The 57671-nt window shown below is 58.5% G+C and carries 51 protein-coding genes (1 of these 51 running past the window's edge); 24 read left to right on the top strand and 27 right to left on the bottom strand.

Features of this window, described 5'->3' with window-relative positions; all coding sequences use genetic code 11:
- The 10 genes from Q0753_RS14065 to Q0753_RS14020 all read right to left on the bottom strand — a co-directional run.
- On the bottom strand, nt 1–283 hold the 5' portion of the coding sequence (locus Q0753_RS14065) for a TadE/TadG family type IV pilus assembly protein (protein WP_298722375.1). 1175 nt of this gene lie to the left of the window's left edge; 283 of the gene's 1458 nt are visible here — the first part of the coding sequence; its start codon is at nt 281–283; its stop codon lies off the left edge, out of view.
- Between the two features lie 28 nt (nt 284–311).
- A complete protein-coding gene (locus Q0753_RS14060) occupies nt 312–581 on the bottom strand; it encodes an addiction module component (protein ID WP_298722373.1) in 270 nt (89 codons plus the stop codon).
- A gap of 49 nt (nt 582–630) precedes the next feature.
- Nucleotides 631–2037 (bottom strand): type II and III secretion system protein family protein, encoded by a 1407-nt coding sequence (locus Q0753_RS14055; RefSeq protein ID WP_298722370.1) that lies wholly within the window; start codon nt 2035–2037, stop codon nt 631–633.
- A 36-nt stretch (nt 2038–2073) separates the two neighbouring features.
- Nucleotides 2074–2880, bottom strand: a complete 807-nt coding sequence (cpaB, locus tag Q0753_RS14050) for a Flp pilus assembly protein CpaB (RefSeq protein ID WP_298722367.1) — start codon at nt 2878–2880, stop codon at nt 2074–2076.
- Between the two features lie 136 nt (nt 2881–3016).
- Nucleotides 3017–4264, bottom strand: coding sequence for an AAA family ATPase (locus Q0753_RS14045; RefSeq protein ID WP_298722364.1), 1248 nt, complete (start codon nt 4262–4264; stop codon nt 3017–3019).
- A gap of 215 nt (nt 4265–4479) precedes the next feature.
- Nucleotides 4480–4998: a prepilin peptidase gene (locus tag Q0753_RS14040; protein ID WP_298722361.1), complete on the bottom strand. Its 519-nt coding sequence runs from the start codon at nt 4996–4998 to the stop codon at nt 4480–4482.
- A 46-nt stretch (nt 4999–5044) separates the two neighbouring features.
- Nucleotides 5045–5251 (bottom strand): pilus assembly protein, encoded by a 207-nt coding sequence (locus tag Q0753_RS14035; protein WP_298722358.1) that lies wholly within the window; start codon nt 5249–5251, stop codon nt 5045–5047.
- A 407-nt stretch (nt 5252–5658) separates the two neighbouring features.
- Nucleotides 5659–5841 carry a Flp family type IVb pilin gene (locus tag Q0753_RS14030; protein WP_298722356.1) on the bottom strand — a complete coding sequence of 61 codons (183 nt, stop codon included), beginning with the start codon at nt 5839–5841 and terminating at the stop codon, nt 5659–5661.
- 87 nt (nt 5842–5928) lie between these two features.
- Nucleotides 5929–7245 carry a L,D-transpeptidase family protein gene (locus Q0753_RS14025; RefSeq protein WP_298722353.1) on the bottom strand — a complete coding sequence of 439 codons (1317 nt, stop codon included), beginning with the start codon at nt 7243–7245 and terminating at the stop codon, nt 5929–5931.
- A gap of 51 nt (nt 7246–7296) precedes the next feature.
- Entirely contained in the window at nt 7297–7641 is a 345-nt protein-coding gene (locus Q0753_RS14020; RefSeq protein ID WP_298722350.1) for a hypothetical protein, read from the bottom strand.
- Nucleotides 7642–7758: 117 nt separating this feature from the next.
- On the opposite strand from Q0753_RS14020, the gene asnS reads away from it, so the two are divergent.
- Complete coding sequence (gene asnS / locus Q0753_RS14015; RefSeq protein WP_298722346.1) at nt 7759–9159, top strand: asparagine--tRNA ligase; 1401 nt, start codon at nt 7759–7761, stop codon at nt 9157–9159.
- 595 nt (nt 9160–9754) lie between these two features.
- On the opposite strand, the gene Q0753_RS14010 is transcribed toward asnS, so the two are convergent.
- Nucleotides 9755–11047: an NCS2 family permease gene (locus Q0753_RS14010; protein ID WP_298722343.1), complete on the bottom strand. Its 1293-nt coding sequence runs from the start codon at nt 11045–11047 to the stop codon at nt 9755–9757.
- 282 nt (nt 11048–11329) lie between these two features.
- Here Q0753_RS14010 and napE point away from each other — a divergent pair, with 282 nt between their 5' ends.
- From napE to torD, 4 genes are read left to right on the top strand one after another with little or no spacing between them, the layout of a single operon-like run.
- Nucleotides 11330–11500 carry a periplasmic nitrate reductase, NapE protein gene (napE, locus tag Q0753_RS14005; RefSeq protein WP_298722340.1) on the top strand — a complete coding sequence of 57 codons (171 nt, stop codon included), beginning with the start codon at nt 11330–11332 and terminating at the stop codon, nt 11498–11500.
- 36 nt (nt 11501–11536) lie between these two features.
- A complete protein-coding gene (torC, locus tag Q0753_RS14000) occupies nt 11537–12724 on the top strand; it encodes a pentaheme c-type cytochrome TorC (protein ID WP_298722337.1) in 1188 nt (395 codons plus the stop codon).
- A gap of 24 nt (nt 12725–12748) precedes the next feature.
- Complete coding sequence (gene torA, locus Q0753_RS13995; protein ID WP_298722334.1) at nt 12749–15217, top strand: trimethylamine-N-oxide reductase TorA; 2469 nt, start codon at nt 12749–12751, stop codon at nt 15215–15217.
- Entirely contained in the window at nt 15217–15864 is a 648-nt protein-coding gene (gene torD / locus Q0753_RS13990; RefSeq protein WP_298722331.1) for a molecular chaperone TorD, read from the top strand. Before torA ends, torD begins: the two co-directional genes overlap by 1 nt.
- Nucleotides 15865–15921: 57 nt before the next feature.
- On the opposite strand, the gene Q0753_RS13985 is transcribed toward torD, so the two are convergent.
- The 9 genes from Q0753_RS13985 to Q0753_RS13945 all read right to left on the bottom strand — a co-directional run bounded on the left by Q0753_RS13985 (nt 15922) and on the right by Q0753_RS13945 (nt 27715).
- Entirely contained in the window at nt 15922–17277 is a 1356-nt protein-coding gene (locus Q0753_RS13985) for a cytosine permease (RefSeq protein ID WP_298722329.1), read from the bottom strand.
- A gap of 261 nt (nt 17278–17538) precedes the next feature.
- The gene (locus Q0753_RS13980; protein ID WP_298722328.1) at nt 17539–18990 is read right to left on the bottom strand and encodes a bifunctional 2-methylcitrate dehydratase/aconitate hydratase; all 1452 of its coding nucleotides are present in this window, start codon (nt 18988–18990) and stop codon (nt 17539–17541) included.
- A gap of 205 nt (nt 18991–19195) precedes the next feature.
- On the bottom strand, nt 19196–20308 hold the full coding sequence (prpC, locus tag Q0753_RS13975) for a 2-methylcitrate synthase (RefSeq protein ID WP_298722327.1): 1113 nt from the start codon (nt 20306–20308) through the stop codon (nt 19196–19198).
- Nucleotides 20301–21230 carry a methylisocitrate lyase gene (prpB, locus tag Q0753_RS13970; protein WP_298722324.1) on the bottom strand — a complete coding sequence of 310 codons (930 nt, stop codon included), beginning with the start codon at nt 21228–21230 and terminating at the stop codon, nt 20301–20303. The genes prpC and prpB overlap by 8 nt, the downstream gene beginning before the upstream one ends.
- A 301-nt stretch (nt 21231–21531) precedes the next feature.
- A complete protein-coding gene (locus Q0753_RS13965) occupies nt 21532–23430 on the bottom strand; it encodes an EAL domain-containing protein (protein WP_298722321.1) in 1899 nt (632 codons plus the stop codon).
- A gap of 2 nt (nt 23431–23432) precedes the next feature.
- Nucleotides 23433–23972, bottom strand: a complete 540-nt coding sequence (locus Q0753_RS13960) for a molybdopterin-dependent oxidoreductase (protein WP_298722318.1) — start codon at nt 23970–23972, stop codon at nt 23433–23435.
- 321 nt (nt 23973–24293) lie between these two features.
- Entirely contained in the window at nt 24294–26237 is a 1944-nt protein-coding gene (locus Q0753_RS13955) for a bifunctional metallophosphatase/5'-nucleotidase (RefSeq protein WP_298722315.1), read from the bottom strand.
- Between the two features lie 40 nt (nt 26238–26277).
- A complete protein-coding gene (gene purU / locus Q0753_RS13950) occupies nt 26278–27147 on the bottom strand; it encodes a formyltetrahydrofolate deformylase (protein WP_298722312.1) in 870 nt (289 codons plus the stop codon).
- 85 nt (nt 27148–27232) lie between these two features.
- On the bottom strand, nt 27233–27715 hold the full coding sequence (locus tag Q0753_RS13945; RefSeq protein ID WP_298722308.1) for a GNAT family N-acetyltransferase: 483 nt from the start codon (nt 27713–27715) through the stop codon (nt 27233–27235).
- 255 nt (nt 27716–27970) lie between these two features.
- Between Q0753_RS13945 and Q0753_RS13940 the strand changes: the two genes are divergently transcribed.
- From Q0753_RS13940 to Q0753_RS13920, 5 genes are all read left to right on the top strand, one after another.
- Nucleotides 27971–28618 (top strand): phosphoribosyltransferase, encoded by a 648-nt coding sequence (locus Q0753_RS13940; RefSeq protein ID WP_298722306.1) that lies wholly within the window; start codon nt 27971–27973, stop codon nt 28616–28618.
- Nucleotides 28619–29127: 509 nt separating this feature from the next.
- The gene (locus tag Q0753_RS13935; RefSeq protein WP_298722304.1) at nt 29128–30387 is read left to right on the top strand and encodes a lytic murein transglycosylase; all 1260 of its coding nucleotides are present in this window, start codon (nt 29128–29130) and stop codon (nt 30385–30387) included.
- Between the two features lie 196 nt (nt 30388–30583).
- Nucleotides 30584–31972, top strand: a complete 1389-nt coding sequence (locus Q0753_RS13930) for an L-cystine transporter (RefSeq protein ID WP_298722302.1) — start codon at nt 30584–30586, stop codon at nt 31970–31972.
- Between the two features lie 565 nt (nt 31973–32537).
- On the top strand, nt 32538–33524 hold the full coding sequence (locus Q0753_RS13925) for a rhodanese-related sulfurtransferase (RefSeq protein WP_298722300.1): 987 nt from the start codon (nt 32538–32540) through the stop codon (nt 33522–33524).
- 147 nt (nt 33525–33671) lie between these two features.
- Nucleotides 33672–34553, top strand: a complete 882-nt coding sequence (locus tag Q0753_RS13920; protein ID WP_298722294.1) for an EamA family transporter — start codon at nt 33672–33674, stop codon at nt 34551–34553.
- Between the two features lie 3 nt (nt 34554–34556).
- On the opposite strand, the gene rarD is transcribed toward Q0753_RS13920, so the two are convergent.
- On the bottom strand, nt 34557–35447 hold the full coding sequence (gene rarD / locus Q0753_RS13915) for an EamA family transporter RarD (protein WP_298722291.1): 891 nt from the start codon (nt 35445–35447) through the stop codon (nt 34557–34559).
- Nucleotides 35448–35738: 291 nt separating this feature from the next.
- On the opposite strand from rarD, the gene Q0753_RS13910 reads away from it, so the two are divergent.
- Nucleotides 35739–36602, top strand: coding sequence for a hypothetical protein (locus Q0753_RS13910; protein WP_298722288.1), 864 nt, complete (start codon nt 35739–35741; stop codon nt 36600–36602).
- 20 nt (nt 36603–36622) lie between these two features.
- Here Q0753_RS13910 and Q0753_RS13905 read toward each other — a convergent pair whose 3' ends face one another.
- Entirely contained in the window at nt 36623–37354 is a 732-nt protein-coding gene (locus Q0753_RS13905) for a UTRA domain-containing protein (RefSeq protein WP_298722287.1), read from the bottom strand.
- A gap of 185 nt (nt 37355–37539) precedes the next feature.
- Between Q0753_RS13905 and Q0753_RS13900 the strand changes: the two genes are divergently transcribed.
- The 11 genes from Q0753_RS13900 to Q0753_RS13850 all read left to right on the top strand — a co-directional run bounded on the left by Q0753_RS13900 (nt 37540) and on the right by Q0753_RS13850 (nt 49106).
- On the top strand, nt 37540–38592 hold the full coding sequence (locus tag Q0753_RS13900; protein WP_298722284.1) for an extracellular solute-binding protein: 1053 nt from the start codon (nt 37540–37542) through the stop codon (nt 38590–38592).
- Between the two features lie 2 nt (nt 38593–38594).
- Nucleotides 38595–39398: an alkaline phosphatase family protein gene (locus Q0753_RS13895; protein WP_298722281.1), complete on the top strand. Its 804-nt coding sequence runs from the start codon at nt 38595–38597 to the stop codon at nt 39396–39398.
- A gap of 146 nt (nt 39399–39544) precedes the next feature.
- The gene (locus Q0753_RS13890; RefSeq protein WP_298722278.1) at nt 39545–40387 is read left to right on the top strand and encodes an ABC transporter permease subunit; all 843 of its coding nucleotides are present in this window, start codon (nt 39545–39547) and stop codon (nt 40385–40387) included.
- Complete coding sequence (locus tag Q0753_RS13885) at nt 40380–41171, top strand: ABC transporter permease (protein WP_298722276.1); 792 nt, start codon at nt 40380–40382, stop codon at nt 41169–41171. Before Q0753_RS13890 ends, Q0753_RS13885 begins: the two co-directional genes overlap by 8 nt.
- Nucleotides 41171–42187: an ABC transporter ATP-binding protein gene (locus Q0753_RS13880; protein WP_298722273.1), complete on the top strand. Its 1017-nt coding sequence runs from the start codon at nt 41171–41173 to the stop codon at nt 42185–42187. The genes Q0753_RS13885 and Q0753_RS13880 overlap by 1 nt, the downstream gene beginning before the upstream one ends.
- Nucleotides 42187–42843: an HAD family phosphatase gene (locus Q0753_RS13875; RefSeq protein ID WP_298722270.1), complete on the top strand. Its 657-nt coding sequence runs from the start codon at nt 42187–42189 to the stop codon at nt 42841–42843. Before Q0753_RS13880 ends, Q0753_RS13875 begins: the two co-directional genes overlap by 1 nt.
- A 60-nt stretch (nt 42844–42903) precedes the next feature.
- Nucleotides 42904–44673 carry an EAL domain-containing protein gene (locus tag Q0753_RS13870; RefSeq protein WP_298722268.1) on the top strand — a complete coding sequence of 590 codons (1770 nt, stop codon included), beginning with the start codon at nt 42904–42906 and terminating at the stop codon, nt 44671–44673.
- 236 nt (nt 44674–44909) lie between these two features.
- Complete coding sequence (locus tag Q0753_RS13865; protein WP_298722265.1) at nt 44910–45929, top strand: amino acid ABC transporter substrate-binding protein; 1020 nt, start codon at nt 44910–44912, stop codon at nt 45927–45929.
- A gap of 130 nt (nt 45930–46059) precedes the next feature.
- On the top strand, nt 46060–47235 hold the full coding sequence (locus Q0753_RS13860; protein WP_298722263.1) for an amino acid ABC transporter permease: 1176 nt from the start codon (nt 46060–46062) through the stop codon (nt 47233–47235).
- A 1-nt stretch (nt 47236) separates the two neighbouring features.
- On the top strand, nt 47237–48337 hold the full coding sequence (locus tag Q0753_RS13855; protein WP_298722260.1) for an amino acid ABC transporter permease: 1101 nt from the start codon (nt 47237–47239) through the stop codon (nt 48335–48337).
- 40 nt (nt 48338–48377) lie between these two features.
- Entirely contained in the window at nt 48378–49106 is a 729-nt protein-coding gene (locus Q0753_RS13850; protein WP_298722398.1) for an amino acid ABC transporter ATP-binding protein, read from the top strand.
- Nucleotides 49107–49336: 230 nt separating this feature from the next.
- Here the strand turns inward: Q0753_RS13850 and Q0753_RS13845 are convergent, their stop codons facing one another.
- From Q0753_RS13845 to Q0753_RS13835, 3 genes are all read right to left on the bottom strand, one after another.
- Nucleotides 49337–49624 carry a ferritin-like domain-containing protein gene (locus Q0753_RS13845; protein WP_298722257.1) on the bottom strand — a complete coding sequence of 96 codons (288 nt, stop codon included), beginning with the start codon at nt 49622–49624 and terminating at the stop codon, nt 49337–49339.
- A 135-nt stretch (nt 49625–49759) separates the two neighbouring features.
- Entirely contained in the window at nt 49760–50911 is a 1152-nt protein-coding gene (gene yiaY / locus Q0753_RS13840) for an L-threonine dehydrogenase (RefSeq protein WP_298722253.1), read from the bottom strand.
- A gap of 145 nt (nt 50912–51056) precedes the next feature.
- The gene (locus Q0753_RS13835) at nt 51057–52574 is read right to left on the bottom strand and encodes an aldehyde dehydrogenase family protein (RefSeq protein WP_298722250.1); all 1518 of its coding nucleotides are present in this window, start codon (nt 52572–52574) and stop codon (nt 51057–51059) included.
- A gap of 290 nt (nt 52575–52864) precedes the next feature.
- Here Q0753_RS13835 and Q0753_RS13830 point away from each other — a divergent pair, with 290 nt between their 5' ends.
- Nucleotides 52865–54631, top strand: coding sequence for a sigma-54-dependent Fis family transcriptional regulator (locus Q0753_RS13830; protein WP_298722247.1), 1767 nt, complete (start codon nt 52865–52867; stop codon nt 54629–54631).
- On the opposite strand, the gene Q0753_RS13825 is transcribed toward Q0753_RS13830, so the two are convergent.
- Nucleotides 54628–55710, bottom strand: a complete 1083-nt coding sequence (locus Q0753_RS13825) for a methyl-accepting chemotaxis protein (protein WP_298722244.1) — start codon at nt 55708–55710, stop codon at nt 54628–54630. The genes Q0753_RS13830 and Q0753_RS13825 overlap by 4 nt on opposite strands.
- A 168-nt stretch (nt 55711–55878) precedes the next feature.
- A complete protein-coding gene (locus Q0753_RS13820) occupies nt 55879–56556 on the bottom strand; it encodes a L,D-transpeptidase family protein (protein WP_298722240.1) in 678 nt (225 codons plus the stop codon).
- A gap of 200 nt (nt 56557–56756) precedes the next feature.
- On the opposite strand from Q0753_RS13820, the gene Q0753_RS13815 reads away from it, so the two are divergent.
- Nucleotides 56757–57290 (top strand): hypothetical protein, encoded by a 534-nt coding sequence (locus Q0753_RS13815; RefSeq protein ID WP_298722237.1) that lies wholly within the window; start codon nt 56757–56759, stop codon nt 57288–57290.
- The last annotated feature ends 381 nt before the right edge of the window (nt 57291–57671 follow it).

Below are 57671 nucleotides of genomic sequence, written 5' to 3'. Positions count from 1 at the left end.
TCATTTTTTGAAAGCCATCACCTTGCATGATGGCGCGAATGGTATCTCTTGCCGCCTTTTCTGCCTCCGCATGGGTACTCTTGGCAGCATCGGTAGAAGCCAAGGTCTTGGCCCCACTCAAGGCGGCCGCATCCACCGCATCCTGAAGCCTGTTTTTATTGAGAATAAGATAACCGCCATCCAGTGCCAGGGCGGTGAAGCCGAGCAGCGTAAAGAGCGCTATCGTCACCAGGACGAGCACGGCGCCTTTCTGTTGCTTGCGGTGCGATAACGCTTTCATCATGTTTCTCCTGCTTGTTATTCGCCGGCATTTAATCGCCGAAGTTGAGGGTTACCTGGGTTTTGCCCTCGCCGGGGGCTTCAGCCCCTTTCACATATTTGTCGTGCAGCGAGACCCCGTATTCGCCGTTCAGGGTAAGGGCGGCAATTTTGCCGTCGTTACGCACACTGGCTTCCGGGTCCATAATCTGCAGTTCGTCCAGCTCCTGAACATCGTTGCCCATGGCAAAATCGTAATACCGTTCGCCTGCACAGCCGGTAACGGCACCGGTGGCCAGCACTATCAGTAGTATCCGTTTCATTGTGTGTCTCCTTGTCTGTACCGGCTGGTCATGATTGCCATCTCTTCTACTAAAGCGACTGACCATAGGTCTGCTCCATGCCACCTTCGGCTACCGCCTGGCTCATGCCGGTATTACCCTGCGACTGCACCATCGGCGTTTGATCGCCGGCCCGGTTGCGCAACGACATTTTGCCCAGCAGGTAAAACTCGATATCGGTCGGTTCGATAAAACCATCGGTCGGCAGGCTGACCTGCTGTTTGTCGAACGGCCGTACCAGGCGGGGCGTCACCATGATCACCAGCTCGGACTCGCCCTTGGTAAAACTGCGGCTGGTAAACAGGTTGCCAAGTACCGGAATGTCGCCGGCAAAAGGCAGCTGCCTGACCGACTCGCGGCTGTTCTCGCTGAGCAGGCCGGCGATGCTGATGGTCTGACCGTCGCCCAGTTCGACCGTGGTGCCGGCACTGCGTTTGCTGAGCGCGGTAATATCCCCGAACAGGGGCACATTGGCCTGGTTCGCCACCACCGGCTCGCTGACCGACACATTGAGATTGAGGTTGATTTTTCCGCTGCTCAGCACCACGGGCGTAAACTTGAGGCCCACCCCGAACTCCTTGAACTCCACCGCTATCCCGTCTTCGGTAGGAACCGGTACCGGAAACTCGCCGCCGGACAGAAACTCGGCCGACTGACCGCTAATGGCGGTAATGCGTGGCTCGGCCAGCACCCGGGCCAGGCCGCGGGTCTTGGCCAGATCCAGCGCCACGTTAAACACGGTGTCGGCGCTGGCAAACTGGCCAACCAGGGTGTTGCTGCCAAAGCTGGCCAACTGGCCCACGCTGTCACGCAACAACGAAAAACCCCAGTTACCGGAACTTTCAAGCAGCTCGAACGCCGACTCCCAGCTGCGCGAGGTATCTCGCGCCACCTCGGCCACGGTCACTTCCAGCATCACCTGCTGGCCGCCGCCCACGCTCATCATGTTCATCACCTCGGAGCGGGCCACGCCCCCTTCGGCGGCCACCACATAACCACGCCCCAGTTCATAGGCGGCGTTCAGCCGGTTCAGATCCGACACTTCGCCACTCATGACCAGCTGACCCTGGGAGGTATGCACCTGAATCGGCTCGTTGGGCAAGAAGCGATAGAGCCGTTCTTTCAGCCCCTGCAGATCGTGGCTGACCTCGATGTCGTATACCTGCATCAGGCCATCGTTCATATCCCATACCATCAGGTTGGTATGGCCGAGCGACTTGCCCACCAGATACAGCTCTCGATCCTGCAATACCAGTACATCGGCAATAGCGGGGTTGCCCACCGATACCCGGCTGGCGGGTCTATCCAGCATCAGCGAGCGGGATTTATGAATGGGTAACTGCACTTCATTCCCTGCCTGCTGCAGGCTGCCCCCGGCCCATAGCAGGCCGGGCGATAGCAGCAGTGCTGCTAACATAGCGTTAAGCAGTGTTTTCATAGTGTCACCTCCGTGTGAACCTTGTTTTATTGGTATTCAGCTTTTTACCGACACCTGCTGCTGACTGGTGCCCTTAATCAGATCAACAGACAACTGGCGAGGCCGAGCCCTGGGCTTAGGTGCCGCCGGCTCTGCCGCTACCGGAGAAGCAGACTCCGGCGAGATCGCGGCCACTATGTCGTTCAGATCCTGTGCGTCATTGGGATTACGTAGTGCCAGCTGAATACGACCGTTGGAGCTGGCGTTAACCAGTTTCTCGGCCTGCTCGGGATCCACTTCCAGGGTAACGGCGCGCACCAGCTTGGGACGGTTTTCATCGGTATGCTGGGTTTGATCCACAGCCAGTACCTTGAGGTTTTTCAGCACGGTGCGGGTCATGTCACCCTCGGTAAACAGAATGTCCACCCGGTTGCCGGGCAACAGAAAACCCGCCACCCCGATAACGTCGTTCACCCTTACCGTAACCGCCCGCATACCCGGCTCCAGCAGCACAGAGAGGGTGCTACCCTGCCCGATGGGCGTGAGTCGCTCCTTGCGCAACACGTCGCCTTTATAGAGGTTGTTTTTGGTCACCATGCCCTGGGTTTCTTCCAGAGTATTAATGGCACCGGGCGGCACCAGGCGGGCATCTATCTGCTTGAGTTGCACATGAATGGGATCGAGCTGCACGCCGGGGGCCAGGTCCACCGACGCCACCACCACCTGCGCCAGCTCGCTGCCCGCCCGTTCGGCCTCGCGGGCACTGGCGGCGCTTTGTTGTTCAAGCCAGTTATTGGCCATCCAGGCGGCGCCGAGGCCGAATATTACCGACAAGAATAAAAGCATTACGGTTCGTGTTTTCATAACCCCATCCTTAGGTTTACTACAACCCTTTTAATTAACAGGCGGTTATTAATAAACAGCTATTAATCATCATCAACCAACTGTTATTAACCAGCTGTTATTAACCAGATTGTGCTGAACAGTAAAAAAAGTATAGTCAGTGCACACAATACATGCTCCAGGCTTTTTTCAGTATTTTTTCATCGAGCGGCTCACCGGCCTGGCCGTTGAAATGCATGATATCCCGGGCGATACCCAGAATATCGCGCGGGTAACAGGCGATGAGTGGTTTTCCGCTATTTTCATGCAGCTCGTTCACCATATAATCGAACAATGACTCGTTGGCGATCAGTTGATATTTTTCCAGGTTCATCAGCCAGATATTTTTATATAATGCTGGCGACATGGCGCCCAGTTCAATCTTGTAACCCAGGCGGCGCAAAAAGGCCTCATCGGCGATGGCTTGTGGATCCAGATTGGTGGAAAACACCAGTATCTGCTCGAACGGAATATCGAAGTGCAGACCATTGGGCAATGACAGAAAATCACGCCGTTCTTCCATCGGCACTATCCAGCGGTTGAACAACTCGTCGGCCGCAAAGCCCTGTCGCCCCAAGTCGTCAATCAGAAAGACGCCGTTATTGGCCTTCATTTGCAAGGGCGCACTGTACTGGCGGGACTGTCGGTCGAAGTGCACCTCCAGCGCCTCCAGCTTGAGCTCACCGCCCACCATGACCAGCGGTCGCTTGCAGGGCACATAACGGCCGTCCATGTCTTCGCTCTGGTCGTGCATGAGGTCGTCGGCCCGCCAGTGATAGAGGGGATCGAATATCGGTATTATGGTGTTCTGCACCGCGATGGCGTGCGGCACGTAAATCGTTTCATCGAACATCTTGTTGAAGCGATGACACAAAAAGCTTTTGCCGGTGCCCGCATGGCCGTAAATAAGCAGCGGGCGGCGGGAATTCAGCGCCGGCCCCAGGGTGTTGATCAACTCCTGGCTGATCACAATGTCACCCAACGCCTGCTCCAGCCGCTCCCGGCCAATGCTGCGTTCACCCAGCGCTTGGCTCAGCACCAGCCGGTTGTATGCCTCCAGCGGAATGGGCGCCGGGCCCAGATAGCCGTCGCGGGCGCTCAGCTCCTGGGCTTCATACTGGCCCTTGGCGGTAAGCGCATAGCGAATAACATCGCCGGAACGCCCCGAGGCGCGCACTTCCACCTGCTGCAGCATTTTCAGCTCTTGCAGCAGAGGCTCCACCACGCTGCCACGCAGGCAGAGCCTGTCGCTCAAAGCCGGCAACGACAGGGTCCCTTCTTCCTGCAGGTGGCGCAGGGTCAGGCGCAGCAACAGCTCTTTCGACAGGCCGGTATCGGCCAGGGTTTTCGGTTTGGGCAGGTACATCCGTGTTACCTCCTATCTCTGTAAGCTGTAAGCCGTAAGCCGTAAGCCGTAAGCCGTAAGCCGTAAGCCGTAGGGTCGACTTCAGTCGACCGTATTTCACCGAGTGCCGGGTAATATCTTCATGCTGCTCCATGCCTTGGCAAATCATGGGCGAATAACGGTCGAATACTCTTACCTGAAATAAGTCGACCCTACTCCTTGATGTCCAGTCATGTTCAGGATACCAGGGTAAATATCTGGTACTTGTTGAGCACCACCGCCAGCATGGCGCCCAGTGCCAGTGCCGGGCCGTAAGGCACCTTTAAACCGGCCATTTCGTTTTCGACCGGGGCCAGATAACGGCGGGTACCCAATATGATGCCATAACGACTGAAAGTGGCCTTAAACCCCTGCCAGCCTACTCTGCGCCAGGCAAGTATCAGCACCAGAGGCAAGCCAATGATTAATCCATAAAGTAAGGCTTCCAGAAAAACCTGCCAGCCGGTAAAGGTGGCAATGGCCATGCCCAGTTTAATATCACCGCCTGCCAGAACCCGAAAGACAAAAAATGGAAACAGAAGTATAAAGGAATAAAGCAAGCCGCTCAGGGCAAAGGCCGGCCCTTGGCCAAAAACGGCATGAAAGGCCAACGCCAAGGGGATAAAGCTTAGCGTCAACCAGTTGGGAATTTTATGGCGGGACAAATCCATCCAGCAGGCCGCCATCAAAAAAAACAGTAATGGTAGCTGTTCCATAGCATCACCAAATTATAGGGGCAGCAATAAACTGCCCCAGCTAACATTAACAATTTGTAGAGCTAGTTCCTGATACGGCTGAATCACCAAGACCAGTACAAAGCGCACCAATACTTGCATCAACATTTACACCAAGTTGAGTAAATGCACCTATTACACCTGCAGCAACCAAACCTCCCGCAATTGCATACTCAACGGTAGTCAGACCCTCTTCATCATTCATCAGGCGCAACAGTTCTTTGGCAATAAACATAAGAAAACCCTCTTTCCTTGCTTGTGTTTTCAGTTCCCTGTTTTACAGAAAACCTTCCTGTTAAATTGCTTTACCTACTTTCAAATTCACCTTCCAAATCCGGCACAGCCTGTGCCTGCTCTCATCATATAGTCTCGCCGCCTCCCTTCTGCTCGATTATATGTTCCGCCACTCTACAGATATTAACTTCCATTAAGTGCCGGGCCTTAAGCAATGTGCTTGTTATTATTTATAGCTCAGTTTCACTGTGCCGGCGTGGTTTAAATATGTGAAAGATTCCGAAAGATAACCACTGTTTAGCGGCATTTTGTTCATTTTTTTCGACTGTTCTGTCAAAGTGCCGGCCGGCACACACAAAAAGGCCCGCTTTGCCAAGGGCAAGCGGGCCAGCACGTGAGCAGCTTGCCTCAACAGCTGCTGCCATCGTTCTTGATCGTGGTGCACATGCCGGTAATGCTCGTCTCCACTGCGCCCCCCAGATTGACAAAAGCTGTTATCATTCCGGTGGCAACCAAGGCACCTGCGATGGCATATTCCACCGTAGTCAGGCCGCTCTCATCGTGCCAGAGTCGTAGTAACTGATTAACCATGATGTTTACCTCCGTGTAAGCACTCAGGCTTCATATATTGGCGTGTTTTCACTGCAAGTATAGAAGGAGCCTGTTTGTATACCTGTGTTAAATACGCTCATTTTTTCGATAGATATCTTCGGCAAAGACCAGGCGGCCCTGCTCTACCCAGGTAGTGAAATACACCAGAAACACCGGGGTTGGCGAGCGGGTGGGCAAGACCCGGGTTTGCTCATATTCCGGTAAAGACCAGCCCAGGTTTTGCACCAGTTGACCCGGCTCGGCCAGCCGCACACAGCCGTGACTCAACGCCCGTTGCTGTTCACCGAACAGCCGTTTGTCCGGCGTGTCGTGCAGGTAAATATTGAAAGGGTTGTTCATTTCAAACTTGAAGCGCCCCAGCGCATTGCCGGGCCCCGGTTGTTGCACCAGTCGCAGGCCGGCCGGGGGCTGCTGCCAGTTGATGGTGCCCGGATCCTGTTTGCCCGCCACACCCGGCAGCCAGACGCCGAAGCCGTTGCGGCTTAAAAAGCCCCGGTCACGCTTTTGTGCCGGTAACAAGTCTTCACGAATGATGTTGGCGGTGGGGGTCCAGTCCGGATTGACCTTGAGCGCCTTGATATGGGTGCCCAGCTCGGGCGTGGGCCAGTCGGGCCGCCCGACGATGACCTTCATGCTCAGGGTCGGTCGGGATTGCTGGATCAGGGTCAGCCGATAGGCGGGAATATTCACCAGCACAAACCGCTCGGGGGCGGCGGGCGGCAATAACAGCCAGCGGCGCAGGTTATGGCGTAGTTCGGCTCGTAACTCGGCGGGCGAGCGGTTCAGCATGGCGCGGATTTCGGTGGTAAGCCGGCCGTTCGGCTTCAGGCCATTGGCCCGTTGCAGGCTCTTGAGAATGTCACTCAGGCTGCGATCCAGCGCATCGGTCCGGCCACGAGGCGGTGTTAGCGTATAACCCAGTTCGGTCAGCCGCTGGCGTAATGCTGGAATGGCTCTGTCCCGTTCACCGGGCCTCACTTCACCACCGGGGGGCAAGGCCGTCATGCCGACGGCGTCCTTCAGGGCATGATAATGCCGTTTGAGTTGAAGATAGCCGGGGTAGTCCGGCAATTGGCGGCGCAGATAGGCGCTTAGCTCGCCACTGCGCACAGCCTGCTCGAAACCGGCCTCGGTGTGGTCGGGGGAAAGGGCATACTGGGCAAAACGGGCCCGGTTTGCCAGCACCCGGCGCCATTCCCGGCTGAGCCAGGCGTCCCGTTCGGCCGGCGACAACCCCGCCATGGCGGCCGGGTCGGGCAACAGTAACTCCTGCAGTTGCCGACCGGATTCGTTCAGTTCATTGTCTCCGCTGTGCCACAACATCCGTTCTGCGGCTTGCAACGGCGACACCAACACCCATAACAGCACCATCAAACGCAACATCAGTACCCCTCCCTGGGACTGTGACGGCTTTAAGTATGGACAAAAAACCGGTTATTGCGGATAAAAATAAAACAGCAACAGGGTGAACAGGGCCGCGGCAACCAGCAGCAACAGGTAGATCTTGAGAAACTGCTGATGACGCCGCCCCTTGAGGTGCACCAGGGTAAAGGCGGTCACCGCCAGCCCCAGAATGCCAAATGTACCCATGTGAAACCAAATGCTGTGCGGCATCAGCCATTCGGTTCTCACGGCAATATCCTGATAACGCAGATAGCCAAACTGCTGCTCCGGGCGACCGTAATGAAACACCAGCAGCAACAGTATATACAGGCTCCAGCCACCCAGGGTCATGGTTACCAGCAACTTTCCCAGCCAATCGGTGCCTTGTTTTGCCATGGCGCCCTCCGGTTCAACTTTTGCTTGAGTCCTGAGACTACAGAGGTAACATTAGCTTCCTTATCTATAGTCTATCGGCCTCGTGCCGATTTAGTTGAAGCTGGAGAGCGATTTCACATGACCCACGCATCCGTTACTGATGTGCTGGCGGGCAAATATCCTGTTGGCACCACCCTGACCGTTAAAGGGTGGATTCGTACTCGCCGTGACTCCAAGGCGGGTATCTCGTTTTTGGCAGTACACGATGGCAGCTGCTTCAATCCGGTGCAGGCCGTGGTACCCAATAACGTGGCGAATTATCAGAATGAAGTGGTGCGTCTGACCACCGGTTGTTCGGTGGAAGTCACCGGCACCGTAGCCGCCTCTCAGGGTCAGGGCCAGGACTTCGAGCTGCAGGCCACCGAGGTCAAGGTTATCGGTTGGGTCGAAGATCCGGACAGCTACCCCATGGCCGCCAAGCGCCACTCCATCGAGTACCTGCGCGAATACGCCCACCTGCGCCCGCGCACCAACATGATGGGCGCCGTTACCCGGGTGCGTAACTGCCTGGCTCAGGCCCTTCACCGCTTCTTTCACGAAAATGGTTACGCCTGGGTCGCCACCCCGCTGATTACCGCCTCCGACTGCGAAGGCGCCGGCGAGATGTTCCGGGTTTCCACCCTGGATCTGCAGAACCTGCCCCGCACCGACAAGGGTGACATCGACTTCGGCGAAGACTTTTTCGGCAAGGAAACCTTTCTCACCGTATCCGGCCAGCTGAACGCCGAAGCCTACGCCTGCGCCATGAGCAAGATTTATACCTTTGGCCCGACCTTCCGCGCCGAAAACTCCAACACCAGCCGTCACCTCGCCGAGTTCTGGATGGTGGAGCCCGAGCTGGCTTTTGCCGATCTGGACGATGCCGCCCGCCTGGCGGAAGAGATGCTGAAGTATGTGTTCAACGCCGTGCTGACCGAGCGTATGGACGACATGGACTTTTTCGCCCAGCGTGTAGATAAAGACGCCATTACCCGGCTGCAGAGCTTTGTGAAGCAGGACTTCGCCCAGGTGGACTACACCGATGCGGTCGAGATACTGCAAAACTGCGGCAGAAAGTTCGAGTTCCCGGTGGCATGGGGCGTTGATTTGTCTTCCGAGCACGAGCGCTACCTGGCCGAAGAACACTTCAAGGCGCCGGTGGTGGTCAAGAACTATCCCAAGGATATCAAGTCCTTCTACATGAAGCTGAACCCGGACGGCAAAACCGTGGCCGCCATGGATGTACTGGCCCCGGGCATCGGCGAGATCATCGGCGGCTCCCAGCGGGAAGAAGTGCTGGAAGTGCTGGACAGCCGCATGGTTGAAATGGGCCTGAACCCGGCAGACTACGGCTGGTATCGGGACCTTCGCCGTTACGGCACCGTGCCCCACTCCGGTTTTGGTCTGGGCTTCGAGCGTCTGGTGGCCTACGTGACCGGCATGGCTAACGTACGGGACGTCATCCCCTTCCCCCGCACCCCGCGCAACGCCGACTTCTGATCTTCAGACGTTAAAATACGCGCAACAAAAAGCCCTGCAATGCAGGGCTTTTTTGTGCACAGTAACACCGGCGTCGAACGGCCCCTCCCCCTTGGCTGCGGGGAAACAGGCATGACGGCGGATTATCGCCAGGGGGAGGATGGGTGGGGGTGTTATACCAATCCCAGTAATGATCTGGTCATGTTGAGGCCCCAGATCAGAGGAAACACAGCCGCCCCCCTCGACACGCCATAAACCCATCCATGGGGGCTCGGAAATGCCGTCCATGGCATTTCACGGTCGTGGGAGCCGTTCTCTGTTGCCTCTTCTGGAACACCGAGTTTCCTGTAGACGGCGCCAACAGGCGACTCAGCGGCATCAAGGAGGGCAAAGGGATCAGCTCCAGCGACCATCACATGACAAGGATGTCATGTGCTGAGCGTCACATGGATGTGCTTGCAGCGGGTCGGTGGGGCAGACCCTTTGTCCGACGTTTATACAGAAATAAAATAGATCATTTTTTAATGTAATTGGTATTAAAGGGGAGGGAGAAAAACAGCGTCCAACGTAGGTTCTTCTCACCCCTCACCCCTCACCTCTCACCCCTCACAAATCTTCACACCCCGAAGGCAAATTTCAGTGCGAACATGGCCGCCAGTGCCCACACCACCGGGCTGACTTCACCGGCGCGACCGGCCAGCAGCTTGACCGCCACAAAGCTGATAAAGCCGAAGGCGATGCCGTTGGCGATGGAAAAAGAGAACGGCATCATCAGCAGTACCACCACGGCGGGCACCGCTTCGGTAATGTCATCCCAGTGCAGGTGAGTCAGCTGGCCCAGCATCAGCACCGCCACATAAACCAGGGCACCGGCGGTCGCGTAAGCCGGTACCATGCCCGCCAGCGGCGAGAACAGCAGGGCGGCAATAAACATCAGGCCGGTGATCACGGCGGTGAGGCCGCTGCGCCCGCCCACCGAGACCCCGGCGGTACTTTCCACATAGGAGGTGGTGGTCGAGGTGCCCAGTACCGAGCCGGCAATGGAGGCGGTGCTGTCGGCCAGCAGGGCGCGACCCAAGCGCGGCAGCCGACCCTTTTCATCCAGCAGCTTGGCGCGCTGGGCCACGGCAATCAGGGTGCCGGAGGTGTCGAACAGGTCGACAAACAGAAAGGCAAAAATCACCGACAGCATGCCGATATTGAAGGCGCCGGCAATGTCCAGCTGCATCAAGGTCGGCATCATGGACGGCGGCGCGGAGACGATACCCTGATACTGAATATCGCCGAAGGCCACGCCCAGCCCGGTAATGATCAGAATACCGATCATCACGGCACCGCGCATGCCACGGGCCGCCATGCCGATGATCAGAAAAAAGCCCAGGGTCGCCAGGCCTACCTGCAGGCTGGTGACATCACCCAATCCTACCAGTGTGGCCGGGTTATCGACGATGATACCGGCATTTTTAAGGCCAACCAGCGCCAGAAAGAGGCCGATACCGGCGGCAATGCCGATTTTCAGCGGGCCGGGAATGGAGTTGATGATCCATGCACGCACCTTGAACAGACTCAGCAGCACGAAGATACAGCCGGAGAAGAACACGGCGCCCAGGGCACTCTGCCAGCTGTAGCCTTCGGTCAACACCACAGTGTAGGTGAAAAAGGCGTTCAGCCCCATGCCCGGTGCCAGGGCGATGGGGTAGTTGGCCAGCAGCCCCATGATGAAACAGCCGATGGCCGCCGCCAGACAGGTGGCCACAAACACGGCGCCATAATCCATGCCCGCCTCGGACAGAATCGCCGGGTTGACGAAGATGATATAGGCCATGGTCAGGAAGGTGGTAATGCCCGCCACCACTTCCTGGCGCACATTGGTACCCAGTTCCTTGAGGTGAAAATATTTGTCTAGCATAGAGGGATCTACTGTATGAATAAGAGAGCCTGAAATTATCGATGTAAAAGACCCCTTTGGCAATCACACGCCCCTGCAGGGCAGCCGTTAACATACATAAACCGGGTCGAGCCGGTTCATAATGTTCCTCTGTCTTGACCACGATCAACGATACTTCCGACTATCATTGTTAGTATCCACCTACTGCTGATCGCATGCCGTTCTTAATGCGAAACAGGCAATACCTTCGAGTATTACGCTCACCAGCAAAACACCGGCTCCGGAACGTCAAGGGACATCACCATGAACAAGACTCCTCCCCCTCCAGCCCACTCCCGTCGTCGGGAATGGCTGACCTTTCTGTTGATTACCGCGGTTTTCTTCCCCCTGCTCAGCGTGATGACGGTGGGCGGGTACGGCTTTATTGTCTGGATGCTGCAGATCTTTTTCGGTCCACCCGGGCACGGTGCCTGATCCCAATGTCCCTTCGACCCTGACGCGAGAATCGCCATGCTGACCTTATTGAAAAAAATCTGGAATACCCTCAAGCGCCCCCCGGTGCATATCAGCCTGGGCGTGCTGACCCTGGGCGGCTTTGTGGCCGGCGTCATTTTCTGGGGCGGTTTCAACACCGCGCTGGAAGTCACCAATACCGAAGAATTCTGTATCGGCTGTCATGAAATGGAGAACAACGTCTATCAGGAGCTGCAGGAAACCATTCACTGGTCCAACCGCTCCGGCGTACGCGCGACCTGCCCCGACTGCCATGTACCGCACAACTGGACCAACAAGATTGCCCGCAAGATGCAGGCCAGCAAGGAAGTCTGGGGCAAGGTGTTCGGCACCATCGACACCCGGGAAAAGTTCCTCGATAAACGGCTGGAACTGGCCCAGCACGAATGGGCCCGTTTCTCGGCCAACGGCTCGCTGGAATGCCGTAACTGTCACGATTACAACAGCATGAACTGGGACGTGATGTCCGACAAGGCCAAGCGCTTCATGAAGCCTGCCGCCGAGCGCGACCAGAGCTGCCTCGATTGTCACAAGGGCATTGCCCACCAGCTGCCGGAGCAGATGACCTTCAAGGATCCGGCGCTCGACCAGCTGGAGCAGCGTGCCCAGGGGCTGAGCCCGGATGAAGGCGGCAGCTACTACACCGTGAAGGCGGTCACCCTGTATCTGGACCCCGAGCTGACCCAGGAAGCCGGTGAGCTGGAAGCGGCCAGCCCGGTCAAACTGCTGGAAGAAAACGGCGACAGCGTCAAACTGCTGGTACCGGCCTGGCGCAAGACCCGTGGTTTTGGCCGCGTGCTGTATGAAGACTTCGGCATGAACATCACCAGCCTGGTACTGGAAAAAGAAATAGCCCAGGACGAAAGTCTGGTGCAGTTAGTCAGTGAAGCCAGGGTCGACGAGATGACCGGCCTGCCCTGGGAACAGGTAGAAGTGGCCCTGTGGACCCAGCCCGGTGCCCTGCTGCCGGAAGCCGAAGACATCTGGGGCTATGCCCGGGATACCTATCGCAGCGCTTGCAGCGTGTGTCACTCCCAACCGGCCGAAGCCCACTTTGACGCCAATACCTGGCCGGGCATGTTTGCCGGTATGGTCGGCTTTACCAACATGGATGCCGATACCCAGGCGCTGGTGCTCAAGTACCTGCAGAAACATTCGTCCGACTATTCCGACGGCGCACACTGATCACGAGTTGACGAGGCAAAGAATATGGCAATTTCACGCAGACATTTTCTCAAGGGACTGGCCGCCAGCTCGGCAGCGGCCCTGATCGGTCAAAGCCTGCTGGTGCGCACGGCCGAAGCGGCGGTGTCAGCCGAGGGCAGCTGGAAGATGGCCGGCTCACACTGGGGCGCCTTCAAGGCGCTGGTGAAGGGCGGCGTGGTCAGCGAGGTCAAGGCCTTTGAGCTCGACAAGCACCCCACCGACATGCTGAACGGCATCAAGGGGCTGATCTATAACCCTTCCCGTATTCGTTACCCCATGGCGCGGCTGGACTGGCTGAAAAACCGCGAGAACAGCGATCGCACTCAAAGAGGCGACAACCGCTTTGTGCGCCTGACCTGGGACGAGGCGCTGGATCTGTTCCATGAAGAGCTGGAACGCACTCAAACCCAATACGGCCCCTGGGCGCTGTATGCCGGCGCCACCGGCTGGCGCCAGACCGGCCAGTTCCACAGTTGCGGCAGTCACATGCAGCGGGGGGTCAACCTGCACGGCAACTTCGTCAGCAAGGTCGGCGACTACTCCACCGGTGCCGGCCAGGTGATCATGCCCTATGTGCTGGGCTCTACCGAAGTGTACGATCAGGGCACCTCCTGGCCGCTGATCCTGGAGCACACCAAGACCCTGGTGCTGTGGGCCAACGATCCGTTCAAGAACCTGCAGGTCGGCTGGAACTGCGAAACCCACCAGTCCTACGGCTATCTGGAACAGCTCAAAGCCAAAATCGCCGACGGCAGCATCAAGGTGCTCAGCGTCGATCCGGTACAAACCAAGACCCAGGCCTACCTGGGCTGCGAACAGCTCTACATCAACCCCCAGAGCGACGTGGCCTTCATGCTGGCCATCGCCCATACCCTGTACAAGGAAGAACTGTACGACAAGAGTTTCCTCGGTACCTACACCCTGGGTTTCGAGCCCTTTATCGACTATGTGCTGGGCAAGACCGAAGACAAGGTGGAAAGAACCCCCGAATGGGCGGCGGCCATCTGCGGCATCGAGGCCGACCGCATTCGCGAATTCGCCCGCCAGCTGGCGAGTGATCGCACCCAGCTGATGTTTGGCTGGGCCATTCAGCGCCAGCAGCATGGCGAGCAGCCCTACTGGGCCGGTGCCGTAATAGCGGCCATGCTGGGCCAGATTGGCCTGCCCGGCGGCGGCATCAGCTATGCCCACCACTACAGCTCCATCGGCGTACCGGCCACCGGCGCCAGCGCCCCGGGCGGCTTTCCCCGCAACCTGGATCCGGGCAAGAAACCGTTGCACGACAACAACGACTTCAAGGGCGCCAGCCGCATCATTCCGGTGGCTCGCTGGATCGACTGTTTACTCGAGCCGGGCGGAAAAATCCAGTACAACGGCGGTGACGTTACCTTCCCCGATGTGAAAATGTGTATCTTCAGCGGTTGTAACCCCTGGCACCATCACCAGGATCACAACCGCATGAAACAGGCGTTCCGCAAACTGGAAACCGTGGTCACCATCGATTACTCCTGGAACGCCACCTGCCGCTTCTCGGATCTGGTGCTGCCGGCCTGTACCCAGTTCGAGCGCAACGACATCGACATCTATGGCTCCTACGCCAAGCGTGGCCTGCTGGCCATGCACAAGCTGGTGGACCCGCTGTTCCATTCCCGCAGCGACTTCGATATTTTCACCGGTCTGTGCCGCCGTTTCGGCCGCCATGAGGAATACACTCAAGGCAAGGACGAGCGCCAGTGGCTGGCCCAGCTCTACAACGAATGCAAGGCCGCCAACGAAGGCAGCTACCCCATGCCCGAGTTCGATGAATTCTGGGAACAGGGCTATGTGGACTTCGGTGAAGGCAGCACCTGGGTGCGCCATGCCGCCTTCAGGGAAGACCCGGAAGTCAACGCCGTGGGCACCCCCTCCGGCTTTATCGAGATCAGCAGCCGCAAGATCGGCAACTACGGCTACGAAGACTGCAAGTCCCACCCGGTATGGATGGAAAAGACCGAGCGTTCTCATGGTGGTCCTGGCTCGGATCAATACCCGCTGTGGCTGCAATCGGTGCACCCGGATCAGCGACTGCACTCCCAGATGTGCGAGTCCGACGAATATCGCGCCACCTATGCGGTGCAGGGCCGGGAGCCGGTATACCTGAGCCCCGCCGACGCCGAAGCGCGCGGCATCAGCGACGGCGACCTGGTGCGGGTATTCAATGGCCGGGGCCAGCTGCTGGCCGGTGCCCGGGTATCGGATCGTTTTCCGTCCGGGGTGATCCGCATTCACGAAGGCGCCTGGTACGGCCCCACCGACGCCGGCATAGGCGCGCTCGACACCTATGGCGATCCCAACACCCTGACCCTGGATGTGGGCACCTCCAGACTGGCCCAGGCGCCCAGCGCCAACACCTGTCTGGTGGAAATCGAGAAATTCACCGGCCCCGTGCCGGCCGTGACGTCCTTTGGTGGTCCTGAAATGGTGGAAATTTAATGACACACAATACCGCGGCAGGCGACAGCCTGCCCCTCTCGGAAACCGAATACTGGCAGCAGCAGGCCTTGCTGTGCCAGTGGTTTTCGACCCTGCTGTCGAAAGAGTTGAACGAGGCCGAGCTGCAAGCCTACCAGGCCGGCGACGCCAACCCCCTGCTGGATGAACTGGCCCTGCAGCCGACGCTGTCCGAACCGGCCAAACGGCTGCATCAGGCCATCGGCACCCTGGCATTGCTGGAACACCCCAGGCTGGAACTGGCCGCCGACTTCGCCGGCCTGTTTCTGAGCGATGCCCGCCACAGCCCCGCACCCTATGCCTCGCTGTATCAGGACAAGGGCACCTTCAATGGCCCTGCCGCCCAGCGCATGCAGCAGCGGCTGGCGGCGGCGGGTTATGCGGTGGATGGCGACTTCAAAGAGCCGCCGGATCATCTGGCGGTGATGCTGGATTATCTGGCCGAAGGCTATCGCCGCCTGGCACTGGCGCCTTCGCCGGAGGCCGAAGCCGATCTCAAGCTGTTCGTACACCAGGAGCTGGCCGGCTGGCTGCCCGAGCTGAGCCATCGCGCCAAAAACACCGACACCGCCAGCGACGTCTATCCGGCGCTGCTGGCTCTGGTGACGGCCTTTTGCCAACAGCCCTGAGCAAAAAAAAAGGCCCCACAAGGGGCCAAGATACAATCAATGCTTAATGCTTGAGATTCAGGATTGTGCGGGAACTGCAGTTTCACCGGCAGGACGGGCAATCGGCTTCATCAGCAGATAATAACCCACCACACTCACTACCAGACCGACGAAGAACGCCATGTCGATGAACACCAGGCTGCAGACAAAAGACAGGCCATAGACCAGGAAGGCCCGCAGGTTGTAGTTGTTCTGGTAAACAAAGGGTCCTTTGGGGTCATAGAAGTCGTTCACGTTCAACTGACCGCGGCGCAGCAGGTAGAAGTCGGCCAGCATGATACCCGCCACCGGGCCCAGCAAACCGGAAGTAATAACGCTGAACCACAGCAGGTTGTCGGCAAACACCCAGGGCATCATCAGCAGGCCGATGGCGCCGGAGATAGCCACACCCTGCCCGAACTTCAGTCGGGGAAACACATTCATCAGGATAAGCGCGGACGGCATCAGGTTGGCCGCGGTGTTGGTGGACCACTGGGCAAAGGCGATGGTGATCATGCTCAGGATCAGTACGATGGGCGAGCTCATGGAGTTCAGTACGATCTCGATAGGGTCCCAGGTGCCGGTGAGAATGCCGCCGATCATGCCTACCATCAGGATACCGGAGCCAATCACGATAAGGCCGGTGATCTGGGCGAAAAAGGGCTTGCGGTTACGGATGAAGAAATTCTTGCTGCTGTGGTCACGAGAGCGTTCCAGCTTGCGGGTCATGTCCGGGCTGTTCAGACCCATGGTGATCCAGATGCCGGCGATGGCCATGACGGCGAACCAGAAAGACCCGTCATCCAGCGACGGCGCAGCCAGCACGTCACCTATGGTGGCGTTGTTGGTCTGCAGCAGCCAGAAGGTGACCAGGCCAATCAGTATGGTCAGTGCCGGAATGGCGACCCAGTCGAATTTGGCCATGGCTTTCATGCCGTAGATGGCATTGATGACCTGCAGTACCCCGAAGATCAGGATGAGAATGGTGGTATTGGTATAACCAATCCACATTTCCAGTACCTTGCCGATGGCAACGGCCGCGACCCATGTCTGAAAGCCAAACCAGAAACAGGCAGGAATGGCGCGGAAGGCCGCCGGAATCTTGGCGCCCTGGTAGCCGAAGCAACCACGGATATAAACGGCGAAGGGAATACCGTAACGCAGACCGATATCACCGGCCAGGATCAGGATGGTGGTCACTATGGCATAGGCGGCCAGTATGGCACCGATGATGGTCCAGGGAGACAGTCCCGGATACAGCTGGGCACCCATGGTAAAGGCGCCCATGTTGATGGTCATGCCCGCCCAGAGCATGGTGAAGTCCCAGATATTGATGTCCCTGTCTTTATCCGTAGACGGCATCAGCTCGGGATTGTTCATTTCGTGTACAGCCATAAGGATGCTCCCTGTTTACTGCTGTGATAATAATGTTGCACCACCCGACACAATGTAAACAATACGCCGGAAATTAGATTAACAAATTAACAATAATTTCGTTAACGACAAACCTAATATTTTGTTTACATTTATCTACGTGATATCCATCACACTTTATGTCCAAAACGGGCTCTGATTGGAAACAAAAAAACGCCACCAAGGCGGTGACGGTTCATTTGGCACTTTATGCAGCGAGCCATGCCCGCTGGCCGGAGCTTCTCAGTTGATCACGAACAACGCCATGAAGTCGTTGACCGAGGTAGCCTCAAGCCGCCGTTGATCGAGACACAATGCCAGAATGTGCCGGCAGCGCGCCGGCGGAAAGCGGGTTTGCAGGTTCTGCATGAACTTCTGCTCCAGCACCGGTATCGCCTCGGCCCGGCGGCGACGATGGCCGATGGGATATTCCACCGCCACCTTGTCGGTGTGGCTGCCGTCCGTGAAGAACACCTGAATGGCGTTGGCGATGGAGCGCTTGTCGGCTTCAAGGTAGTCGGCGCTGTAGCGCGGCTCTTCCACTATTTCCATTTTGTTGCGCAGGGCATCGATGCGGGGATCGGCACGGTGAACGTCGTCTTCATAGTGTTCGGCCATCAAATCGCCATAAAGCAGTGGCACCGCCACCATGTACTGCAGGCAATGATCCCGGTCCGCCGGGTTGGCAAGCTGACCCGCCTTGGAGATGATGCGAATGGCCGACTCGTGGGTGCTGATTTGAATACGGTCTATGTCTTCAATTCGATCCTTCACCTGCGGGTGCAGCAACACCGCACACTCCACCGCGGTCTGGGCATGAAATTCGGCGGGAAAGCTGAGCTTGAACAGCACGTTTTCCATCACGTAGCTACCGAAGGGCTGCTTGACCTTGAACGCCTCGCCCTTGAACAGCACGTCATAAAACCCCCATGTTGGCGCCGTGAGAACCGAAGGCAGGCCCATTTCGCCCTGCATGGTGATCATGGCCAGTCGCACGGCACGGGCGGTAGCATCCCCCGCCGCCCAGGACTTGCGCGAGCCGGCGTTGGGCGCATGGCGGTAGGTCCGCAGGGCGCCGCCGTCGGCCCAGGCCTGGGACAGGGCGTCGATAATCTGCTCGCGGCTGCCGCCCAGCAGGTGGGTGATCACCGCGGTGGAGGCCACCCGCACCAGCAGCACATGATCCAGCCCCACCCGGTTAAAGCTATTTTCCAGCGCCAGCACGCCCTGAATTTCGTGCGCCTTGATCATGGCGGTGAGCACATCGCGCATGGTCAGTGGCGCTTTACCCTCCGCTACCGCCACCCGGCTCAGATAATCGGCGGTGGCGAGAATGCCGCCCAGGTTGTCGGAGGGATGGCCCCACTCGGCCGCCAGCCAGGTATCGTTGAAGTCCAGCCAGCGAATGAGACAGCCAATGTTGAAGGCGGCGGTGACCGGGTCCAGCTCGTGGGAAGTACCGGGCACCCGGGCGCCGTGTTGTACCGTAGTGCCCGGCACCAAGGGCCCAAGATGCTTGGTGCATTCGGGAAAGCGCAGCGCCAACAGGCCACAACCCAGGGTATCGGCCAGACAGTGGCGGGCGGTGTGATAGGCCTCATCCGAAGTGATCTCGGTATCGATCACATAACCGGCGATGGTGACCAGCAATCGATCGGGCTCGGGTCGCTGGTTCAGCTCAACATTGGTACTCATGATGTGTTCCTTTTTAAAAGCCGGGATTGGGGAATAGGGATTAGGGATTAGGGATTAGGGATTAGGGAGCGTAGGTTGGGACGAAGCATGAGTCCCAACGCTTCCGTCGCCGGCATCCATGTTGGGATTCGCTTCGCTCATCGCCAACCTACAGCTAATCCCCAGTCCCCAGTCCCCAGTCCCCAGTCCCCAGTCCCCAGTATTATCACCGCTCCTCTATTGGTATCCACTCCTGGGGGGCTGGACCCACATAATCGGCGTTGGGCCGGATGATGCGGTTGTGGGCGCGCTGCTCCATGATGTGGGCGGTCCAGCCGGTGACTCGGCTGAGCACGAAAATCGGGGTGAACAGCTTGGTCGGGATGCCCATGAAGTGATAGGCGCAGGCGTGATAGAAGTCGGCGTTGGCGAACAGTTTTTTCTCGCGCCACATCACCTCCTCTACCCGCTCGGAGATCGGATACAAGACCCGGTCGCCCGCCGCCTCACTCAGCTTTTTGGCCCAGGGTTTGATCAGCGCATTGCGCGGATCCTTCACCGTATAGACCGCATGCCCGAAGCCCATGACTTTCTCTTTTCGCTTGAGCATCTCCAGCAGCGCGGCTTCGGCCTCATCCGGCCCGCTCCACTGCTCTATCATCGCCATCGCCGCCTCGTTGGCGCCGCCATGCAGCGGGCCGCGCAGGGTACCGATGGCGGCGGTCACCGCCGAATGCAGGTCGGTCAGCGTCGAGGCACAGACCCGACCGGCAAAGGTCGAGGCATTGAATTCGTGCTCCGCATACAGCACCAGCGAGCAGTTCATCACCCGCACATCAAGCGCAGCCGGTGCTTCGCCGCGCAGCATATGCAGAAAGTGGCCGCCCAGGCTGTCGTCATCCAGGGCGGTGTCGATACGCACGCCGTCATGCGCATAGCGATACCAGTAGCAGAGCATCGAGGGCAGCAGCGACAGCAGACGTTCGGCCGCCTCCTGCTGTTCGCCGAATTTGTGTTCGGTTTCCAGATTGCCGAGTACGGAGCAACCGGTGCGCAGCACGTCCATCGGATGCGCCGACGCCGGTATCAGTTCAAGCACGGTACGCAACGCCGCCGGCAGACCGCGATTGGCCCGTAGCCGGGTCTTGAAGGCGCCCAGCTCCCCCTGGTTGGGCAGATAGGCCTTCAGCAGCAGAAAGGCCACCTCTTCAAACTGGGCATGAGCGGCCAGATCGGCAATATCATAACCGCGATAGGTCAGGCCGGAGCCGGTTTTGCCCACGGTGCACAGGGCCGTTTGGCCGGCGGTCTGGCCGCGTAATCCTTCGGCGTTAGTCATGCTTGCCTCCTTGTTGGTCATCCGCAGCGCCGGTTACCGGAACTGCCGGTGTGGTTTGAGCCGAGTGCTCGAACAGGGCGTCCAGTCTGGCCTCGTAATCATGATAGCCGAGGGTCTGATAAAGCTGCTCCCGGGTCTGCATCTGCGCCAGCAAATCACGCTGATGACCCTGAGTCAGGATCTGGCGATAGACCATGTCCGCGGCCCGGCTCATGGCCCGAAACGCCGACAGCGGATACAGCACCATGGCCACGCCGGCCTCGGCCAGTTCGGATTGAGCGAACAAGGGGGTCTTGCCGAATTCGGTGATATTGGCCAGCACCGGCACGGGGACCGCTTCGCAGAAGCGACGGTATTGATCCAGGCTTTCCATCGCCTCGGGAAAAATCAGGTCGGCACCGGCAGCCACACAGGCCAGGGCGCGATCGATGGCGCCGTTCATGCCCTCCACCGCCAGCGCATCGGTGCGGGCCATGATGGCGAAGCGAGGGTCGGTGCGGGCATCTACCGCCGCCCTGATCCTGTCTACCATTTCATCACGCGGGACAATGGCCTTGTTGGGTCTGTGCCCGCAGCGTTTTTGCGCCACCTGATCCTCGATATGAATGCCCGCCACCCCGGCCCGCTCCATTTCCCGCACGGTACGGGCGATGTTGAAGGCACCACCGAAGCCGGTGTCCGCATCCACCAGCAAGGGCAATTCTGTGGCCGCCGTGATGCGACGAGCGTCTTCCAGCACCTCGCTCAGGCTGGTCATGCCGAGATCCGGCAACCCGAACGAGGCATTGGCCACCCCGGCACCGGACAGATACAGTGCCTGGTGCCCGGCCTGCTCGGCCTGCATGGCGCTGTAGGCATTGATGGCGCCCACGATGGCCAGCGGTCGCGTCCCTTGCAATGCCTCGAATAAACTGAGCTTCATGACGGTTTCTCCTGTCGTTGGGCAAGGTGTCGGTCGCGATTCATGCACCACAATGGATAAGGCTCGGTACATGGTGGGCGCAGCGGGCTCGGGGAATGGCGGGACGTAAACCGCAGGCAGTAAACGCTTTGGCACGATACGACCATGATTTATCGACACTTTATTGGTACACAAGCTAAAGGTAGCAGCTGATGCGCTTAGCAGGATGGAGGGTGTCGACAAAGAGTGAAAGGTTGATCATGAACAGGCCCCTGTTTGCATCATGCAAACAGGGGCCTGTGAAGCGAAAAGAAGGCTGTCGTTACGCCGAGCGGGAGCCGTAACGTTTGTCTTGTAACAGTAATTCGCTCATGGCCTCAGCCGGCATGGGCCTGGCCATCAGGTAGCCCTGCCCCAGCCCACAGCCCAATTGCTGCAACAGCACATGCTGTTCGACCAGTTCGATACCCTCGGCGGTGACCGTCATATTCAGATTATCTGCCAGGGAAATAATGGTTTTGACCAGGCTCTCCGCCCGGGGATCCGTCGACAGGTCGGCCACAAAGGATTTATCGATCTTGAGCTTGTTGATCGGGAGCTGTCGCAGGTGGCTGAACGAAGAATAGCCGGTACCAAAATCATCCAGTGCTATCTCTATGCCCAATTCACGCAGCTCCTGCAGGGTATCGAGCGAGCCGGCCGTATCCCACATGCTGGTGTCTTCGGTGATCTCCAGCACCAGGGTCGAGGCGTCGAGACCGGTGTCGCGCAATACCGCGCTGACGGTCAGTGCCAGCTCTCCCTCCATAAAGATATTGGGACTGATATTGACGTTCACCTTCAGCCAGCCGCAACCGGCCTGGTGCCAGCGGTGCATTTGGCGACAGGCCTGCGACAACACCCATTCGTTAAGCCGGTGTGCCAGGCCATGCTGCTCGGCCACCGCTATTACTTCGAGCGGACTGATAAAGCCATGCTCGGCCGAATTCCAGCGTAACAGCGCCTCTACCGACTCGATATCGCCGCTGTTCAACCGAAAAATCGGTTGATAGTGCAGCTCCAGCTGATCCTGTTCAATCGCCGCCTGCAAGGACACCGCCAGCTTCTGCCGCCGCAGTCGACGCTCGTCCATGCCCGGTTCGAACATCTGCACCATGGTCTTGCGACTGTGTTTGGCGTAATACATGGCGGTGTCGGCATGACTCAACAGTTCGGCCGCCGTGAGGCCATGCTCGGGATAAAGACTGGTACCGATACACGCCTGAGGCGACAGACAGCCATCGGGCAGTTTCACGTCGCGCGACAGCGCGTCAAATAGCTGCGCCGCCATCAGCTCGGCATCATCGATATTTTCAAGTTGCTGGATGATCACGAATTCATCCCCGCCCAGCCGAGCCACCCGGCCCTGCTTGCCGATGGTGTGACTCAATCGGTTCGCAATCTCCCGCAGCAGATTGTCTCCCACCTCGTGGCCAAGGCTGTCGTTGATGGCCTTGAAACTATTCAGGTCGACCATGTGGAGAGCCAGTGCACCTCGCTCCCGCTGGGTCCGATTCAGCGCCTTGTCTATCAGCTGATAGAAAAACATGCGATTGGGCAGGCCGGTCAGGGTATCGTGATAGGCCATGTGGCGGTTACGGTGGTTCTCCCGCAGCAGCAGCAGCAGCATCAGGCTGCCACTGAGCAGCAGGCCGCCCAGATAAAGGCTGGAACGCAGCCGTATATCCTGAATAATATCAAGCTGCTGCCAGACCTTGTCACCGGAAAAGTTTTCGACATTGATTTCTCGCGCCAGCTTGCGATAGTGCGCCAGCTCTTGTCGCAATGCCATGATTTCGTCCCGGTCATCTACGCGCAGCGCATACACCCGCTCTTCCCAGAGCTCGAGCTGACTGGAAAAATTTTTCAGCATCGGCAAGACCCCCGGCTGCTCGCGCACCGGGCGATTCTCTTCTCCCGCCAACAGGGTATCGATTCGGCTCCACAACAGTTCGAAACGCAACTGGACATTCGCTTCGTCCGAGGTCCGGGCCGCCAACGCCGTCAGCGATTGATCAAATTTAAGCAGTTCCATTTCCAGCTCGGAGCTGGCCCAGCCAATGGCCTTGATGGTGGCCGATACATAGCGCACTACCTCCAGATCCCGGTGGTAACTGTAGAGCGAACTGGCACCAAACAGCAGGGTAATGATGGTAAGGCCGATCAGTTTGAAGGTATTCACGGTTAGCGTATGTCCAGAGTCTTTAACTGCCAGATCAGCAGTTCGTGATAACGCTTGGTGTCATACTGCGGATACTCCGACAGGGGCAACATCAGCCATACCGGCCCCTTGTGCCGGATTTTCATCGGCTCGCCATCGAGATGTGTCGTCAGCAACAAGGGCGCCTCTGCCACCAGCTCTCTGTTGATATCATGATGATAATCGTTCAGGGCCACCGCCCTGACTTCACTTCCCTCGGCGCCGACTCGCCGCAACAAATCACTCAGCAGCACGCCACGAAAATGGTGCTGTTGTTCCGTCCAGGGGGTATGGGTGCTGAATTCATGCTGCGGCAAGGCCGCCAGCATGTCCATATCAAACTCGGCCTTGTTGACGGCATTGGTCACGCTCAGGTTGCCGGTCACGGTCAGTACCTCCCTGCCCTTGGGCGGGGACAAAGGATCGGCGGCAAATAACAGCGAACTCCATACTGCCAGCAGCAGCCCGAGCACTGACGTTGGCAAGAAACGACGACCTCGCACTTCACTTATCGCAGGCTTCATAGCCCCCCCCAATAAAAGACTCAATAGAGTATGCAAACATAGCAGTTTTTTGATAACGATTTTTAATCACAGTTCGGTAATACCGAGTCTGACAGGATTAAAAATCGATGTCGAGCCAGAGGTGAGGCCCGTCCTACAGGTTCGAACGAAACTTTGATCCATTTGAATCTTTTTTTCAATTTTAAGGTGCTGTCGGTGAAGATAGCGCGCCACCGGCTCGACAGCAGAATAAAGATCCAAACAAACCTCTTTTCTCCCCCATCAATAAAAAGGCTCTGCGCTCATTAACGAGCAAGCCCGGTCGTACCGGGCTTGCTGGGTTTACAGTCGGTTAAGGGCGACGCCCGACTCGGGAAGGGCCGTCAGTACCGGCCGGCGCGCTCGTACATAATCGATAAGGGCCCGGGCATCGGTGTTGCAGGCGACCCCGGCCTTTTTGCAGTCCAGTGGCCGATTGAAATAGTGCACCTCTATGGCTCCCCGCCCGTTTTTGCTCAGCCGTGCCACCGGAAACACCGCCGGTTTGCCATTGACGAACGCCAGGTCCAGCCGGTCGGTAAACACCTGTTGTGAATCAAACAGCGTATTCCATCCTTCGTTGCCCGACGCATGATAGCCGTCCAGTGCCAGCTGGTAACGGGCATCCGGTTCAATTCGCTGCCACTGACCGTTATCCAGATATTCGATACGGTTGAGATACCCCCGTCCCCGGCTGGTTTCGTTAAAGCTGTAACGCAGCCCGGCCCCGTAGGGAAAACGGCCGGTATGAGCGTCCGATGACAAAGCGGCGTTAATGGTTTCCAGCAGCAGACCGGCGACCTGACGGCCGGTGAGCGACACCAGGCTGATGGGGTTGCCAAAGGGCAACAGCTCCAGACCGACATTCCCTTCTTTGAGTACGCCCGGCTCCAGACTGTTACGCACCGCACCGGCGGCCACCAGCGCAAAGTCGGCACGACGACCGGTTACCGCCTGCACTTGTGGGCTATTGACCCAGTACAGTTGGCTGGCCGCCACCAGGGGCGCTATCTGAGAGCCGCGGCCTTCAACCGGCAACTCCACATGCGTTAACGCCAGAGGAACATGCCCCACCTCGTCACCGTAGGCCTTGACCAGGGCCGGACGATACTGTTTATCGATATGGGCGCGTAACGCCGAATCTTCCGCCACCATCTTGATATTGGGCTCGGCCTCGATGGCGGCCGCCAGGCGCTGCTGTTGCGCCTCGCTCAAGCGATATTTGTCGCCCCGGCGAATATCACGATAAAAGACGTTATCCGACAACAGGGTGTTGCCGCCTTCACAGCGGCTGACCCGCCCGTCTGGGGTAAAGGTCACACTCACCTGCCCCATGGCTTGGGCAAACCGACCGGCCTGCACCACGCAGGTCGTGCCGATGCCGTCCGGATTATTGAAGCGGCGCGCATAAGGTTCGCCACTCTCCCAGCCGAGGTTGCCGAAGTCCCCGAGCAGACTGTGAGAATGGCCGCCGACGATAAGGTCGATACCGTTGACCTTTTGAGCCAGACGCCGGTCTCGCTCCAGCCCCAGATGGGTGACGGCAACGATGTGTTTGACGCCTTGCTCACGCAGCGCCCTGACGGTGTTCTGGGCGCTGTCGACTTCCCGCTCGAAACTCAGCTTGCCGACATGGGGGCTCTGGTTGGCCATGTCTTCCAGCACCAGTCCCATTACCGCCACCACAGGACGCTTGCCGGCGTCATCGACCGTTTCTACCCGCTCTTTTTCATTACCGTCAAAGGCGTAGAGGACATAGGGTTTAAGGTTGTCGAGGCCTTGCAGGTCCGGATCCCGGCTGGCATCCAGGTTGGCGGCCAGCACCGGAAAGTTGACGCCCTGCACAAAGGCAGACAAGCGGCCGTTATCGAGATCAAATTCATGCTCGCCCAGCGCCATGGCGTCCAGCTGCATTTGACTCAGCACATCGGCGTTCATGGCGCCCCGGTTGAGCTTGAAATAGCCGGTACCCTGCCAGGCGTCTCCGCCGTGTACAAACAACAGCGGCTGATCATTCAGCTCCGCCTGCTGGCGCAGCGCCTTGGCCTGACTCAGCAGGCGAGGGTAGCCACCCAGACGGGTGTACACCGCCTGATTGCCCAGCTTCAAGCGGGCATCGGTCGGGTCAAAATGCGAATGGGTGTCGTTGATATGGGCCAGGGTCAGGGTAAAAGGCCGTTCGGGTGACTTGCCGGCACAGCCGGTCAGGGCCAGCGCCATCAGCCCGACCAGGAGGGTGTTGTTCATCTATGAATAAACTCCGATAGGTATTGAATAATGTGCCGGCTCAGTTGGTAAAGACCACCGTCTTGCCGTTATGCAGAAAGACGCGACGCTCGATATGATATTGCACCGCTCGGGCCAGGGTAATGCACTCGATATCCCGGCCCCGGGCGGTTAACTGCTCCGGATAATGACTGTGATCCACCACTTCCACCCCTTGGGTGATAATGGGGCCTTCGTCCAGATCGTTATTGATGTAGTGCGCCGTGGCCCCCACCAGCTTGACCCCTTTGTCGTAGGCCTGGTGATAAGGGCGTTCGCCTCTGAATCCGGGCAGCAGGGAATGGTGAATATTGATGGCCTTGCCGGTCAAGGCCGCACACAGCTCGGGGCTCAGCACTTGCATGTAACGCGCCAGCACCACCAGATCGGCCTCGCATTCCTTGATGATGCCCAGTACCTGCTCTTCCTGCTCGGCCCGGTTCTCGTCGCTCACCGGCAGATGATAGAAGGGAATATGATGCCAGTCGGCCAGCCGCTGCAGATCCGGGTGGTTGGAAATAATGGCCGGAATTTCGATGGCCAGTTGACCGGTACGATAGCGATAGAGCAGATCGTTCAGGCAATGATCGAGCCGGGAAACCATGATCACCACATTGGGGCGCACCTCGGCGGCAACCAGCTCCCATTGCATGGCGAATTGTGCCGCCCTGGGCTGCCAGCCCTGCCGAAAACCCGCCTCGTCAAACGGCGTCGTCCGGGGTGGGCGAAACTCCACTCGAATAAAAAAATGCCCGCTCAGCACATCATCGAAAGTCTGCATTTCCACCACATAGCAGCCCTGCTCGCACAGATAACGCGTCACCACGTCTACGGTGCCCAGGCTACCCGCGCAATGGGCGGTCAGATAATAGGTGTCTTTCGGCTTGGCCACTGGTGATCTCCTACCCCGGAATAAATAAAATCTCCCCTTGGCGGGGGCCGCTATTCTGCGGCAAACGCCGGTCTGGCGCCAGTGTTCAGATGGTCTGCACGGGCAATGATTTTTCCATGATAAAACGGGTGAATTGCTGTCCTCCCTTTTCCACCTGCTCTTGCTTTATCAGCCGGTATCCACGCTGTTCAAATACCGGGCGAGACAGCAGGCTGGCATCGGTACACAAACAGGCCACGCCTCGACGATGGGCCTCCTGTTCTATGTCATCACACAAACGGCCGGCCAGGCCACGTCCGGCATGCCCGGCCAGCACATACAGCAGCGCCAGGTGATTGTCCGGATACAGGGTGGCAAAGGCCACCGGTATCCGGTTGAACTCCATCACCCGGGTATAGCCGGTTTGCACCAGGGTTCTGAAATCGGTGGGGTACAGGTAGGGGAACGACGCCCATAATGACACCTGTTTATCGCTGTAACTTTGCCGGCCCTGCTCCATCACCGCATCGTGATAGATAAGCTCCAGGCTGCTGAAGTCGGTTTCTTGGTAATCTCTGATCAGATACATAACGGCTCCGATGGAATATCCGTCTTATGGTCTCGCTGGTGTTCCGTAACGCTACCGGGCTTGTGCGGGCACTGCAACTGCGGCTCGCAGTCTTGCGGCACAGGTCCGGCCATGCACAGTGCCGATCCAAAGAGAGCCGAACGACGACTAACGAAACGCGATGATAGCAAAGCCCGGAGTCACTATCTGCCGAATAAGCCTGATTTTGTGGCCTTTTGCTACTGTTAGATCATATACATGATCAGGAGTACAACCGTGTCGTCTTTTCCCAACCGACGTGCCGCCGGTCAGGCGCTGGCGAGGCTGGTGCTGCATTATCGCAACCAGCCCGGCCTGCTGGTACTGGGTCTGCCCCGCGGCGGAGTACCGGTGGCGTTTGAAGTTGCCCTCGCCCTGGCGGCACCGCTCGATGTGCTGCTGGTGCGCAAGCTCGGCTACCCGGGTCAACCGGAGCTGGCCATGGGGGCCATCGCCTCGGGCAATATCATGATCTTCAATCCTGCCATTAGTGCGCTCGGCGATATCAAACAATCCGATATAGATGCCGTGATCCAACATGAGCGGGCAGAGCTGCAACGCCGGGAACTCGCCTACCGAGGCACATCTGCGCCGCTTGCGCTGGCCGGCGCCCACGTGCTGCTGGTAGACGACGGTCTGGCGACCGGTGCCACCATGGAAGCCGCCATCAGGGCGGTACGCAAGCAGGCACCGGCGCATATCGGCGTGGCGGTGCCGGTCAGCTCGACCGAGGCGGCCGTGCGGATTAACGCCCTGGCGGACGAGCTGGTCGCCCTGATCACCAGTGACGACTTGGGCTCGGTGGGCCAGTTCTTTGACGACTTCGGCCAGACCCGCGACGAAGAAGTCCGCGAACTGCTGACCAGGGCGGCCTGCCGCCGTTAATATAAACCCCCATTTGACCGTTGATCAGGTTTTGGATCGGAGTTCCAGAGGCAACACAGCCGCCTCCCACGACGCGCTACGAGTACATCCCTGTAAGCTCGGACATGCCATCTGACCGCCAGGGATGGCGGGAATGACGGAACGGCAGGAGCATTTTCCGGCCATGGCATGTCACGGTCGTGGCAGTCGATCTCTGTTGCCTCTTCTCGAGCACCGAGTTGTCTGTAGACAACGCCAACAGGCAACTCCTTGGCATCAGGGAGGATAAAGGGATCTGCTCCACCGACCCTCCGCGCCAAGGATGGTGCGGCGGAGCCTACATGGAGGTATTCACGGCGTGTCGGCGGAGCGGGCCCTTTGTACGGGATTGATATGACTATCAAACAGCTCGATTGTTTAATTGCATGGTATCAGACAGCGGCAAAATATCTGGGAGCTCTTTCATTTTTACGGGCTTGGGATATGCTGCCCATCACGCTGTAAATAATAACGCCAACAGACGGGAAAACATGTTTAAACGACGCTACCTCAGTGCGCTGGTGATCGGCGCCATCCTCAGCGGTTGTGCCGGCCAGGCCAATACCGCCCAACCGAACATCAGCAAGAGCGCCGCCACAGAGCAGGCGGCAGCACAAGTCAGTCAGGCCGAACTGGCGAACTTTGCCGAATGGCGCCATGACTTTCGGCGCCGGGCTCTGGCCAGGGGCATTACACCGGCGGTATTCGACCGCGCCTTTAAGGGCGTGTCGCTCAGCCCCAAGGTGATCAAACTGGATGGCGGCCAGGCCGAGTTTACCCGCCAGATCTGGGACTATCTGGACACCGCCACCTCCGCCACCCGCGTCAGCAACGGCCGCCGGCAATGGGAGAACCGGAAACCCGTACTGCAGGCCATCGAAAACCGCTACGGCGTGGATGCCAAGGTGGTGATGTCCATCTGGGGCATGGAAACCAACTACGGCTCTTATCGTGGCAATACCAGCACCATTGAGGGGCTGGCCACCCTGGCCTTTGAAGGCCGGCGCCGGGACTTTGCCGAAGCGCAGTTACTTGCCGCCCTGCAAATACTGCAGGCGGGAGATATCAGCCCCGAACAGATGCTCGGCTCCTGGGCCGGTGCCATGGGTCACACCCAGTTCATGCCCACCAGCTACCTGCAATATGCCCAGGACTTTACCGGTGACGGCAAGCGGGATATCTGGTCTGAAGACCCTACCGATGCCCTCGCTTCTACCGCCTATTATCTGTCGCGTTTCGGCTGGCAGCACGGACAGCCTTGGGGCCTAGAGGTTCGGCTACCTGACGGCTTCGATTATGCCCAGGCTTCGCAAAACAATCTGCAGCCGGTGGCCTACTGGCGTAGCCAGGGCATTACCGACATCAATGGCCGGCCGCTGCCCGATCATGGCGACGCCGCCATACTGGTGCCGGCCGGTGCCCATGGCCCGGCCTTTGCCCTTTTCAGCAACTTCAAGGTGATTAAGCGCTACAACAACGCCACTTCCTACGCCATGGCGGTAGGACATCTGGGCGACAAACTGGCCGGGGGTGGTGAATTCCGCTCCCCCTGGCCGCGGGATGAACGCGCCCTGAGCCGAACGGAAAAAGAAGAGCTACAGCGCAGACTGACCGCGCGGGGCTTCGATACCAAAGGGGCCGATGGCGTCATTGGCCCCAATACCATCAGTGCCATCCGTGCCTATCAGCAATCGGTCAGCCAGGTGGCGGATGGCTATGCCAGCGCATCCTTGCTGAAACAACTGCGTTAATACTCCCGGCAGGGCGCTTATTCGGGCCCTGCCTGCCAATATTGTTCGAATTTAATGCAAAAACCTGCTTTAACAGCACGTTACCGCCGCCCAACACTCAATAATTCATAACTCATAACCAAATCGATTATCAATAAGTCAAATCTGCTGCTAGCATCGCCCGCCATCGATATTATTTTCTGTTCACGGAGTCACCATGCTGATTGTGTTATTCAATCTGGCAGTTTTTTTATTGCTGATGCTGCTGCTGGGTAAACTGTCCCGTCGCGGCCAATCCCTTTCTCGCCAGGTACTGACCGGCCTGCTGTTCGGTGTGGCTGCCGGTTTCATCATGCAGACGCTGTATGACGCCAACACCATCGCCCGCACCCTGGAATGGGTTAACGTGGTCGGCGGCGGTTATGTGCGCCTGCTGCAGATGATCGTGATTCCGCTGGTGCTGGTGTCCATTCTCGGGGCGGTATCCCGACTGCACAACGCCACCTCGCTCGGCAAGATCAGCGCCCTCACGCTGGGCGTGCTGCTGTTTACCACCGCCATCTCGGCGCTGGTCGGGGTCTTTGTCACCCACAGCTTCGGTCTCAATGCCGCCGATCTGGTGCAGGGTGCCCGCGAGCTGGCCCGCGCCGAACAGCTGCAGGCCCAGGTAGCCAGCGTGGCCAACCTGTCGATGCCGCAATTGCTGGTGTCCTTTATTCCGCGCAATCCCTTCGCCGACATGACCGGCGCCAGCCCCACCGCCATCATCGGTGTGGTGATTTTCGCCGTCTTCCTGGGTCTCGCCACCCTGTCGCTGCTGAAAGACGAGCCCGAACTGGGCCGTCGGGTCATTGGTGGCATCGAAGCGCTGCAGGCACTGGTGATGCGTCTGGTTCGCCTGGTGATGAAGCTGACACCCTACGGCGTCATGGCATTGATGACCAAGGTCATCGCCGGCTCCAACCTGCAGGACGTGATCAGTCTGGGCGGCTTTTTGCTGGCCTCTTATGTGGCCATCGCCATCATGTTTGCAGTGCACGGCCTGCTGCTGACCCTGGTCGGCGTCAACGCCAAACGCTTCTTCACCAAGGTGTGGCCGGTGCTGGCCTTCGCCTTTACCAGCCGCTCCAGCGCCGCCACCATACCGCTGAACGTGCAGGCCCAGACCCGCAAACTGGGCGTACCGGAAAGCATCGCCAACTTCTCGGCTTCTTTCGGCGCCACCATAGGCCAGAACGGTTGTGCCGGTATCTACCCGGCCATGCTGGCGGTGATGATAGCCCCCACCATGGGCATCGATGTGCTGGATCCGCTGTGGCTGGCGACCCTGGTCGGGGTGATTACCCTCGCCTCTTTCGGCGTGGCCGGTGTCGGTGGCGGCGCGACTTTCGCCGCGCTGATCGTGCTGCCGATCATGGGTATGCCGGTGGCCCTGGCCGCCCTGCTTATCTCCATCGAGCCGCTGATCGACATGGCGCGCACCGCGCTCAACGTCAACGGCGCCATGACCGCCGGTACCATCAGCAGCAAGCTGCTGGGCCAGACCGACGAAGCGGTATTCAACCGGGATGAAGAAGCCGACACCCCGGTACCCGCCGCCGGTTAACTTCACCCTTACTGATATAAAACGGCGCCTACGGGCGCCGTTTTTTTTTGATAACAAAATCTGACAGCCCCAAAACTCGGACAAAGGGCCCGCTCCACCGACTCGCTATGAATACATCCATGTACGCTCTCTGTTTCATCCCTGAAACAGAAGGTCGGCGGAGCAGATCCCTTTATCCTCCCTGATGCTTTGGCGTCGCCTGTTGGCGCCGTCTTCGGGCAACTCGGTGTACAAGCAGAGGTAACAGAGATCGTTTCCCACGACCGTGACATGCCATGGCCGGAAAATGCTCCTGCCGTTCCGTCATTCCCGCCATCCCTGGCGGTCAGATGGCATGTCCGAGCCTACATGGAGGTACTCGTAGCGTGTCGAGGGAAACGACTGTGTTACCTCTGGATCACAGGCCTAAAAGATGATCAGTTCCTTACCGGGATTGGTATAAATAAGCAACGGATACATGCAGGCACAAATATTTGCTATTATGCGCGCCCTGTCAGGTCATGCTCTGCGAGTGTGACCCCGAATTTTTGCTTGATACAGCGCACGGCCGGCGCTGGAGGAAACCATGTCTCAGTTTGTTGTTTGTGCCCTCTATAAATTCGTTACCCTGGACAACCACGAAGCGCTGCGCGAACCGCTGCAGAGCATGATGGAGTCCGAGCAAATCCGCGGCACCCTGCTGCTGGCGGCCGAGGGCATCAACGGCACCGTGGCCGGCTCGCGCGTCGCCATCGACCGGCTCAAGGCCTGGTTTGATGCCGATGCCCGTTTCAACGGTATCGATTACAAGGAGTCGCTCAGCGAAGAGCAGCCTTTCTACCGCACCAAGGTAAAACTGAAAAAGGAAATCGTGACCCTGGGCGTGGAAGGCATCGATCCCAAGCGGGTGGTCGGCACCTATGTGGCGCCCAAAGACTGGAACGCGCTGATCTCGGATCCGGACGTGGTGTTGGTGGATACCCGCAACGACTACGAAGTGGATATCGGTACCTTCAAGGGCGCGCTCAATCCCAATACCGAGAGCTTTCGCGAGTTTCCCGAGTACGTCAAAAACAATCTGGATGCCAACAAGCACAAGAAAGTGGCCATGTTCTGCACCGGCGGCATTCGCTGTGAAAAAAGCACCGCCTATCTCAAGGAGCAGGGCTTCGACGAGGTGTATCACCTGCATGGCGGCATTCTGAAATACCTGGAAGAAGTGCCGGAGCAGGAGTCGCTGTGGCAGGGCGAGTGCTTCGTGTTCGACAATCGGGTCACGGTGGATCACCAGCTGCAACCGGGCCAGTACCAGCTGTGCTCCGCCTGCCGGGCCCCGCTGTCGCCGGATGATCTGCAAAGCCCGCATTACCGGCATGGCGTGAGCTGCGCTCATTGTCATGATCAGCAGACGCCGGAACAAAAGCGCCGCTACGCCGAGCGCGAGCATCAGCTGCAACTGGCCAGGGCCCGGGGCCAGGCCCACATCGGCAGCGATGCGGTGGCCAATGCCGAGCAACGTCGGGCAGAGAAGCAGGCGCGCAAGCTGGAGCAGCAGCAAAAGAATAAAGCATAGTGAGGAGTGAGAGGTGAGAGGTGAGGGGTGAGGGGTGAGGTGAAAAACACCAGAGCCTGAAGGTCTGGCCCGAACTCCTCACGCCTTACACCTCACACCTCACGCTTTTCCCCTCACACCTTACCCTTCACACTTCACGGCCATTACATGCTCTGGATCCCCTTTACCCTGTTCGCCGCCCTGATGCAGGCCTGGCGCAACGCCTTTCAAAAACAGCTCAGCCAGAGCCTCGGCGCCACCAGCGTAACCCTGGCGCGCTTTATTCTGGCCGGCCCCATTGCCGCCACTTATCTGTGGCTGCTGTATCGCTGGCAACCCCGGCAACCCCTGCCCGACTTTTCCGTGCCCTTTGCCGGTTACATAGTGGGGGCCGCGCTTTGCCAGATCCTGGCCACCGCCCTGATGGTGCGGCTGTTTCAGTTGCGCAACTATGCGGTGGGCGTGGGACTGGCCAAGAGCGAGGCCATTCTGGCGGCGGTGCTGGGGGTGTTCTTTTTCGGCACTTCCCTCACCGGGCTCGGCTGGCTGGGCGTGCTGCTGGGTGGCATGGCGGTGTGGTTACTGAGCGGCCTGCACAGAGCCGCCGGGGCGGTATCGCCGATGACGCTGTTGCTTGGCCTCGGCAGTGGCCTGGCCTTTGCGCTGACCTCGCTGTGGGTGCGGGAAGCCAGCCTGCTGCTTGAATTGCCCTTTCCCTTCTCCGCCGCCTGGGTATTACTGCTGGTGATCGGCCTGCAAACCCTGCTACTGGTGGGCTGGCTGGGGCTTCGCGATCCCGCCAGTCTCGTGGGCCTGATTCGCCGACCCGGCCTGACCGCTCTGGTCAGCCTCACCAGCTGCCTGGGATCCATCGGCTGGTTCAGCGCCATGAGCCTGGAAAGCGTGGCCCTGGTCAAGACCCTGGGCCAGATCGAGGTGCTGTTTACCCTGCTGATTTCCGCCTGGTACTTCAAGGACAAGCTGGCCCGTCACGATCACCTGGGGCTGGCTCTGATCGTCATCGCCGCCGTGTGCGTAATGTGGGCCTGACGGTTAATCGAACGGATAGCGCCGAAACGCCAGCAGCTTGCGCACCCCTTCCAGCACCAGCAAGCCCACCGCTATCCAGATGGCGATATAGGTCGGCCACTCGGCGTCCGAGATACTCTCGCCCAGCACCAGCGACACCACCACCAGCAAAATTGGCTCCACATAACCGAGCAGGCCAAACAGGCTGAACGGCAGACGACGGCTGGCCAGAATGTAGCACACCAGCGCCAGCGCACTGATCATGCCCAGCCCCAGTACCAGCAGATACAGCAGCGGTCGCTCGCCAAAGGCGGCCAAAGGTGCATCAATCGACAATACAAACCAGGCGGCGACGGGAATCATCAACAACATGTCACACCAGAGACCGCCCAGGTTGTCGGTACCCAGCCAGCGGCGCCAGACGAAATACAGCGGATAACCGATGGCCACCACCAGGGTTTCCCAGGAAATACCGCCGGCCTGCCACAGCTCGTTGCTCACGCCCACGGCGGCACAGGCCACCGCCAGCCACTGCAACCGGGTCGGGCGCTCCTGATAGACAAAACGGCCGATGAGCACCAGCACCAGTGGCATCATGAAGTAGCCGAGCGACACCGGCAGCCCTCGCCCGTTGATGGGCGCCCACATGAAGATCCACAGCTGCACCCCCACCAGGGCGGAAGACAAGGGCAAGCCTATCCATAATAACGGGCGGCTTTTAAGCTGGGAAAACAGCGAGATCACCAGCCGCCAATCACCACTGTAAAGCAGAAACAGACCGACACAGGGCATGGTCAGCAGCATGCGCCAACCGAACACGATTTCGCCGCTCAACGGCGTCATCAGGCTGGCGTAGTAATACAACAGCGCAAACAACACCGACGAAAATACCGACAGCGCAACACCCTTGGTCACTCTGATTCTCCCCTTTATTTAACTGTATGGTCAATTTTGCGGGCAGCTTAACAGTTTGAAGGTGAAATTTTGAGCTGATTATCAAAATAAAATAAGAAAGTGCGTCGGTTAATTTGACTATATACAGCATGCTTAACTGCTCATAACCTCATTAACAGTGATCATTACAAGTTTCACATTACAGCAACTATCCAGGGTGACGTTGACGAACGACATGACTGCCGAATTTTCACTTGCATCCGACGCCAGTGTCGTTATAACGGCTGTTCTACTTCCATCCGGATAAGTGTGATGCGCCCTGTTTTTCCTGCTCTGTTCGTGCTGTTACTGGCCGGTTGTGTAGCCGCCCAGGGGCCGCAGCTCGAACTGGTGCCGGTGGCCGACTTCCCGTCCAGCCTGGCGGAAACCTCGGGCCTGGCCCGCTGGCAACAAGGCTTTGTCAGCCATAACGACAGCGGCAACGACCCCGAGCTGTTTGTGCTGAACGATGCCGGCAACCTCACCGCCCGGCACGCCGTGGCCTTGGACAATCATGACTGGGAAGACATTGCCGTGCACGAGAGCACCCTGTATCTGGCGGATATCGGCAACAATGGCGGCCGACGCCAGGGTCTGCGCATACTGCCGCTCGTCGCCAACGGCAAGCACCTGATCCCGCAAACGCCGGTCAAGATCCGTTATGCCGAGCAGCACGACTTCCGGCCGCCCCGCCACCAGCACAATTTCGACGCCGAGGCGCTGACCTGGGTCGAAGACGAGCTGTGGCTGCTGACCAAACGCTGGCTGGATCAGCAAACGGCGGTCTACCCGCTGTCTCCCGGCGTCACTCCGGCCCTGCTGAGTGAACGGCAACGGCTGAATACCGGCATGCTGGTCACCGGGGCCGATTATGATACGAACACTCAAACCTTGCTGCTGGTCGGCTACAGCCGTAACTGGTTTATCCGCCGCGCCTGGCTGTGGCTGTATCCGGTGCGGGACGGCCGTGTCGATGAAGCCGGTGGCCGCCGTTTTATCCTGAGCCGCAGCGGCCAGTTTGAAGGCATTGCCCTCGGTCACGACGATGCCATCTACTTCACTCGTGAAGGGCACGCCACCAACCTGTTTCGCAGCCGACTGCCGCTGACAACCTTGCTGACCGACACGCCACACTGAGCCATTCCCCCTCGGCGTGATCAGCCGGAAAAGGCCGGCTCCTGGCTGTCGATGCGAATGCGCACCGCATCGTGACGCCAGATTTCGCGGTCGCAGTCGATGATCCGGCCCTGTTGATCGTAATTGATACGGGTGACCGCCAGCACCGGGCTGCCTTCGGCCAGACTGAGCGCCCGGGCCGCCTCGCCGCGGGCGGCAGTCGGGCAGATATCGAACCGGGAGCGACCGTAACGCAGGCCATACTGATGCTCATACAGCCGGGTCAGCGACTGGCTCAGATCCTGCTCGCCGATAGCGGGAAAATACTCGGGGATCAGATAGTGCTCGGTATAGAGCACCGGCCGCCGGTCGATACTGCGCAGCCGGCAGATGCGCGTCAGCCGGCTAAGCGGTGCCAGCGCCATGTCGGATACCAGCTCGGCCGGGGCCAGCACCGTTTCGCAACTCAGCACCCGGGTGGTCGCCACCCGCTGTTGTGCCGCCACCAGCGCATGAAAATGAGAGCGGCTGACCGGGTTGTAAACCAGCCGGGGGCGAGACACAAACCAGCCTCGCCGCTCTTCCCGATAGATCAGCCCCTCGGCCTCCAGATGATGCAATGCCTCTTTCACCGTGATGCGGGTGGTATCAAACAAGTCAGCCAGTTCCCGCTCGGCCGGTAGCTTGTTGCCTGCGGCCAGCGTCTGACTGTTCAGTTGTTGTCGTAACGCCCCAATAATGGCGGAGCTTTGTGTGGTCCTTTGTTCGCTCATGCTCTTGGTATAGTCCAGATAATATTCATGCCAGTGTCACATCGATTTATGACAGCAAAATGATCTGATTACTGGGTAAAGATACGGCGAAAACTCATTTTTCCGCCATAAAAGTGTCGTAACACTGTCACAAACCCGCTCTAACATCGGCTTCGAACCTGACCTAGTCCAGAGGATTGGAACCGATGAAGACGATACTGAAAACCTCAAGTCTGCTTGCCCTGGCCCTGAGTACCACTCCGGTACTGGCCACCGAACTCGACGAACTGGAAAGCAAGGCCCGCGCCGAAGGCAAGGTGTACAGCGTCGGCATGCCCGACAGCTGGGCCAACTGGAAGGACACCTGGCAGGATCTGGGTGACCACTACGGCATTCAGCATCAGGATACCGACATGAGCTCGGCCCAGGAAATTGCCAAGTTTGCCGCCGAAAAAAACAATGCCACCGCCGATATCGGTGATGTGGGTGCCGCCTTCGGCCCCATCGCCGTGCGCCAGGGCGTCACTCAAGCCTACAAGCCCTCTACCTGGGATGAAATTCCCGACTGGGCCAAAGACAAAGACGGCCACTGGATGCTGGGCTACACCGGCACCATCGCCTTTATCGTCAACAACGAGCTGGTCACCAAGGCGCCGACCTCCTGGCAGGATCTGCTGAATGGTGACTACCAGGTCACCGTGGGTGACGTGGGTGTCGCCGCTCAGGCCAACAGTGCCGTGCTGGCCGCCGCCTTTGCCCAGGGCGGAGACGAGTCCAATATCAAGCCGGCCCTGACGCTGTTTGCCGAGCTGGCCAAGCAGGGCCGCCTGTCACCGGTAGACCCCAATATCGCCAACCTGGAAAAAGGGGAAGTGGAAATGGCGATACTGTGGGACTTCAACGCCCTCAGCTACCGGGATCAGATCGACCGCGACCGCTTTACCGTGGTGATTCCCAGTGACGGCTCGCTGATTTCCGGCTACGCCACCATCATCAACAAGTATGCCAAGCATCCCAACGCCGCCAAGCTGGCCCGGGAATACATACTGAGCGATGCAGGGCAAATCAACCTGGCCCGCGGCTATGCCCGCCCCATTCGCAGCACCGTTACCCTGCCCGCCGATGTGCAGGAAAAACTGCTGCCCAACGACATGTATGCCGCGGCGCGGCCCATTGCCGATCAGGATGCCTGGGAAAAGAGCACCCGCACCCTGTCCCGCCAGTGGCAGTCTGCCGTTCTGATCCACCAGCAGAGGTAAACATGAACAAGGTCATACTCGTCGTTATCGACGGCCTGGCCTACGAGGTTGCCCGGGATTGCCTGGGCTACCTTCAGGGCCTGAACGAAGCCGGTCGTATGACCGGCTACCAGATGCAATGTGAACTGCCGGCGGTGTCCCGCCCCCTCTACGAATGCATTCTCACCGGTACCCGGCCGGTAGACAGCGGCATACTGAATAACGACATGGTTCGCCTCAGCACCCAGCAGAGCATTTTCTCTCTGGCGCGTCGGGCGGGACTGACCACGGCGGCGGCCGCCTATCACTGGGTAAGCGAACTGTATAACCGGGCCCCTTATCAGCCGGTACGGGATCGCTTCACCCAGGATCCGGAGCTGCCTATCCAGTACGGGCTGTTTTATTCCCGGGACCACTACCCGGACTGCCACCTGCTGCAGGACGCGGAGATCCTCAGAACCCGGTTCGACCCGGACTTTCTGCTGATCCACCCCATGAACACCGATGATGCCGGCCACAAATTCGGCCTGGACTCGCGCCAGTACCGCAACAGCGCCCGCCGTTTCGATCTGCTGCTGGCCGATTACCTGCCGCGCTGGCTGGATGAAGGCTATCAGGTGTTGATCACCAGCGATCACGGCATGAACCGGGATCACAGCCACAGCGGTATTTTGCCGGAAGAGCGGGACATCCCCCTGTTTGTGGCCGGCCATGCCTTCAGCCATGACGCCGAGGCTCAACCGCGGCAGCTTGATCTGTGCGGCACCATCGCCAGTCTGCTGGGGGCGGCGCACGACAAGACCGAGTGCGAGGGGCTGCTGGCATGAATGATACAGTCACCATGATACCGGGTCAGGGGAATGACAGGAGTCAGGCAAGCCGACCGTCGGCGCCAGGGATGGCGCCGCCCGAGCGCCCATGGACGGGTTCACAGCGAGTCGGCGGGCTGAACCTGTCACTCCCCTGTTCCCCAGTGGCAACCAGACCCGCCGCCTGGCGGCGCGGTCTGCCGCTGCTGTGGTTGCTGCCCTTTGCGGTGGTGTTCGGCCTGTTTCAGCTGGCACCGATGCTCTGGGTGCTGATCAACAGCTTTCAGGCCGGCGGCGACTGGAGTCTGGCCAACTTTCGGGAGATCATAGACTCCCCCTTCTATCGCCAGTCTTTCGGTAACAGCATCGATCTGGCGGTCTGGTCCAGCCTGCTGGGGTTGCTGATCGCACTGGTCGGCACCGCGGCGCTGCGTCAGGTGCCGGGCAGGCTACAGGATGCGGTGGTGGCCTTTACCACCATGGCCAGCAACTTTTCCGGCGTGCCGCTGGCCTTTGCCTTTATCGTGCTGCTCGGCATGAACGGCGCCGTGACCCTGCTGCTGCGTGATGCCGGTTTGATCGAGGGCTTCAACCTCTACTCCCGCAGCGGGCTCATTATTCTGTATACCTATTTTCAGATTCCGCTGGCCATACTGCTGCTGTACCCGGCCTTTGACGGCATTCAGAAAGACTGGCGCGAGGCCGCCGCCCTGCTCGGCGCCCACCCCTGGCAATATTGGCTGCGGGTGGTACTGCCGGTGCTGACCCCGGCGCTGCTCGGCACCTTTATCATACTGCTGGCCAATGCGCTGGGTGCCTATGCCAGTACTTTTGCGCTGATGACCAGCAACTACAATCTGGTCACCATTCAGATCTCGGCCCTGGTCGCAGGCGACATCTTCCTCGAGCCCCAGCTGGCCGCCGCCCTGTCGTTGCTGCTGATGGTGTTGCTGGTGCTGGTCACCGCCGTCAATCAATGGATTATCAGCCGGAGTCGTTATGAATAACTCGTGCAGGGCCCCGCTGCCGGCCCGCCTGACCGTGGCCGGGCTGGTGCTGCTGCTGGCCATGCCCATCGTCATCACCCTGATTTATTCGCTGTCTGCCCAGTGGGGCGCCCATATTCTGCCCAGCGGTTTTACCCTCGACTGGTATCTGAACCTCTGGTCGGACAGCCGCTTTCTGGCCGCCTTCGGTCGATCCTTGCTGGTGTGCCTGGCCGCGCTGCTGTTCAGCCTGCTGCTGATACTGCCGACCCTGTTCGTGGTGTTCTACTATTTCCCCCGGCTGAAAGGCGTGATGAACATGGTGATACTGCTGCCGTTCGCGGTGCCGCCGGTGGTGTCGTCGGTCGGGCTGCTGCAGCTTTATGCCGGCGGTCCCCTGCCTCTGGTTGGCGGCCCCTGGATCCTGATCTTCTGCTATTTCACCATCAGTCTGCCCTTCATGTACCGGGCGCTGGCCAATAACCTGGAGGCCATCAAGCTGCCGGATTTGATGGACGCGGCGCATCTGCTGGGCGCCGGCACCACCCGTGCCTTTTTGCAGCTGGTGTTACCCAATATCAGAAACGGCCTGCTGGCCGCGCTGTTTCTGTCTTTCTCTTTTTTGTTCGGAGAGTTCGTGTTCGCCAACATGCTGGTGGGCACCCGCTTCGAAACCCTGCAGGTTTACCTGTACAGTCAACGCACCAACAGTGGCCACTTTACCAGCGCCATGGTGATGTCTTATTTCCTCTTTATCGGCCTGGCGACCTGGTTCGCCCTGCGCCTGCAAAAACGGAGCGCCTGATGCATTATCTGGAAGTCGCCAATCTGAGCAAGTCCTTCAACCAGACCCCGGTGTTCAACGACATCAGTTTCGATATCAGCCAGGGCGAATTCATTACCCTGCTCGGCCCTTCGGGTTGCGGCAAGTCCACCCTGTTGCGCAGCCTGGCGGGACTGATCACCCCGGACCGGGGGCAGATCCGCGTCGCGGGTGAAGACATTACCTGGCTCAAGCCGCAACAGCGGGGCATCGGCATGGTGTTTCAAAGCTATGCGCTGTTTCCCAATCTGACGGTGGCCGGCAACATCGCCTTCGGCCTCAAGATGCAACGCCTCGATGCCAAAGACATCAAACGGCGGGTAGCCGAAGCGGTAGAGCTGGTCGGGCTGGAAGGTCGCGAAAGTTATTACCCCGCCAGCCTGTCCGGCGGTCAACGCCAGCGCGTGGCCCTGGCCCGGGCGCTGGTGGTACGGCCGCGCATTCTGCTGCTGGACGAGCCCTTGTCGGCGCTGGATGCGCCGATTCGCAAGCACCTGCGCGAACAGATCCGCGCCATTCAGCAGCAGTTGAAGCTGACCACCGTATTCGTGACCCACGATCAGGAAGAAGCGCTGATCCTGTCGGATCGGGTGTTCGTGATGAACAAGGGGAAGATTGTGCAGGCCGACACCGCCGAAGCGGTCTATACCCGCCCCGCCAATGACTTTGTGGCCGGTTTTATGGGCAACTACAATCTGCTCACTTCCGAGCAGGCACGACAGCTGCTGGGGCTCGACATTCGAGGCCGGCTGGCGGTTCGCCCCGAGTCCATTTATATTCGTGAACCCGGCCGCGACTACGGCCCGGCCATGACGACGCCGATCACCGCCTCGGTCACCAGCCACCAGCTGCTGGGCAACGTGATCCGCTATCGCATCCAGGCCGCCGGCTGCCTGCTGACGGTCGACCGGCTGAACCGGGGCGCCGACGCCCTGCTGCCGGCCGGCAGTCCACTGGAGCTGATATTCAACAGTAACGAACTGAAGGAAGTTGCCTGATGGAACTGGCCATTTTTGATTTGGATGAAACCCTGATTGCCGGCGATTCCGCCAGCCTGTGGCTGGCCTTTCTGGTACGGCGCCAGCTGGCCTCCACCGATATTCTGGAACGGGAACACGCCCTGATGAAGGATTACTATCAGGGCCGAATGGACATGGCGGCCTACATGGAACTGACCCTGGCCCCCATTAAAAACTGGCAGCACCGGGATCTGGCGCCACTGGTCGACGAATTTGTCGAGCAGGACATACTGCCGCTGATCTACCCCGCCGCGCTGGAGCGGCTGGCCTGGCATACGGCTCGGGGCCACCAACGGCTGATTATTTCGGCCACCGGCGAGCATCTGGTCAAACCCATCGCCCAGCGACTCGGGGTGGATCATGCCATCGGTATTCAGCTCGAGTGTCACGACGGCGTCTACAACGGCCGTACGCACGGTGTGTACAGCTATCAACAGGGAAAGCTGACCCGGTTGCAAGCCTGGCTGGCCATGCAGCCTCAAACGCCGAACATGACGTATGGCTACAGCGACTCGCCAAACGACCTGCCGTTGCTGGAATTCGTGCACCGGGCCGCCGTGGTCAACGGCAGCGAACGCCTGCTTCGCCTTGCCGCCGAACGGGGTTGGGAGCGGCTCAACTGGCATTTGTCATGATCGGGTACCAATGACTCCCCTGTCATATCAGTTTCATATAGTCGTCATACACTGCCGCCCATGATTAAAGCCAATGGTGCCCCGATGACGGTGATGACCTGTGTGAACGACTCCCTCGCCTCCCTGATAGTTCAGCGGCGACTGCATGCGGTATTCCAGCCTATTGTCGATACCCGACAAGGCCGGATATTGGGTCATGAAGCCCTGATCCGTGGCCCGGCAGGGCACCCGCTTGAATATCCCGGCGCCCTGTTTGAGGAGGCCCGGGTCACCGATATGCTGTCCGAACTGGATCTGGCCTGCCGGGAAGCCGCCATGCTGGCCTATTGCCGGTTGCAGCTGGAAGGCCTGCTGTTTATCAACGTCAACCCCAATGTGCTGCTCGACAAGCAGCACCCGCGGGGCTGGACCGGGCAGATGGCACAAGAGCTGGGCATTCCGGCCAGTCGCATCGTGATCGAGTTGTCCGAGCAGTATCCCATTCAGGATCCGGATGGCCTCAAGGTGGCCGTCGAGCGCTATCGGGAATTCGGCTTTCGCATCGCCATCGACGATCTCGGAGCCGGCTATTCCGGACTCAAGCTCTGGTCCGAAGTCCAACCCGACTATGTGAAGATAGACCGCTACTTCATTCAGGATATCGATCAGGATCCGATCAAGCGCGAGTTCGTGCAGAGCATCACCACCCTGGCGCGCGGCATGCAGTCGAGCATTATTGCCGAGGGTATCGAAACCCGGGAAGAGCTGCAGCAGCTGCAGCGCATGGGACTGTATCAATGTCAGGGCTATTATCTGGGGCGGCCCAGTGCCGCTCCCCAGTGTCTGCCACGCTCACCGAATACCGACGTTCCCCCCGGCCCCCTCAGCCGCCACAAGGAAACCGTGGCCATGCTGGCCCGTCCCGGACACAGCGTACATATCGACGTCACCATTCAGCGGGTCTTCGAGATACTGCTCGCCAACAGCCGGCTGCAATCGCTGCCGGTACTGGAACACGGCATGCCGGTGGGCATGCTGCGCCGGGAAAAAATCATGGAGCTGTTTTCCGGCTCCTACGGTCGGGCACTCTACGCCAATAAAAGTGCTCGTCATGCCATGGACAACCCGGTCATGGTGGACTGGCAAACCTCGCTGGAAACCGTCAGCGGCCTGATTACCGACGATGATGACATGTCGGCGCTGCCGCATTTTATTGTGACTCGTCATGGCCAGTACTACGGCCTGGCCTCGGTACGCGACCTGCTGCGCAACATCACCGAGCAGCGCCTGCTGCATGCCAGCTATGCCAACCCGCTGACGCTGTTGCCGGGCAATGTGCCAATTTATCGGGAAATTGACCACGCCCTGCAGCAACAGCGTGACTTTCATGTGGCCTATTTCGATCTCAATCATTTCAAGCCCTATAACGATGTCTACGGCTATGCCGAGGGCGATCGGGTCATTCGGTGGGTTGCCCGGCTGTTTCAGGAAATCATCGTCGGTGCCGGCCAGTTTCTTGGTCATGTCGGCGGCGATGACTTCGTGGCGGTGTTCGATCAGCGCTGCGACTGGCAAGCCTTGTGCGAACAAGTACTGCAACGCTTCGATCGAGAGATACCGAGGTTCTACCGGGCCGAAGACAAGCTGCGCCAGGGCATATTCGCCACCGCCCGTAATGGCGAACCGCAATTTTATCCCCTGCTGGGACTGGCCATCGGGGTGGTGGCGCCGGATGCTCAATACTGCCATTCCCATCACGACGTCGCGGCACTGGCCAGCGATGCCAAGCATCAGGCCAAGCAGCATCCTCACAGCCACTGCCTGCTGAGTACACGACGCGCACCAGGCTGACATCACTGCCATTCCGTGATTCCCTCGCGCTGGCACAATAAATCAAGCGGTTGTTTTTTATACAAAAACAGCCGCTTTTTGCTTACCTCGTCGTACCCTCCACACATTTCGGAAACTTTTACTGCTCATTAACAAAACATTTTTTTCTTTGTGCTAATACTCTAAGGGAGCATGCGTTTTTATGCCTTTTGGTAATCAAAGCTATCAACTCGAAAAGACACAAGAGGAAGTGACATATGACAGGCAAAGGAAGAACGGCTTTTCTGGTGGCGGCGACCCTGACCGCAGGACTGTCTCAGGCCCAGGCGGCCACCCTGGATTCCGTCAAGGAACGGGGGATGCTCAAATGCGGGGTCAACAGCGGTCTGGCCGGTTTTTCCATCCCGGATGACAAGGGGGTATGGAAGGGTCTGGATGTGGATTTGTGTCGCGGCATTGCCGCCGCCATTTTCAACGATGCCGGCAAGGTGCAATATATTCCGCTCAACGCCAAGGAACGCCTGACGGCCCTGCAGTCGGGCGAAATCGACGTGCTGTCCCGTAACACTACCTGGACCTCGAGCCGGGATACGGAGCTGGGGGTCAACTTCACCGGGGTCAACTATTACGACGGCCAGGGCTTTCTGATCAACAAGGGCCTGGGGGTCACCAGCGCCAGGGAACTGGATGGCGCCGCCATCTGTATCCAGTCGGGTACTACCACCGAGCTGAACGTGGCCGATTACTTCCGCAAGCACGATATCAGCTATACCGCCGTGGTGTTCGATACCTCGGATCAGACGGTACAGGGGCTGGAAGCCGGCCGTTGTGATGTGCTGACCTCGGATTTGTCCCAGCTTTATGCCCTGCGCACCAAGTTGTCCAAGCCGGACGAGGCGGTGGCGCTGCCGGAAGTGATTTCCAAGGAGCCACTGGGGCCCTCGGTACGCCAGGGCGATGATCAATGGTTCAACGTGGTCAAGTGGACCCATTTTGCCATGGTCAACGCCGAAGAGCTGGGTATCACCAAGGCCAACGTAGACAGCATGAAAGGCGGTAACAACCAGGATGTGCGTCGTCTGCTGGGGGAAGACAGCGACTTCGGCAAGGGCATGGGTCTGCCGAAAGACTGGGCGTATCGCATCATCAAGCAGGTCGGCAACTATGGTGAGGTGTTCGAGACCAACGTCGGCCAGGATTCTCCGCTGAAAATCGATCGCGGCCTGAACGCACTATGGACCGAAGGCGGCCTGCAATACGCACCGCCGATCCGCTAACCAGGCTTCATCGCCGGCAGGCACACCTTGCCGGCGATGTTTTTTTATCAGGCACCCTGAGTACCTTGTTAGAAAATGGGGCGGCGCCGAGGCGTCGCCCACCTTGCTCACCACTTCGAGGATTGGGCTTATGTCCTCATCGGCGAATCATGATGTTAAATTCTGGCGGGATCCGGCCAAACGCGCCCTGCTGTTTCAGGTGATATTGCTCGCCATTGTGGCCGGCTTCATCTGGTTTATTGTCAACAACACCCTTTCCAACCTCAGTACTCGCGGCATTACTACCGGCTTCGGCTTTCTCGATGATCCGGCCGGCTTTGCCATCGCCCAGTCGCTTATTCCCTACAGTGAAGTCGACAGCTACGGCCGTACCTTCGTGGTGGGTCTGCTCAACACGCTACTGGTGTCTTTTCTCGGCATCATCGGCGCCACCATACTGGGTTTTATCATCGGCGTGGCCCGGTTATCCCGCAACTGGCTGATCTCCCGCCTGGCTTCCGCCTACGTCGAGCTGTTTCGCAACATACCGCTGCTGCTGCAGATGTTTTTCTGGTACTTCGCCGTGCTGCGCACCCTGCCCAGTCCGCGCGACAGCCTGAATATCAGTGACAGCGTCTTTCTCAACGTGCGCGGCCTCTATCTGCCCGAGCCGCTGCCCGGCTCCGGCTTTCACTGGATCTGGGCGGCGCTGCTGCTGGCCATTGTGGCTACCGTCTGGCTGGTTCGCTTTAATCGGCGCCGTCAGGAAGCCACCGGTCGTCGCTTTCCCGCCGGCTGGATGTCATTGGGGCTGATTATCGGCCTGCCCCTGCTGACCTTCGCGCTGCTTGGTGCTCCGCTGGACTGGGGCTATCCTGAACTGCGCGGCTTCAACTTCCGCGGTGGCATGACCATCATCCCCGAATTTCTGGCGCTGTGGCTGTCGCTGACCATTTATACCGCCGCCTTTATCGCCGAAATTGTTCGCTCGGGCATTCAGGCGGTATCGCACGGCCAGACCGAAGCGGCCCACGCCCTGGGCATCAAGGACAGCCTGACGCTGCGTCTGGTGGTTATTCCGCAGGCGATGCGGGTGATTATTCCGCCGCTGACCAGCCAGTATCTCAACCTGACCAAGAACTCCTCGCTGGCCACCGCCATCGGTTATCCGGATCTGGTCTCGGTGTTCGCCGGCACCACCCTCAACCAGACCGGCCAGGCCATAGAGGTGATCGCCATCACCATGCTGGTGTACCTGACCATCAGTCTGACGGTGTCCTTCTTCATGAACTGGTTCAACAGCCGCATGGCGCTGGTGGAGAGATAATATGTTCAAAGATACCCTCACGCCGCAACGCGCAGCCCCCCTGGCCAGTACCGGGCTTATCGGCTGGCTGCGCACCCGGCTGTTTTCCGGCCCCATCAACAGCTTGTTCACGCTGGCCGGGCTTTATGCGCTGTATCTGCTGCTGGTGCCCATTATCGACTGGGCCTTTATTCGGGCAGACTGGGTTGGCGGCAGCCGGGATGCCTGTGTCAGTGGCGGTGCCTGCTGGGTGTTTATCGGCAACCGGCTGCAGCAGTTCACTTACGGATTTTATCCCTCGGATGAAATCTGGCGTATCAACCTGACCTTTGTGCTGTTTGTGCTGCAGCTGTTGTGGCTGGCCCTGCCCCGCATGCCCGCCAAGATGTGGCTGGCGCCGTTTATGGTGCTGGTGTTTCCCTTTATCGCCTACCTGCTGCTCTATGGTGGCTGGTTCGGGCTGACGGTGGTGCCCACCCATCAGTGGGGCGGGCTGACCCTGACCTTGATCATCGCCATCGTCGGTATTATCGCCGCCCTGCCCATCGGTACCCTGCTGGCCCTGGGCCGACGGTCGCAGATGCCGATTGTACGCAGCCTGTCGGTGGTGTTTATCGAATTCTGGCGCGGGGTACCACTGATCACCGTGTTGTTCATGTCGTCGGTGATGCTGCCGCTGTTCGTGCCCGAAGAACTCACCCTCGACAAGCTGGTCAGAGCCATGATCGGTATCATCTTCTTTCAGTCCGCCTACATGGCGGAAGTGGTTCGTGGCGGTCTGCAGGCCATTCCCAAGGGACAGAGCGAGGCAGCCTCGGCACTGGGTCTGAACTACGGCAAGACCATGCTGCTGATCGTGCTGCCCCAGGCGCTCAAGATGATGATACCGGGTATCGTCAACACCTTTATCGCCCTGTTCAAGGACACCAGTCTGGTGCTGATCATCGGTCTGTTCGACCTGCTGGCTATCGTACAGGCCGGTCTGGCCGATCCTAACTGGCTGGGTTATGCCACCGAAGGTTATGTGTTTGCGGCACTGGTGTTCTGGGTATTCTGTTATGGCATGTCCAAATACAGCCAGTACCTGGAGCGCAAGCTGCACACCGGCCACAAGAAACGCTAGTTATTGGAGTGGAAGAATGGAAACACAAAACAAGGAAGCCATGGTCACCCTGCGCGGCGTCAACAAATGGTACGGCGACTTTCATGTGCTGCGCGATATCGATCTGACCGTTGCCAAGGGTGAGCGTATTGTCATTTGCGGCCCTTCCGGCTCGGGCAAGTCGACCCTGATCCGCTGCATCAACCGGCTGGAAGAGCACCAACAGGGCGACATCATCGTCAAGGACACGCCGCTGACCAACGACGTCAAGCATATCGAAACCATCCGCCGGGAAGTGGGCATGGTATTTCAGCACTTCAACCTGTTCCCCCACCTGACGGTGCTGGAAAACTGTACTCTGGCCCAAATGTGGGTGCGCAAGACCCCGAAAAAAGAAGCCGAAGCAGTGGCGATGGCACTGCTGACCCGGGTCAAGATTCAGGAGCAGGCCAAAAAGTACCCGGGGCAACTGTCCGGCGGCCAGCAGCAACGGGTGGCCATTGCGCGCAGCCTGTGCATGAACCCGGAAATCATGCTGTTTGATGAGCCCACCTCGGCGCTGGATCCGGAGATGATCAAGGAAGTGCTGGATGTGATGATCGAACTGGCGGAAGAAGGCATGACCATGATGTGCGTGACCCACGAAATGGGCTTTGCCCGTACCGTGGCCGATCGGGTTATTTTTATGGACGAGGGACAGATCATCGAAGAAAACGATCCCGAAACCTTCTTCCATCACCCGGAATCGGAGCGCACCAAGCTGTTTTTAAGCCAGATTCTGGGGCATTGATTCGAAATAAAGGTGAGGAGTAAAGGGTGAGGCGTGAGGCGTGAGGCGTGAGGCGTGAGGCGTGAGGCGTGAGGCGTGAGGCAAAATTGTAAGGCGCCGCTTCAGCCGGCGCAAATCTGAAAACAACGCCATATCTGCGGCATTGGCACCGTCTGATCCGGCAGCTGAAGCGCCGGCTACAAAAACACCCCGATGCTCCCCCTCACCCCTCACCCCTCACAGTATGAAAATCAGTGATCGCAGATATCGCCTTTGGTGAACAGATATTCCTTCAACTCCTTGTCCAATACCCGATCCCGGCGCCGGATCCACTCCAGCACCATGGCGGCGTGTTCTTTTTCTTCATCCCGGTTGTGCGCCAGAATCGCCTTTAATTGCGGATCCTTGCAGGCATCGACTCTTTGGTTATACCAGTCGACCGCTTCCAGCTCTTCCATCAGCGAGGTAATGGCCCTGTGCATGTCGCGGGTTTCATCGCTCAGCTCATCAATGGGTTCATGATAGCCTTCGTTTGCCATGGCATGGCTCCTTAAGTGACCAGAAAATATAGCAATATTGACTGTTACTCAGTCTGGTAGACGATGGGGATTTTGCAAATAGGAGGGGGCAGTTCTACAGGAAAAAGCCCCGCCGAATGGCGGGGCTGACAAGGATTAATAGGCCGCCTTGAAGATGGCAACCACTTCCTCAAAACTTGGCTGTATCGGGTTGGTCAGACCACAGGCGTCTTTCATGGCGTTGCCGGCCAGGGTTTCGAAGTCTTCTTCTTTTACGCCCAGACCGGCCAGGCCGGAAGGAATACCCACCTGCTCCGCCAGCGCCACAATCGCCTCGATACAACGAGCGGCGCCCTGTTCATGGCTCAACCCCTGCACATCCTGCCCCAGAGCTGCCGCAATATCGGTCAGACGGGCGCTGGCCGCCTGGCTGTTGAAACGCTGCACATGGGGCAGCAGAATGGCGTTACAGACGCCGTGGGGCAAGTCGTAGAAGCCGCCCAACTGGTGCGCCATGGCATGCACATAACCCAACGAGGCGTTGTTGAAGGCCATGCCCGCCAGCAACTGGGCGTAAGCCATCTGGTTGCGGGCGGCCATATCCGTGCCGTCGGCCACCGCCTGCGCCAGGTTTTCACCGATAAGGGTGACGGCTTTCAGGGCACAGGTGTCGGTGATGGGGTTGGCGGCGGTAGACACATAGGCTTCGACCGCGTGAGTCAGCGCATCCATGCCGGTGGCGGCGGTCAGCGATTTGGGCATCTTCTTCATCAGCTCGGGATCATTCACCGACATGATGGGGGTCACATGCTTGTCGACGATGGCCATCTTGATGTGGGTCTTTTCATCGGTAATGATGCAGAAGCGGGTAATTTCCGAGGCGGTGCCGGCGGTGGTGTTGATGGCCACCAGCGGCAGCTGCGGCTTAGCCGACTTGTCGACGCCTTCGTAGTCACGAATGTCGCCGCCGTTGCTGGCCACCAGGGCAATGCCCTTGGCGCAGTCGTGAGGCGAGCCGCCGCCGAGCGAAATCACCAGGTCACAATGGTGCTTACGCAACAGGGCCAGGCCCGCTTCCACGTTGCCGGTGGTGGGATTGGCCTGCACCTGATCGAAGATGCTGGCCTGAATATCCTGTTTGGCCAGCGCCTGCTGCAGCTGACCGGCATAACCCAGCTCGACCAGCGGCTTGTCGGTCACGATCAGCGCATGGCGGTAGCCGGACTGACTGAGTTCGGCCACTGCCTGATCCACGGCACCGGCGCCGATGACGTTAACCGAAGGCATATAAAAAGTTGCTGTGCTCATATTGTTATCTTCCTTGTTCATGATAAGAAAAAGCGTCAGGCGCTGAGTCTGAACAGCGTCCTTCAGGCAGTGCCATGTAAGTCCTTATCAGACTTTACCGGCACTGTCTCTACAGGGTGTTACTCCAGATCATGTTCGGTTCCGATCAGAAGAAACCGAGCGGATTGCTGTCGTAGCTCACCAGCATGCACTTGGTCAGCTGATAGTGATCCAGCATCATCTTGTGGGTCTCGCGGCCGATACCCGACTTCTTGTAACCGCCAAAGGCGGCATGGGCCGGATAGGCGTGGTAACAGTTCATCCAGATACGGCCGGCCTGAATACCCCGGGCCATGCGGTAGGCGCGATTGGTATCCCGGGTCCAGAGTCCGGCTCCCAGGCCAAATTCGGTGTCGTTGGCAATGGCCAGCGCTTCGGCCTCGTCCTTGAAGGTGGTCACCCCCACTGCCGGGCCGAAGATTTCTTCCTGGAAAACCCGCATCTTGTTGTTGCCCTGGAAAATGGTCGGCTGAATGTAGTAGCCGTTTTCCAGCCCGTTGATTTGGTTGGCCTGACCGCCCAGCAACATGTTGGCGCCTTCGTTGCGGCCAATTTCCATGTAACTGAGGATCTTGTCGAACTGCTCGCGAGAGGCCTGGGCGCCGACCTGGGTCTCGGTATCCAGCGGGTTGCCCTGCTTGATTTGACGGCCACGCACCAGTACCCGCTCCATGAACTCGTCATAGATGCTTTCCTGCACCAGTGCCCGGGACGGACAGGTACAGACCTCACCCTGGTTGAAGAAGGTGAGCAGCATGCCTTCGATGCACTTGTCGACAAACTCCGGCTCATGGCGCAGCACGTCTTCGAAGAAGATGTTGGGCGACTTGCCGCCCAGCTCGACGGTAGAGGGGATCAACCGCTCGGCAGCCGCCTTCAGCACATGCTGACCCACCGGGGTCGAGCCGGTAAAGGCCAGCTTGGCAATGCCCGGATGACGCAATATCGCCTCCCCGGCCTCCTGACCAACCCCGTTTACCACGTTGATCACGCCAGGCGGCAACAGATCACCAATCAGTTCCATCAGCACCAGAATGGAGGCCGGGGTCTGCTCGGCGGGCTTGAGCACGGTACAGCAGCCCGAGGCCAGTACCGGCGCCAGCTTCCAGGCGGCCATCAGCAGCGGGAAGTTCCAGGGAATGATTTGCCCGACCACGCCCACCGGCTCCTGAAAATGGTAGGCGGCGGTGGTGGCATTCAACTCGGCGGCGCTGCCTTCCTGCGCCCGAATGGCACCGGCAAAATAACGGAAATGATCCACCACCAGCGGAATATCGGCGGCCAGGGTCTCGCGTACCGCCTTGCCGTTATCCCAGGTCTCGGCCACCGCCAGCATCTCGATATTCTGCTCGATACGATCGGCGATGCGCAGCATTACGTTGGCCCGATCGGCCACCGCGGTTTTACTCCAGGTCACAAAGGCCTGCTGCGCCGCCTGTACCGCCAGATCCACATCCTGGGCATCGGAACGCGGCACCTCGCAGAATACCGCCCCGTTCACCGGCGACACGTTTTCCATATAACGGCCATTGATTGGCTCGCGCCACTCACCACCGATAAAGTTCTGATAGCGGGACTTGAAGTTGACCACGGCACCGGTCTGGCCTGGTTGCTGATATATCATGCTGCTCTCCTTGCTGATAAAGGGATCGTTGAGGTTGATACCGGACAGTGCTTGTCCGATGCTTACCTCTGAGACGTACTCTATAAGGTCGGCTGCAAAGTCGATGCCAGTTGTAACGGAACGGCGCAATTAAGTTACAAAGCCGTTACATTAACGGCAGCGGCAAGCTACCCTAATGAATCCATTGCTCTCCGCTGGCCGCCAGAGTGTCCGAATACGGAACAGGGTGTTCTGTACAGGTGTTCAGTTTCTTAACAGGTGTAACCATGACTACAAGGATAAGTACAACGATGGCGCTTCATCAGCCTCAGGATCCGTATTTACTGGAACGTTCATGGCAACGCAGCCGGGACTATGGCCTGAGCCGGCACAGCCGGGTGGATCGCCTTTGTCTGCTTCGACCGGACTTGCAGCAAAGAAAGCAGCAGCATGCGCAGCTATTACGCTACCTCAACAGCAGCCTGCCGCTGTTCGAGCAGTTGCAACAGGGCCGTCGCTGCCGACTGCTGTTTGCCGACGCCGAAGGCACCATACTGTTTAGCGCCGGTGATCCCTACTTCGGCAACAAGGCGCAGAAGATGGCACTGGCCAACGGTGCCAGCTGGCACGAGCAGAGCATGGGCACCAATGCCATCGGCACCGCCCTCAGTGAACAAAAAGAAATCTGCATACTGGGGCAGCAACATTTTCTGGCCGCCAATCACGGCATCGGTTGCAGCGCCAGCCCGGTGCTGTCGCCCAGTGGCGAGCTGCTGGGCGTCATCGACATCTCGAGCGAAATGGGCGAGCACAACCAAGACATGCTGCTTACCGCCCGGCTGATGGCGCAGGCGGTAGAAAATGCGTTGGTGATCAACCAGCAGGACACCCACTGGATCCTGAATCTGGCGCCCGACGCCGGTAGCCTGCAACAGCCCTGGTCCGGCATTATTGCCCTGCGTGAAGACGGCAAGCTGCTGGGCGCCAATCGCAGTGCACGCAACTGGCTGCAGGAGCTGGACATTCCCACCATGTTAAGCGAGCTGAAACAGGGCGAGTTGACGCCGCTGGGTCAGGGCATGGCGTTGCTCAGCCGCCAATCCCGAAGCCCGTCGGTCGCCCCCGCCAAACCCTCGCCGCAGGCAACGTCTGCTGTTCCCCATGAAGTGACCGCACTCAAGCTGATGGCCCGCCGGATACCGCTGCTGGTACAGGGCGAAACCGGTACCGGCAAGGATCATCTGGTGCGCCGCCTGCACCGGGCCAGCCGACGGGCCGACGGCCCCCTGGTGGCGGTGAACTGCGGTGCCCTACCCACCGACTTGCTGGAAGCCGAACTGTTCGGTTATGTCAGCGGTGCCTTTACCGGGGGCAGCAAACAGGGTCGCCCCGGGTATGTTCGTGCCGCCCATCAGGGCATTCTTTTTCTGGATGAAATTGGCGAGCTGCCGCTGGCGGCACAAACCCGGTTGCTCCGGGTATTGCAGGAAAAAACCGTCACACCGCTCGGCAGCCATGTGCCGGAGCCGGTGGACTTTCAGCTGATTGCCGCCAGCCACCGAGATCTGGCCGCCATGGTCGAGCAAGGCGAGTTTCGCCAGGATCTGTATTTTCGAATAAAGGGGTTCAAGCTCACCTTGCCGCCGCTGCGGGAATACAGCACTGAGGATTTCAACGGGTTAATCAACACCTTGCTGAGTGAGCTTCAGCAAGACGCCCCTTTTTCGGAAGAAACGGTTGCGGGTGAGTCAAGGTTGGGAGAGGTCGTTCTGGATGAAACGGCGCTGCAGACACTGAAAGCATACGCCTGGCCGGGCAATATCCGCCAGTTAAAGCAACTGCTGGAGGTGGCCCTGGTGCTGGCCGACGGCAACCGAATAGATCTGGAGCACCTGCCCGAGCTGCCGAGGTGCGACGGCCCGGCCCCCGGCCACACAAGGGATTTAAAATCCCTTGGTGATCAACTGATAGAGCAAACGCTAAAGGAGTGTAACGGCAACGTCAGCGCCGCCGCACGGCAGCTAAACCTGAGCCGAACCACCATTTATGCCCGGCTCAAGGCGCTCAAAAACTGCTAGCGCATCACCTCGTATTCCAGCTCGGATAACGCGCGGGTAACATTCAGGCTCGCCTGCTCCATGGCCTGCAGACATGCCAACCCGCGTTGCTGATCGTCGGCGGCAAACGCCTGCAACGCCCGGGCTCCTTCGCTGTGCACCGCCTGGTGACAGGATTCAATTTTTTTGAACGCCGTAAAGTGGCTATACGACTGGGCACCCCGCCCCTGATAATACCATTTGCCCAATCGACACTCGGTATGTGTACTGACCGTCTGTTCAAACTGTCCGGCTTCGATGCGCTGATAGATATCGTTTTTCCATACCGCGTGATCCAGCTTGACCGCTTCCAGAAACGCCGCCGCGGCATTACGTTTGATCACGCTCCGCATGCCCTCAGCATGACGCAGCACCTCGCGGGTTACCTCGTCTATTTGCTGAGCCGATGCCGATATTTCATCGGTACTTTCCAGTGACTGCCCCACCACGCTGTTGATGGCCTTGCTCTGTTCCAGTACCTGCTGTACCAGGTTATTGATATGGCCACTGGCATCATGGGCCTTACCGGCCAGGTTGCGTACCTCGTCGGCAACCACTGCAAAGCCTCGTCCCTGCTCGCCCGCTCGTGCCGCCTCAATGGCCGCGTTAAGAGCCAACAAGTTGGTCTGCTCGGATATTTCCTGAATGACTGCCACAAAATTACTGATTTTAGCGGCGGTATCGGTCAATACCGCCGCACTGTCGGCACTGTGGCTGACTTCGGTACTAATCATGGCGGAACGCTGCTTGAGGACGTCGGTCGCCCTGTAGGTATGCTCGAAGACGCCTTCCATTTCGGTCAGCTTTTCCTGCTCTTCCAGCAAGGTCTCGGCGTTAGACACCATGCCCTCGCGAATAGCGCTCAGCATATCCGAACCTTGCAATACCACCTGTACCAGCTGTTGCGATAGCTGCCGGGCAGCCTTATGGGTATTGATTTCGACTTTCAGTGCGGTGATCTGGCTTTCTTTTGCCGAAAGCCGAGTCTCATAATCCGCCACTTTTATCGCCAGTTGCTGTTCCAGCTCCTGTACTCGCTTTTTTGCCTTGGTAGCAAACATAATCACCTTTCATCTCGTCAATATTTTTTGCTAAAGATATTCAGCAAAACATAGCCAGAACGAATCAATTAAAAAATATATTTATGGCCGCTTTGTGACTTTCGAGACATAAAGCAATGATTATCTGAATGTAACCGGACCAAAACAAGCTCGCCAGCCGCCGCACATTTAAATGTCGCCTTTGGGGTACTTGGCAAATTCACGGGAAATATCCGCATAGAGCTCTACCGCCCATCGAGGCAGATTGGATGCAAAGCCATCCAGTGGCTGGCGGCGCGGATCATGCGGGGCTATCACCACCGAGGCCTGCTCGGTACCCACGGTATTCACCAGCACAAAGAGCTCTTCTACTGCGATGTCACCTACGGCCAGACAGCCGGTCGACTGCGCCTTGCCGTGAATGTAGATGTCCCCCCCCGGATTGGTACGGCCTTCTTTGGCGGCGCGCATCAGATCATAGGAATTGGGGTAATCCAGTCGCATCGACAGGTGAAACCGGCTGTTGGGGTTAAGGTGGGTAATACGATAAATACCTTCGGGCACCTGCTTGTCCCCTTCCCGCAGCTTGGGGCCCGGCCCTCCGCTGGCCTTGCTGATGGGATAACGGCGAATAAAGGTAAAATCACCCTCGTTACGCGCCCACAGCTCCAGCGCTTTTTCTTCCTTGGTGGCCAGCAACACGATTTCTTTGGGCGGATAGCTTACCTCGGCACGCATAAAATAAGGCTTCATGCGTACCTCGGCCAGATAGCCATAAGAAGCCACGACATTCTCTATGGTGCCGTGATGATTATCGGCGACAACCGAGGCGGGATTGACTAAAGCACCCAAAATCAGGGCTGGCACAGTGAATCCTCGTAAAAGACGCATAAGTAATCATAAACCCGAACAAAAACCGATAACTCAATGATAGCCCGAGCCTGGGTCCGTTGTAATCTGTCGCATCAAAATAATATCGGCCTGATCTCGGCTCACACACCGGTGAATCTTGTATTAGGATAAAATAACACGCGATCAATTCGTGCTAAAAGCCATTGGAGTTTAGGATGAACCCATGCCTTATTGCCTTGCCCATTCTGTTACTGACCGGCTGTACGCCCCTGAAATCATTACCTTACTTCAATAGATCCGAGCCCATCTCGGCCCAAACACCCGGCGTGGCCATTACCCGCGACCAGTCACCCAGACTCGCGAGCCTGTCTTTTTTCTCCGACACCCGCTTTACCGCCAACCATGCCGAACCATGCGTTCGAGAGCTGATATCCGTACCGGAGCAGGAAGCCGGGATTGTGCAGTATTCAGGCAACGACGTGCTCACGACGGAAGGGTTGCTGGTAGTAGATAAAAGAGAACTGGGTCTGCTGCCAAGCCGCTATCGGATACGCTTTCAACTGGCGGCTCTGGGTCAGCTTAACGGCACCCGCTACGGTTTTAGCCGAATACGGGTGGCCAGAAAAGATGCGCTGGGTCTCGACAACCATGACTTTATACCCATCCCCCCCGCCGGCCAGACGACCCAACAGGTATACCGGGAACTACGGCGCTTGTATCAGCAACTGGATGCCTGTATGGCGGGGTAAGATTGTGCCGCAATAATGCCATCGCCGGGTGCTATCGGGGAAAGGTCGAAGTGTCAAAAATACGAGGGAGTATAACGTTAAGATATGTTGCCGCCGTTCATCTTCTGCTTCATTCAGCCACGGCTTGTCGTCGGCCAACAGGTGCCGTTCAAAGGCCATCGCCTCCCCTTTGGTGGTGAACAGCCGACGCACCCGCCGACCGTTCCGCCCTTCCGGGAACACCTGTGCCTGCCACTTGCCTGAGGGTAATTTTTTTAACTGCCATAGTATGTGCGAGACATTACTAAAAGATGCTATTACACATCTCAGAGATCCCCTCATTTTTATTGCTCAGATAATGCCGAAGATGCGCTTGTATAATTTGTGCTGTGACAGATAGTA

The organism is uncultured Oceanisphaera sp., from assembly GCF_947495715.1.
In the GTDB taxonomy this organism is placed as follows: domain Bacteria; phylum Pseudomonadota; class Gammaproteobacteria; order Enterobacterales; family Aeromonadaceae; genus Oceanimonas; species Oceanimonas sediminis.
Note: the sequence above shows the minus strand (reverse complement) of the source record. Positions and strands in the feature narration are given on the sequence as shown.

Bases quoted from the DNA above. Each gene is read 5' to 3' on its own strand.
- Q0753_RS14060 (WP_298722373.1), bottom strand. From the start codon at position 581: ATGAAACGGATACTACTGATAGTGCTGGCCACCGGTGCCGTTACCGGC.
- Q0753_RS14055 (WP_298722370.1), bottom strand. From the start codon at position 2,037: ATGAAAACACTGCTTAACGCTATGTTAGCAGCACTGCTGCTATCGCCC.
- cpaB (WP_298722367.1), bottom strand. From the start codon at position 2,880: ATGAAAACACGAACCGTAATGCTTTTATTCTTGTCGGTAATATTCGGC.
- Q0753_RS14045 (WP_298722364.1), bottom strand. From the start codon at position 4,264: ATGTACCTGCCCAAACCGAAAACCCTGGCCGATACCGGCCTGTCGAAA.
- Q0753_RS14040 (WP_298722361.1), bottom strand. From the start codon at position 4,998: ATGGAACAGCTACCATTACTGTTTTTTTTGATGGCGGCCTGCTGGATG.
- Q0753_RS14035 (WP_298722358.1), bottom strand. From the start codon at position 5,251: ATGTTTATTGCCAAAGAACTGTTGCGCCTGATGAATGATGAAGAGGGT.
- Q0753_RS14030 (WP_298722356.1), bottom strand. From the start codon at position 5,841: ATGGTTAATCAGTTACTACGACTCTGGCACGATGAGAGCGGCCTGACT.
- Q0753_RS14025 (WP_298722353.1), bottom strand. From the start codon at position 7,245: ATGTTGCGTTTGATGGTGCTGTTATGGGTGTTGGTGTCGCCGTTGCAA.
- Q0753_RS14020 (WP_298722350.1), bottom strand. From the start codon at position 7,641: ATGGCAAAACAAGGCACCGATTGGCTGGGAAAGTTGCTGGTAACCATG.
- asnS (WP_298722346.1), top strand. From the start codon at position 7,759: ATGACCCACGCATCCGTTACTGATGTGCTGGCGGGCAAATATCCTGTT.
- Q0753_RS14010 (WP_298722343.1), bottom strand. From the start codon at position 11,047: ATGCTAGACAAATATTTTCACCTCAAGGAACTGGGTACCAATGTGCGC.
- napE (WP_298722340.1), top strand. From the start codon at position 11,330: ATGAACAAGACTCCTCCCCCTCCAGCCCACTCCCGTCGTCGGGAATGG.
- torC (WP_298722337.1), top strand. From the start codon at position 11,537: ATGCTGACCTTATTGAAAAAAATCTGGAATACCCTCAAGCGCCCCCCG.
- torA (WP_298722334.1), top strand. From the start codon at position 12,749: ATGGCAATTTCACGCAGACATTTTCTCAAGGGACTGGCCGCCAGCTCG.
- torD (WP_298722331.1), top strand. From the start codon at position 15,217: ATGACACACAATACCGCGGCAGGCGACAGCCTGCCCCTCTCGGAAACC.
- Q0753_RS13985 (WP_298722329.1), bottom strand. From the start codon at position 17,277: ATGGCTGTACACGAAATGAACAATCCCGAGCTGATGCCGTCTACGGAT.
- Q0753_RS13980 (WP_298722328.1), bottom strand. From the start codon at position 18,990: ATGAGTACCAATGTTGAGCTGAACCAGCGACCCGAGCCCGATCGATTG.
- prpC (WP_298722327.1), bottom strand. From the start codon at position 20,308: ATGACTAACGCCGAAGGATTACGCGGCCAGACCGCCGGCCAAACGGCC.
- prpB (WP_298722324.1), bottom strand. From the start codon at position 21,230: ATGAAGCTCAGTTTATTCGAGGCATTGCAAGGGACGCGACCGCTGGCC.
- Q0753_RS13960 (WP_298722318.1), bottom strand. From the start codon at position 23,972: ATGAAGCCTGCGATAAGTGAAGTGCGAGGTCGTCGTTTCTTGCCAACG.
- Q0753_RS13955 (WP_298722315.1), bottom strand. From the start codon at position 26,237: ATGAACAACACCCTCCTGGTCGGGCTGATGGCGCTGGCCCTGACCGGC.
- Q0753_RS13945 (WP_298722308.1), bottom strand. From the start codon at position 27,715: ATGTATCTGATCAGAGATTACCAAGAAACCGACTTCAGCAGCCTGGAG.
- Q0753_RS13935 (WP_298722304.1), top strand. From the start codon at position 29,128: ATGTTTAAACGACGCTACCTCAGTGCGCTGGTGATCGGCGCCATCCTC.
- Q0753_RS13930 (WP_298722302.1), top strand. From the start codon at position 30,584: ATGCTGATTGTGTTATTCAATCTGGCAGTTTTTTTATTGCTGATGCTG.
- Q0753_RS13925 (WP_298722300.1), top strand. From the start codon at position 32,538: ATGTCTCAGTTTGTTGTTTGTGCCCTCTATAAATTCGTTACCCTGGAC.
- Q0753_RS13920 (WP_298722294.1), top strand. From the start codon at position 33,672: ATGCTCTGGATCCCCTTTACCCTGTTCGCCGCCCTGATGCAGGCCTGG.
- Q0753_RS13910 (WP_298722288.1), top strand. From the start codon at position 35,739: ATGCGCCCTGTTTTTCCTGCTCTGTTCGTGCTGTTACTGGCCGGTTGT.
- Q0753_RS13905 (WP_298722287.1), bottom strand. From the start codon at position 37,354: ATGAGCGAACAAAGGACCACACAAAGCTCCGCCATTATTGGGGCGTTA.
- Q0753_RS13900 (WP_298722284.1), top strand. From the start codon at position 37,540: ATGAAGACGATACTGAAAACCTCAAGTCTGCTTGCCCTGGCCCTGAGT.
- Q0753_RS13895 (WP_298722281.1), top strand. From the start codon at position 38,595: ATGAACAAGGTCATACTCGTCGTTATCGACGGCCTGGCCTACGAGGTT.
- Q0753_RS13885 (WP_298722276.1), top strand. From the start codon at position 40,380: ATGAATAACTCGTGCAGGGCCCCGCTGCCGGCCCGCCTGACCGTGGCC.
- Q0753_RS13880 (WP_298722273.1), top strand. From the start codon at position 41,171: ATGCATTATCTGGAAGTCGCCAATCTGAGCAAGTCCTTCAACCAGACC.
- Q0753_RS13875 (WP_298722270.1), top strand. From the start codon at position 42,187: ATGGAACTGGCCATTTTTGATTTGGATGAAACCCTGATTGCCGGCGAT.
- Q0753_RS13870 (WP_298722268.1), top strand. From the start codon at position 42,904: ATGATTAAAGCCAATGGTGCCCCGATGACGGTGATGACCTGTGTGAAC.
- Q0753_RS13865 (WP_298722265.1), top strand. From the start codon at position 44,910: ATGACAGGCAAAGGAAGAACGGCTTTTCTGGTGGCGGCGACCCTGACC.
- Q0753_RS13860 (WP_298722263.1), top strand. From the start codon at position 46,060: ATGTCCTCATCGGCGAATCATGATGTTAAATTCTGGCGGGATCCGGCC.
- Q0753_RS13855 (WP_298722260.1), top strand. From the start codon at position 47,237: ATGTTCAAAGATACCCTCACGCCGCAACGCGCAGCCCCCCTGGCCAGT.
- Q0753_RS13850 (WP_298722398.1), top strand. From the start codon at position 48,378: ATGGTCACCCTGCGCGGCGTCAACAAATGGTACGGCGACTTTCATGTG.
- Q0753_RS13845 (WP_298722257.1), bottom strand. From the start codon at position 49,624: ATGGCAAACGAAGGCTATCATGAACCCATTGATGAGCTGAGCGATGAA.
- yiaY (WP_298722253.1), bottom strand. From the start codon at position 50,911: ATGAGCACAGCAACTTTTTATATGCCTTCGGTTAACGTCATCGGCGCC.
- Q0753_RS13835 (WP_298722250.1), bottom strand. From the start codon at position 52,574: ATGATATATCAGCAACCAGGCCAGACCGGTGCCGTGGTCAACTTCAAG.
- Q0753_RS13830 (WP_298722247.1), top strand. From the start codon at position 52,865: ATGGCGCTTCATCAGCCTCAGGATCCGTATTTACTGGAACGTTCATGG.
- Q0753_RS13825 (WP_298722244.1), bottom strand. From the start codon at position 55,710: ATGTTTGCTACCAAGGCAAAAAAGCGAGTACAGGAGCTGGAACAGCAA.
- Q0753_RS13815 (WP_298722237.1), top strand. From the start codon at position 56,757: ATGAACCCATGCCTTATTGCCTTGCCCATTCTGTTACTGACCGGCTGT.